At 65.0% G+C, this 53,720-nt stretch carries 60 protein-coding genes (1 of these 60 running past the window's edge); 25 read left to right on the forward strand and 35 right to left on the reverse strand.

The features are described from left to right. The first annotated feature begins 395 nt into the window (after positions 1-395). Positions 396-521 carry a hypothetical protein gene (locus LQR33_RS24240; RefSeq protein WP_269326262.1) on the forward strand — a complete coding sequence of 42 codons (126 nt, stop codon included), beginning with the start codon at positions 396-398 and terminating at the stop codon, positions 519-521. Between the two features lie 41 nt (positions 522-562). Here the strand turns inward: LQR33_RS24240 and LQR33_RS14770 are convergent, their stop codons facing one another. Beyond that, positions 563-1,489 (reverse strand): LysR family transcriptional regulator, encoded by a 927-nt coding sequence (locus LQR33_RS14770; protein WP_166440127.1) that lies wholly within the window; start codon positions 1,487-1,489, stop codon positions 563-565. Positions 1,490-1,589: 100 nt separating this feature from the next. Here LQR33_RS14770 and metE point away from each other — a divergent pair, with 100 nt between their 5' ends. After that, the gene (metE, locus tag LQR33_RS14775; RefSeq protein ID WP_231469552.1) at positions 1,590-3,872 is read left to right on the forward strand and encodes a 5-methyltetrahydropteroyltriglutamate--homocysteine S-methyltransferase; all 2,283 of its coding nucleotides are present in this window, start codon (positions 1,590-1,592) and stop codon (positions 3,870-3,872) included. Between the two features lie 69 nt (positions 3,873-3,941). Here metE and LQR33_RS14780 read toward each other — a convergent pair whose 3' ends face one another. The 3 genes from LQR33_RS14780 to LQR33_RS14790 all read right to left on the reverse strand — a co-directional run bounded on the left by LQR33_RS14780 (position 3,942) and on the right by LQR33_RS14790 (position 5,509). Next, complete coding sequence (locus tag LQR33_RS14780; protein WP_021476632.1) at positions 3,942-4,400, reverse strand: SixA phosphatase family protein; 459 nt, start codon at positions 4,398-4,400, stop codon at positions 3,942-3,944. Positions 4,401-4,463: 63 nt separating this feature from the next. Beyond that, positions 4,464-5,168, reverse strand: a complete 705-nt coding sequence (locus LQR33_RS14785; protein WP_021476633.1) for an LrgB family protein — start codon at positions 5,166-5,168, stop codon at positions 4,464-4,466. Continuing rightward, positions 5,165-5,509, reverse strand: a complete 345-nt coding sequence (locus LQR33_RS14790; RefSeq protein WP_166440130.1) for a CidA/LrgA family protein — start codon at positions 5,507-5,509, stop codon at positions 5,165-5,167. The genes LQR33_RS14785 and LQR33_RS14790 overlap by 4 nt, the downstream gene beginning before the upstream one ends. Positions 5,510-5,702: 193 nt before the next feature. On the opposite strand from LQR33_RS14790, the gene LQR33_RS14795 reads away from it, so the two are divergent. The 3 genes from LQR33_RS14795 to LQR33_RS14805 all read left to right on the forward strand — a co-directional run bounded on the left by LQR33_RS14795 (position 5,703) and on the right by LQR33_RS14805 (position 7,468). Beyond that, entirely contained in the window at positions 5,703-6,236 is a 534-nt protein-coding gene (locus LQR33_RS14795; RefSeq protein WP_221667242.1) for a chorismate--pyruvate lyase family protein, read from the forward strand. Continuing rightward, positions 6,236-7,108: a 4-hydroxybenzoate octaprenyltransferase gene (gene ubiA / locus LQR33_RS14800; RefSeq protein WP_378077867.1), complete on the forward strand. Its 873-nt coding sequence runs from the start codon at positions 6,236-6,238 to the stop codon at positions 7,106-7,108. The genes LQR33_RS14795 and ubiA overlap by 1 nt, the downstream gene beginning before the upstream one ends. 159 nt (positions 7,109-7,267) lie before the next feature. Then, a complete protein-coding gene (locus LQR33_RS14805) occupies positions 7,268-7,468 on the forward strand; it encodes a hypothetical protein (RefSeq protein WP_021476637.1) in 201 nt (66 codons plus the stop codon). Positions 7,469-7,530: 62 nt separating this feature from the next. On the opposite strand, the gene LQR33_RS14810 is transcribed toward LQR33_RS14805, so the two are convergent. From LQR33_RS14810 to hda, 5 genes are all read right to left on the reverse strand, one after another. Then, entirely contained in the window at positions 7,531-7,968 is a 438-nt protein-coding gene (locus tag LQR33_RS14810) for a hypothetical protein (protein WP_221663582.1), read from the reverse strand. Continuing rightward, complete coding sequence (locus LQR33_RS14815; RefSeq protein WP_269326263.1) at positions 7,965-8,900, reverse strand: Nudix family hydrolase; 936 nt, start codon at positions 8,898-8,900, stop codon at positions 7,965-7,967. Before LQR33_RS14815 ends, LQR33_RS14810 begins: the two co-directional genes overlap by 4 nt. Before the next feature lie 35 nt (positions 8,901-8,935). Beyond that, positions 8,936-9,811, reverse strand: coding sequence for an ATP-binding protein (locus LQR33_RS14820; protein WP_231469638.1), 876 nt, complete (start codon positions 9,809-9,811; stop codon positions 8,936-8,938). A gap of 98 nt (positions 9,812-9,909) precedes the next feature. Continuing rightward, the gene (locus LQR33_RS14825) at positions 9,910-10,602 is read right to left on the reverse strand and encodes a histidinol-phosphatase (RefSeq protein WP_021476641.1); all 693 of its coding nucleotides are present in this window, start codon (positions 10,600-10,602) and stop codon (positions 9,910-9,912) included. Beyond that, the gene (gene hda, locus LQR33_RS14830) at positions 10,599-11,273 is read right to left on the reverse strand and encodes a DnaA regulatory inactivator Hda (RefSeq protein WP_011137161.1); all 675 of its coding nucleotides are present in this window, start codon (positions 11,271-11,273) and stop codon (positions 10,599-10,601) included. The genes LQR33_RS14825 and hda overlap by 4 nt, the downstream gene beginning before the upstream one ends. Positions 11,274-11,513: 240 nt before the next feature. On the opposite strand from hda, the gene purM reads away from it, so the two are divergent. The 10 genes from purM to LQR33_RS14880 all read left to right on the forward strand — a co-directional run bounded on the left by purM (position 11,514) and on the right by LQR33_RS14880 (position 20,790). After that, positions 11,514-12,551 carry a phosphoribosylformylglycinamidine cyclo-ligase gene (gene purM, locus LQR33_RS14835; RefSeq protein ID WP_231469554.1) on the forward strand — a complete coding sequence of 346 codons (1,038 nt, stop codon included), beginning with the start codon at positions 11,514-11,516 and terminating at the stop codon, positions 12,549-12,551. Between the two features lie 130 nt (positions 12,552-12,681). Beyond that, the gene (gene purN, locus LQR33_RS14840) at positions 12,682-13,323 is read left to right on the forward strand and encodes a phosphoribosylglycinamide formyltransferase (RefSeq protein WP_221667246.1); all 642 of its coding nucleotides are present in this window, start codon (positions 12,682-12,684) and stop codon (positions 13,321-13,323) included. After that, positions 13,324-14,460: a DUF3108 domain-containing protein gene (locus LQR33_RS14845; protein ID WP_221667247.1), complete on the forward strand. Its 1,137-nt coding sequence runs from the start codon at positions 13,324-13,326 to the stop codon at positions 14,458-14,460. Next, positions 14,456-15,709, forward strand: coding sequence for an RsmB/NOP family class I SAM-dependent RNA methyltransferase (locus LQR33_RS14850; protein ID WP_231469640.1), 1,254 nt, complete (start codon positions 14,456-14,458; stop codon positions 15,707-15,709). Before LQR33_RS14845 ends, LQR33_RS14850 begins: the two co-directional genes overlap by 5 nt. 136 nt (positions 15,710-15,845) lie before the next feature. Further along, positions 15,846-17,213 carry a chloride channel protein gene (locus LQR33_RS14855; RefSeq protein ID WP_231469556.1) on the forward strand — a complete coding sequence of 456 codons (1,368 nt, stop codon included), beginning with the start codon at positions 15,846-15,848 and terminating at the stop codon, positions 17,211-17,213. A gap of 68 nt (positions 17,214-17,281) precedes the next feature. Continuing rightward, complete coding sequence (gene grxD / locus LQR33_RS14860; RefSeq protein WP_166440138.1) at positions 17,282-17,593, forward strand: Grx4 family monothiol glutaredoxin; 312 nt, start codon at positions 17,282-17,284, stop codon at positions 17,591-17,593. A 168-nt stretch (positions 17,594-17,761) separates the two neighbouring features. Beyond that, positions 17,762-18,394 carry a uracil phosphoribosyltransferase gene (upp, locus tag LQR33_RS14865; RefSeq protein ID WP_221667249.1) on the forward strand — a complete coding sequence of 211 codons (633 nt, stop codon included), beginning with the start codon at positions 17,762-17,764 and terminating at the stop codon, positions 18,392-18,394. A 73-nt stretch (positions 18,395-18,467) separates the two neighbouring features. Next, positions 18,468-19,118: a hypothetical protein gene (locus LQR33_RS14870; protein WP_231469558.1), complete on the forward strand. Its 651-nt coding sequence runs from the start codon at positions 18,468-18,470 to the stop codon at positions 19,116-19,118. 40 nt (positions 19,119-19,158) lie between these two features. After that, a complete protein-coding gene (locus LQR33_RS14875) occupies positions 19,159-20,400 on the forward strand; it encodes a uracil-xanthine permease family protein (RefSeq protein ID WP_205692563.1) in 1,242 nt (413 codons plus the stop codon). A 216-nt stretch (positions 20,401-20,616) separates the two neighbouring features. Continuing rightward, on the forward strand, positions 20,617-20,790 hold the full coding sequence (locus LQR33_RS14880; RefSeq protein ID WP_221663587.1) for a hypothetical protein: 174 nt from the start codon (positions 20,617-20,619) through the stop codon (positions 20,788-20,790). A gap of 37 nt (positions 20,791-20,827) precedes the next feature. On the opposite strand, the gene LQR33_RS14885 is transcribed toward LQR33_RS14880, so the two are convergent. Next, on the reverse strand, positions 20,828-21,727 hold the full coding sequence (locus tag LQR33_RS14885) for a LysR family transcriptional regulator (RefSeq protein ID WP_166440141.1): 900 nt from the start codon (positions 21,725-21,727) through the stop codon (positions 20,828-20,830). 177 nt (positions 21,728-21,904) lie between these two features. On the opposite strand from LQR33_RS14885, the gene LQR33_RS14890 reads away from it, so the two are divergent. Next, positions 21,905-22,072, forward strand: coding sequence for a hypothetical protein (locus LQR33_RS14890; protein WP_166440142.1), 168 nt, complete (start codon positions 21,905-21,907; stop codon positions 22,070-22,072). Between the two features lie 67 nt (positions 22,073-22,139). Here the strand turns inward: LQR33_RS14890 and LQR33_RS14895 are convergent, their stop codons facing one another. The 4 genes from LQR33_RS14895 to LQR33_RS14910 form a co-directional block, all read right to left on the reverse strand. Then, positions 22,140-22,649 (reverse strand): GNAT family N-acetyltransferase, encoded by a 510-nt coding sequence (locus LQR33_RS14895; RefSeq protein WP_166440143.1) that lies wholly within the window; start codon positions 22,647-22,649, stop codon positions 22,140-22,142. Further along, positions 22,646-23,155 (reverse strand): GNAT family N-acetyltransferase, encoded by a 510-nt coding sequence (locus LQR33_RS14900; protein WP_221663590.1) that lies wholly within the window; start codon positions 23,153-23,155, stop codon positions 22,646-22,648. Before LQR33_RS14900 ends, LQR33_RS14895 begins: the two co-directional genes overlap by 4 nt. Then, entirely contained in the window at positions 23,152-23,667 is a 516-nt protein-coding gene (locus LQR33_RS14905; protein ID WP_166440145.1) for a GNAT family N-acetyltransferase, read from the reverse strand. The genes LQR33_RS14900 and LQR33_RS14905 overlap by 4 nt, the downstream gene beginning before the upstream one ends. A gap of 116 nt (positions 23,668-23,783) precedes the next feature. After that, entirely contained in the window at positions 23,784-24,527 is a 744-nt protein-coding gene (locus LQR33_RS14910) for a helix-turn-helix transcriptional regulator (protein WP_231177227.1), read from the reverse strand. Between the two features lie 95 nt (positions 24,528-24,622). On the opposite strand from LQR33_RS14910, the gene LQR33_RS14915 reads away from it, so the two are divergent. Together LQR33_RS14915 and LQR33_RS14920 are read left to right on the forward strand one after the other, a co-directional pair. Next, positions 24,623-24,952, forward strand: a complete 330-nt coding sequence (locus LQR33_RS14915) for a DUF7709 family protein (protein WP_231177229.1) — start codon at positions 24,623-24,625, stop codon at positions 24,950-24,952. 77 nt (positions 24,953-25,029) lie between these two features. After that, positions 25,030-25,581: a hydrolase gene (locus LQR33_RS14920; protein WP_166440148.1), complete on the forward strand. Its 552-nt coding sequence runs from the start codon at positions 25,030-25,032 to the stop codon at positions 25,579-25,581. A 93-nt stretch (positions 25,582-25,674) separates the two neighbouring features. Here the strand turns inward: LQR33_RS14920 and LQR33_RS14925 are convergent, their stop codons facing one another. Beyond that, positions 25,675-27,090: an alanine/glycine:cation symporter family protein gene (locus LQR33_RS14925; protein WP_021476660.1), complete on the reverse strand. Its 1,416-nt coding sequence runs from the start codon at positions 27,088-27,090 to the stop codon at positions 25,675-25,677. A gap of 426 nt (positions 27,091-27,516) precedes the next feature. On the opposite strand from LQR33_RS14925, the gene LQR33_RS14930 reads away from it, so the two are divergent. Next, positions 27,517-28,245 carry a substrate-binding periplasmic protein gene (locus LQR33_RS14930; protein ID WP_221667253.1) on the forward strand — a complete coding sequence of 243 codons (729 nt, stop codon included), beginning with the start codon at positions 27,517-27,519 and terminating at the stop codon, positions 28,243-28,245. Between the two features lie 3 nt (positions 28,246-28,248). Here the strand turns inward: LQR33_RS14930 and ugpQ are convergent, their stop codons facing one another. From ugpQ to LQR33_RS14970, 8 genes are all read right to left on the reverse strand, one after another. After that, the gene (gene ugpQ, locus LQR33_RS14935) at positions 28,249-29,001 is read right to left on the reverse strand and encodes a glycerophosphodiester phosphodiesterase (protein ID WP_231469560.1); all 753 of its coding nucleotides are present in this window, start codon (positions 28,999-29,001) and stop codon (positions 28,249-28,251) included. Then, positions 28,964-30,076, reverse strand: coding sequence for a sn-glycerol-3-phosphate import ATP-binding protein UgpC (locus LQR33_RS14940; RefSeq protein WP_231469562.1), 1,113 nt, complete (start codon positions 30,074-30,076; stop codon positions 28,964-28,966). Before LQR33_RS14940 ends, ugpQ begins: the two co-directional genes overlap by 38 nt. A gap of 13 nt (positions 30,077-30,089) precedes the next feature. Next, positions 30,090-30,929 carry a sn-glycerol-3-phosphate ABC transporter permease UgpE gene (gene ugpE, locus LQR33_RS14945; RefSeq protein WP_166440152.1) on the reverse strand — a complete coding sequence of 280 codons (840 nt, stop codon included), beginning with the start codon at positions 30,927-30,929 and terminating at the stop codon, positions 30,090-30,092. Continuing rightward, on the reverse strand, positions 30,929-31,810 hold the full coding sequence (gene ugpA / locus LQR33_RS14950) for a sn-glycerol-3-phosphate ABC transporter permease UgpA (RefSeq protein WP_166440153.1): 882 nt from the start codon (positions 31,808-31,810) through the stop codon (positions 30,929-30,931). Before ugpA ends, ugpE begins: the two co-directional genes overlap by 1 nt. Positions 31,811-31,867: 57 nt before the next feature. After that, complete coding sequence (gene ugpB, locus LQR33_RS14955; RefSeq protein ID WP_231469564.1) at positions 31,868-33,196, reverse strand: sn-glycerol-3-phosphate ABC transporter substrate-binding protein UgpB; 1,329 nt, start codon at positions 33,194-33,196, stop codon at positions 31,868-31,870. A 177-nt stretch (positions 33,197-33,373) separates the two neighbouring features. Continuing rightward, a complete protein-coding gene (locus LQR33_RS14960; protein WP_166440155.1) occupies positions 33,374-34,384 on the reverse strand; it encodes a cytochrome d ubiquinol oxidase subunit II in 1,011 nt (336 codons plus the stop codon). Beyond that, positions 34,381-35,727 (reverse strand): cytochrome ubiquinol oxidase subunit I, encoded by a 1,347-nt coding sequence (locus LQR33_RS14965; protein WP_166440156.1) that lies wholly within the window; start codon positions 35,725-35,727, stop codon positions 34,381-34,383. The genes LQR33_RS14960 and LQR33_RS14965 overlap by 4 nt, the downstream gene beginning before the upstream one ends. Further along, positions 35,724-36,299 carry a GbsR/MarR family transcriptional regulator gene (locus tag LQR33_RS14970; RefSeq protein ID WP_021476669.1) on the reverse strand — a complete coding sequence of 192 codons (576 nt, stop codon included), beginning with the start codon at positions 36,297-36,299 and terminating at the stop codon, positions 35,724-35,726. Before LQR33_RS14970 ends, LQR33_RS14965 begins: the two co-directional genes overlap by 4 nt. A gap of 748 nt (positions 36,300-37,047) precedes the next feature. Between LQR33_RS14970 and LQR33_RS14975 the strand changes: the two genes are divergently transcribed. Further along, complete coding sequence (locus tag LQR33_RS14975) at positions 37,048-37,377, forward strand: DUF2322 family protein (protein WP_104947942.1); 330 nt, start codon at positions 37,048-37,050, stop codon at positions 37,375-37,377. 1 nt (position 37,378) lies between these two features. Here LQR33_RS14975 and LQR33_RS14980 read toward each other — a convergent pair whose 3' ends face one another. The 10 genes from LQR33_RS14980 to LQR33_RS15025 form a co-directional block, all read right to left on the reverse strand. Continuing rightward, positions 37,379-38,689 (reverse strand): anaerobic C4-dicarboxylate transporter family protein, encoded by a 1,311-nt coding sequence (locus LQR33_RS14980; RefSeq protein WP_166440157.1) that lies wholly within the window; start codon positions 38,687-38,689, stop codon positions 37,379-37,381. Positions 38,690-38,775: 86 nt separating this feature from the next. Beyond that, positions 38,776-39,684, reverse strand: coding sequence for a GNAT family N-acetyltransferase (locus LQR33_RS14985; RefSeq protein ID WP_221667258.1), 909 nt, complete (start codon positions 39,682-39,684; stop codon positions 38,776-38,778). A 122-nt stretch (positions 39,685-39,806) separates the two neighbouring features. Then, positions 39,807-40,256 carry a 50S ribosomal protein L9 gene (rplI, locus tag LQR33_RS14990; RefSeq protein WP_021476673.1) on the reverse strand — a complete coding sequence of 150 codons (450 nt, stop codon included), beginning with the start codon at positions 40,254-40,256 and terminating at the stop codon, positions 39,807-39,809. A gap of 22 nt (positions 40,257-40,278) precedes the next feature. After that, complete coding sequence (gene rpsR / locus LQR33_RS14995) at positions 40,279-40,506, reverse strand: 30S ribosomal protein S18 (protein WP_011137185.1); 228 nt, start codon at positions 40,504-40,506, stop codon at positions 40,279-40,281. 5 nt (positions 40,507-40,511) lie between these two features. Then, positions 40,512-40,811, reverse strand: coding sequence for a primosomal replication protein N (priB, locus tag LQR33_RS15000; RefSeq protein ID WP_221667259.1), 300 nt, complete (start codon positions 40,809-40,811; stop codon positions 40,512-40,514). 18 nt (positions 40,812-40,829) lie between these two features. Then, complete coding sequence (rpsF, locus tag LQR33_RS15005) at positions 40,830-41,207, reverse strand: 30S ribosomal protein S6 (protein ID WP_021476675.1); 378 nt, start codon at positions 41,205-41,207, stop codon at positions 40,830-40,832. A gap of 156 nt (positions 41,208-41,363) precedes the next feature. After that, complete coding sequence (locus LQR33_RS15010; protein WP_166440158.1) at positions 41,364-41,663, reverse strand: hypothetical protein; 300 nt, start codon at positions 41,661-41,663, stop codon at positions 41,364-41,366. Between the two features lie 58 nt (positions 41,664-41,721). Continuing rightward, complete coding sequence (locus LQR33_RS15015) at positions 41,722-42,045, reverse strand: metal-sensitive transcriptional regulator (RefSeq protein WP_021476678.1); 324 nt, start codon at positions 42,043-42,045, stop codon at positions 41,722-41,724. A gap of 48 nt (positions 42,046-42,093) precedes the next feature. After that, on the reverse strand, positions 42,094-43,584 hold the full coding sequence (locus LQR33_RS15020; protein ID WP_231469566.1) for a multicopper oxidase family protein: 1,491 nt from the start codon (positions 43,582-43,584) through the stop codon (positions 42,094-42,096). Between the two features lie 157 nt (positions 43,585-43,741). Beyond that, positions 43,742-44,533 carry an inositol monophosphatase family protein gene (locus LQR33_RS15025; RefSeq protein WP_021476680.1) on the reverse strand — a complete coding sequence of 264 codons (792 nt, stop codon included), beginning with the start codon at positions 44,531-44,533 and terminating at the stop codon, positions 43,742-43,744. Positions 44,534-44,678: 145 nt separating this feature from the next. Here LQR33_RS15025 and LQR33_RS15030 point away from each other — a divergent pair, with 145 nt between their 5' ends. Both LQR33_RS15030 and LQR33_RS15035 read left to right on the forward strand, forming a co-directional pair. Next, the gene (locus tag LQR33_RS15030) at positions 44,679-45,440 is read left to right on the forward strand and encodes an RNA methyltransferase (RefSeq protein WP_221667260.1); all 762 of its coding nucleotides are present in this window, start codon (positions 44,679-44,681) and stop codon (positions 45,438-45,440) included. Then, on the forward strand, positions 45,430-46,341 hold the full coding sequence (locus tag LQR33_RS15035) for a DUF1853 family protein (protein ID WP_231469569.1): 912 nt from the start codon (positions 45,430-45,432) through the stop codon (positions 46,339-46,341). The genes LQR33_RS15030 and LQR33_RS15035 overlap by 11 nt, the downstream gene beginning before the upstream one ends. A gap of 47 nt (positions 46,342-46,388) precedes the next feature. Here LQR33_RS15035 and fnr read toward each other — a convergent pair whose 3' ends face one another. Continuing rightward, a complete protein-coding gene (gene fnr / locus LQR33_RS15040; RefSeq protein WP_021476683.1) occupies positions 46,389-47,135 on the reverse strand; it encodes a fumarate/nitrate reduction transcriptional regulator Fnr in 747 nt (248 codons plus the stop codon). Between the two features lie 103 nt (positions 47,136-47,238). Between fnr and hemN the strand changes: the two genes are divergently transcribed. After that, positions 47,239-48,645, forward strand: coding sequence for an oxygen-independent coproporphyrinogen III oxidase (gene hemN / locus LQR33_RS15045; protein ID WP_231469571.1), 1,407 nt, complete (start codon positions 47,239-47,241; stop codon positions 48,643-48,645). Between the two features lie 181 nt (positions 48,646-48,826). Continuing rightward, entirely contained in the window at positions 48,827-50,842 is a 2,016-nt protein-coding gene (locus tag LQR33_RS15050; RefSeq protein ID WP_231469573.1) for a methyl-accepting chemotaxis protein, read from the forward strand. Positions 50,843-50,889: 47 nt separating this feature from the next. Here LQR33_RS15050 and LQR33_RS15055 read toward each other — a convergent pair whose 3' ends face one another. After that, positions 50,890-52,152, reverse strand: coding sequence for a glycerate kinase type-2 family protein (locus LQR33_RS15055; RefSeq protein WP_221667264.1), 1,263 nt, complete (start codon positions 52,150-52,152; stop codon positions 50,890-50,892). Positions 52,153-52,310: 158 nt separating this feature from the next. On the opposite strand from LQR33_RS15055, the gene mutS reads away from it, so the two are divergent. After that, positions 52,311-53,720: the 5' portion of a DNA mismatch repair protein MutS gene (gene mutS / locus LQR33_RS15060; RefSeq protein WP_221663603.1), read on the forward strand. It continues 1,131 nt past the right edge of the window; the window shows 1,410 of its 2,541 coding nt (coding positions 1-1,410); it begins with the start codon at positions 52,311-52,313; its stop codon lies beyond the right edge, outside the window.

Below are 53,720 nucleotides of genomic sequence, written 5' to 3' on the forward strand. Positions count from 1 at the left end.
CTGCATGGACGACCTTGATTTCCCTTCCATATAATTTTATTTTATAAAAATATATACATTTCAAATATATGGTGCTCAACAATGGCCGCCGAAGTCAAACAAAATATTCATTTTGACAATGCGTTAATTATTTATTTTCCCATGTCATCAATGCCAATCAAACACTAATCCAAGCAGGGCTTGACCTCCCATGCAGTTCCCGCCATATCGCCTATAGGTAACATTGAAAGCCATATCGAAAACCTGACTTTCCCTGAACCGCCGCACGCCGATTAACAACCCATCATCCGCGTTCTCGACCGGGAATACCTGTACCTGGACTGGAACCTGGACCTCCCCCGCCATCCGCTTGCTGGCTGTCGCGATAACGCCACAGCGACTGGCTGCTAGAGTCTATGCTGCCCAAGATCCGCCAACTGCCGATGTTGCTCGCTACCGCGGAAGAAGTAGATATGGAGGAAAAAGATCAGGGCACCCTAAAGCGGGCCAATAGCCAGCTGCGCACGCTGGGCCGGCAGTGACAGGATGCGTGCAGCCCATACGCCGGACCGAAGCGGGCCGCTCAGGCCTCCAGCCGCGATAGGCCGGGCAGGGTCGCGAAGCTGCTGTCCCGCACCGTCTGCACGAAATCCTGCATATAGGCGCGATCGGCGTCGTCCTCGCGCAGCGCCGCGTACAGCTCGCTGCGCAGCTTCTCCTCCCCCACCTGGCGGGCCACCACGTAGCCGCGCTCCAGATACGGCTGCACCGCCCAGTACGGCAGCACCGCCACCCCGCGCCGGCTAGCCACCAGCTGGATGATGGCGATGGTCAGTTCCGCGGTGCGGCGCGCGGGATTGACGCCGGCCGGCAGCAGCAGCTTGCGCAGCAGGTCCAGCATCTCGTCGGCCACCGGATAGTGGATCAGCGTCTCAGCGGCGAAATCCTCCGCTCGCCACGCCGTTTTCGCCGCCAATGGATGCTCGCGCGCGGCGATACCCACCATCTCATAGGAAAACAACGGCAGATGGACCACCCCTGCCTGCGGCTCCGCCTCGGACACGATGGCGAGATCGGCGCGGTCGCTGAGCAGCAGGCCGACAGGATCGGCGTGAAAACCGGACACGATGTCCAGTTCCACCGCTGGCCAGTTGCGCCGAAACTGGTCCATCGCCGGCATCAGCCAATCGAAGCAGGTATGGCACTCCACCGCCACCCTCACCTCGCCGGCCTCGCCCTGGCGGATGCGCGCCAGATCTCGCTCCGCCGTCGCCACCTGGGCCAGCAAATCCCGCGCCAGCCGCAACAGCCGCTCGCCGGCCGGTGTGAAGCGCAAGGGCTGGGTCTTGCGCTCGAATAGCGTCAGACCATAGGCGGCCTCCAGCTGCTTTAGCTGATGCGACAGCGCCGATTGCGTCAGAAACACCCGCTGCGCCGCCTGCGACACGCTGCCGGTTTCCGCCAATGCCAGCAAGCTCTTCAAATGCCTCAGCTCCAGCACGCTCATCATCGATTCCATTCATGTTGAACAGCAAAATAATGAGTTTGAATCATACACCGCAATGACAGATGCTTGTTCCATCACGACAAGACAAAACAGGAGCGCACGCATGAGCCACCCCACCCACCTGCTCGGCTTCCCCCGCATCGGCGCCAAGCGCGAACTGAAAACCCTGCTGGAAAACCATTGGAAGGGCGAGCTGGACGAAGCGGCGCTGCTGCAGGGCGCGAAGGAGCTGCGCCAGAAGCACTGGCTGCTGCAGAAAGGCGCCGGCGTAGAGCTGAGCCCGGTCGGCGATTTCTCGCTGTACGACCACGTGCTGGACGCCCAGCTTTTGGTCGGCGCCGCGCCGCCGCGCTTCGGCTTCGACGCGGCTACGCTCACCACCGCGCAATATTTCGAACTGGCGCGCGGCAACGCCGCCCAGCCGGCGCTGGAAATGACCAAGTGGTTCGACACCAACTACCACTACCTGGTGCCGGAATGGCGAGCCGACACCGCCTTCGCCGCGCAGCCCGAACGCCTGCTGTCCCAGATCCGCGAAGCGCGCGCGCTGGGCGTGGCCGCCAAGCCGGCGCTGCTGGGGCCGCTCAGCTTGCTGTGGCTGGGCAAGGCCAAAGGCGAGCCTTTCGACAAGCTGTCGCTGCTGCCCGGCTTGGTGGCCGCCTACCGCGAACTGCTGGCAGCGCTGCGCGCCGCCGGCGCGGAATGGGCGCAGATCGACGAACCCATCCTGGCGCTGGATCTGGAGCCGGAATGGCTGGACGCCTTCGCGCCGGCCTACGCGCAATTGGGCCCGTCCGCGCCCAAGCTGCTGCTGGCCACTTACTTCGGCGACGTGTCCGCGCACGCGGCGCTGCTGAAATCGCTGCCGGTGGCCGGCCTGCACCTTGACCTGGTCCGGGCGCCGGAACAGATCGCGGCTTTCGCCGCCGATTACCCAGCCGACAAGATACTGTCCGCCGGCATCATAGACGGCCGCAACATCTGGCGCGCCGACCTGTCCGCCCTGCTCGCCCGCCTGCGGCCGCTGGCGGAAGCGTTGGGAACCCGGCTATGGCTCGCTCCCAGCTGCTCGCTGCTGCACAGTCCTTTCGACGCCGCCGCGGAAACCGCGCTCGACCCCGAATTGAAAACCTGGCTGGCTTTCGCCGTGCAGAAGCTGAACGAGCTGAAAACGCTGAAACGCGGGCTGGAGGAAGGACGCGCCGCCGTCTCGGACGAGCTGGCCGGCAGCGATTTCGCCCGCTCGCAGCGCCAAACCAGCTCGCGCATCCACAACCCGGCGGTGGCCGAGCGGCTGGCAGCCTTGCCGGCCGGCGCGGACCGCCGCGCCAGCGCCTATCCAGTCCGCGCCGAGCGGCAACAAGCCTGGCTCAAACTGCCGCCTTTGCCCACCACCACCATCGGCTCCTTCCCGCAAACCCCGGCCATCCGCGCCAGCCGCGCCGCGTTCAAGAGGGGAAAGCTGCCCGCCGCCGATTATCAGCAGGCGATGGAGAAGGAAATCGAGCTGGCGATCCGCCGCCAGGAGTCGCTGGGGCTGGACGTGCTGGTGCATGGCGAGGCCGAGCGCAACGACATGGTGGAATACTTCGGCGAACAGCTGGCCGGCTTCGCCTTCACCGCCGGCGGCTGGGTGCAAAGCTACGGCAGCCGCTGCGTGAAGCCGCCCATCATCTTCGGCGACGTCGGCCGCCCGGTTCCGATGACCGTCGACTGGGCGCGCTACGCGCAAAGCCTGACCGCCAAGCCGGTGAAGGGCATGCTGACCGGCCCGGTCACCATCCTGCAGTGGAGCTTCGTCCGCGACGATCTGCCCAGAAGCGCAGTCTGCCGCCAGATCGCGCTGGCGCTGAACGACGAGGTGCGGGATCTCGAGGCCGCCGGCATCCGCGTGATCCAGATCGACGAACCGGCGATACGCGAAGGCCTGCCGCTGAAGCGCGCTGACCGCGACGGCTACCTGGCCTGGGCCGGAGAGGCCTTCCGCCTGTCCAGCAGCGGGGTGGACGACGCGACGCAGATCCACACCCATATGTGCTACTCGGAATTCGGCGACATCCTGCCGGCCATCGCCGCCTTGGACGCCGACGTGATCACCATCGAAACCTCGCGCTCCGACATGGAGCTGCTGACGGACTTCGGCCGCTTCCGCTATCCCAACGCCATCGGCCCCGGCGTCTACGACATCCACAGTCCGCGCGTGCCGTCCGCCGGCGAAATCCGGGCTTTGCTGGACAAGGCGCTGAAGGTGATTCCGGCCGAGAGGCTGTGGGTGAATCCGGACTGCGGCCTGAAAACCCGCGGCTGGACGGAGGTGGACGCCGCGCTGGCGGCGATGGTGCAGGTCAGCCTGGAGTTGAGGGAACAACTGGCGCAAGCCGCGTAGGCCGCGGCGCGAAAGACGACGCCCCGGCAATGCGGGGCGTCGGACAGGGGCAGGGGGAAGGTTCGGGGTTCACGGCTCGAGCATCCCCGGCGTCAGCATCAGCTTCAGCCTGACCTGCTCATAACCGCCGCGCTCGCGGCGATTCAGCCACCATACCGAGCCCTTCTTCACGCTCCACATCTGCTGCTGCTCCGACAGCAGCCGCGCCGCCAGCCAGCCGATGTAGGGCTGATGGCCGGCCACCACCACCGTGCGTCCCGCCTCCGGCCAGCCCACGGCCTGCAATACCTCGTCCACGTCCGCGCCGGGGTTCAGCTCCGGCATCACCTCGTAACTCTTGGCCAGATAGGCGGCCGTCTGCTGCGAGCGCTTCGCTTCCGACGCCAGCAGCAGGTAGTCGTCCGGCAGCCTGTCGCGCAGCCAGGACGCCATCCGGCTGGCCTGCTGCTGTCCGCGCCGGGTCAGCGCTCGCGCCAGATCGTCGATGCCGTCCTCGGCCTCGGCGTGGCGCCACAAAATCAGATCCATGTCGTTCTCCTTATGACTGCGCGCCGGTCTGTCCCGATGCCGGGCCCTGCGCGCCCCCGCATGCTAACCGAGCCCGAGCGCCCGCACCAGCCATGGCAGCGCCAGCGCGGTGAACACGCCGTTCAGCCCCATCGCCAACCCGGCGAAGGCGCCCGCGGTCTCCGACAGCTGGAACAGCCGGGCGGTGCCGATGCCGTGCGCGGAAACCCCGGTGGCCACCCCCAGCAGCATGTCGTCGTCCCAGCCCAGCAGCTTGAACAGCGGCGGCGCCATCACCGCGCCGACGATGCCCGACACGATGACGAACATCGCCGCCAGCTCGGGCGAGCCGCCCAGGCCGCCGGCCAGGCTCATCGCGATCGGCGTGGTCACCGCGCGGGTGGCCAGCGCCGCCAGCACCGGCTGATCGAAGCCCAGCCACCAGCCCAGGCCCGCCGCGCTGATCATGCCGACCAGGCCGCCAGCGGCGATGCTGGCCAGCAAGGGAAACGCCGCTTTCTTCAAGCGCGCCAGATTGCCGTACAAGGGCACCGCCAGCGCCACCGTCGCCGGCCCCAGCAGCAACTGGATGAAACGGGCGCCGTTCATGTATTGCTGATAGGTGCTGCCGCTCAGCAGCAGCCAGGCCAGCACAAACAGCACGCCCAGCAGTACGGGATTGGCCAGCGGATGGCCATGGCCCCGGCGATGTCCAGCCAGCGCCAGCCGGTAGGCCAGCAAGGTGACGAAAACGCCGGTCAGCGGCGAGTCCAGCCAGGCCGCCGTCAATGCCCCCTCCCGCGTAGCAGCAGTTTCAAAACCAGCCCGGTGGCCAACAGCGTGGCCAGCGAGGAGGCCAGCATGATCAGCGCCAACTGCCAGCCATGCGCGCGCAGCATCGGCGCGTAGGCCAGCAGCGCGCCGCCGGCCGGGATGAACAACAGCGACATGTGGCTGAGAAAGCGAGGCGCCTCGCGCTGCAGGGTCTCCGGCACCGAGCGGCGCAGCCACAATGTGGCGAACAGCAGCAACAGCCCCATCACCGGGCCCGGCATCGGCCAGCCCATCCAGCGCACCAGCGCCTCTCCGGCCAGTTGGTAGCCCAGCAGCCATAACAGCAGGTCCAGCATATGCCCTCCCCTCCAATGCACGAAAAACCTGCCCGCGATCGTTTTCCGGCAGCGGCTGCTTTCCGCCCGCGCATGCCCTGCCGGCCGGACTGCGCCGCTCGAAAAAGACCGCGGACAGGTTCCAAGCATGATAACGGCAAGTCCCTGCGCCGGGTATCGCCGCAGGCGACAAGCCCCCGCGGCTTTTGGCATAATGCGCGCCATGGTAAACGATGCCCTGTGGCGCGCCGCGCCCCCCGCCCTGACCGACTCCCTTCTGGACTGTCTGACCGAGCCCGCCTCGCTGAGCCTGCGGCTGCAAGCCGGCGGCCGCCGCTTCGCGGTGACCGTGCTCAGCCAGGGCGAAGACCACGTCCTGGCCGACGAAGCCGAAGCGCTGGATCTGGCCGAAGGCGAGCCGGTATACGCCCGCCACGTGCTGCTGACCCTGGACGACGCGCCGGTGGTGTTCGCCCGCAGCGCCGCCCGTCCCGACTGTCCGGCCTGGCTGCCGGTGCTGCGGCGCGGCAGCCGCTCGCTGGGCTTGACACTGTTCGGCGAACTGCCCGAACTCGTCCGCGACCCGCTGCGCTACGCGCTGCTGACCGGCGGCCATCCGCTGGCCGCCACCGCAGCCCGCGTTCAAACCGCGGCCGGCTACCCGGCCCGCCGCTGCCGCTTTTTGCTGGGCGGCTCGCCGCTGCTGCTGACCGAGCTGTTCCTACCCACACTGGAGGAATTTCTGTGATCTCTCTCGCCGTCGTACGCGACCGCTACGAAAACTACCGTCAGTTGATGCGTTGGGACAAGCCCATCGGCACCCTGCTGCTGCTGTGGCCGACACTATGGAGCCTATGGATCGCCGCCAACGGCAGGCCGCACCTCTCCATCGTCGCCATATTTTGCCTGGGCACGTTCCTGATGCGCTCTGCCGGCTGCGTGATCAACGATTACGCCGACCGCGATTTCGATGCCCACGTCGCCCGCACCAGCCAGCGCCCATTCGCCCGGCGCGCGGTCAGCGAGAAAGAAGCGCTGCTGCTGACGGCCATCCTTGTCGCGCTGTCTTTCCTGGTGGTGCTGCCGCTGAACACGCTGACCAAGCTGCTGAGCGTACCGGCCCTACTGGTGGCGGCCAGCTATCCGTTCACCAAACGCTTCTTTCCGATGCCCCAAGCCTATCTGGGCATCGCATTCTCCTTCGGCATTCCGATGGGCTTCGCCGCCGAGACCGGTGCCGTGCCCACCTTGGCCTGGCTGCTGCTGCTGGCCAACCTGTTCTGGGTGGTGGCCTACGACACCGCCTATGCGATAGCGGACAAGCCGGATGATCTGAAAATCGGCATCAAAACCGCAGCCATCACTCTGGGCGACTATGACGTCGCTTGCGTGATGGTCTGCCACGCCATTTTTCTGGCGATGATGTGCGGCATAGGCGCGCATCTAGGACTGGCCTGGCCGTACTATCTGAGCCTGGCCGCCGCCGCCGCGCTGATGGCTCTGCAATACCGCGACATCAAAGACCGCGACCGCGCAAAGTGCTTCCGGGTGTTCCTTGAGAACAACCGCGTCGGCGCGGTAGTGTTCGCCGGCGTGGCGCTGAGCTACTGGCTGGGCTGACAGACTGGCCAATATGCCATTTACAATAAATTACGCATCATTCAGCATCACGGGATGAACTTCGCCAGCCGGCGCGGCTCATAGCAAAGCCGGGCGCCAGCCCGGCGCCATAGCTTGGCTTTCCAATACCAATAAGCGACTTCCTGGAAGGTAAATACCATGAAAAAACTGCTGACCGCTCTGATCGCTGCCGCTTTCGCCACTTCCGCCTTCGCCGCGCCGGCCGCTTCCGCCCCGGCCGCCGAGAAGAAAATGGAACACAAGGCCGAGCACAAGAAGCACCACAAGAAAAAAGCGCACAAGAAACACGCCTCCGGCGCCGCGCATCAAAAGCACAAGGCAGCCTCCGCCGCCAAGTAAGCCGCGCCAGACGCGAAAAAGCTCCCGAAAGGGAGCTTTTTTCATTGGGCCGGTCAGCGCCTTCAGCGCACGCTGAACGGCAGCAGATACGCCGCCTTGCCCGCCTTCAACTCCACCTGCCAGTCGCGGCTGCCGCTGACGCACATCGGCAGAATCGCCCGGGCCTTCCATCCTTCGCCGTCGCGAACGAAAGTGTAGCGGTTGAAGCCCATGTCCATGTCCGGCATCGTGAAGTCGGCGGTCGGGGCGGCATCCGCCGCCACGCCGTCCAGCCGGATCTCGAAAGGCTGGCCGTGGGACGGCCTGGCGGAAAAACGCAGCGCGCCGCCGCCCGGCAGCGCGCAGGCGCCGCGCTCGATATCGCAGGACAAAACCTGAGCCGCCGGCGCGGCCAGCTGCCTGTTATGCAGATACCAGTAGTAGATCAGGCCGAATTTGACGGCTCCGAAGGCCAGCAGCGCCGCGCCCAGGATCAGCAGCTTGCGCTGCTTGGCCGTCATCGCCAAGCCCCCCGCATCAGCGCCACTCCATGGGCGCCGTGCAGGCGGGCCAAGTCCAGATCCTCGACGCTCATGCCGCCCAAGGCATACACCGGCAGCGGCACGCCATCGGCCAGACAGGCGGCGAAACCATCCCAGCCCAAAAGCGCCGCGCCGGGATGCGTGACGGTAGGCGCCACCGGGCTCAATAGCGCGTAGTCCAGGCCCAATTCGCCTGCGCGCGCCAACTCGTCCGCACCGTGTATCGACGCGCCCACCCAGTCGAACGCCGGACGCGATTCCAGCGCGGCCAGGCGCGCGCCTGTCAGATGCGCGCCGTCCACCGGCCAGCCGGCGAGCCAGGCCGGATCGGCGTTGACCACCAGCTTGCCGCCGCGCGGACGGACGATGGCGGCGGCGCGGGCGACGAAATCGGCCAGCTCCTCGCGCCCCATCCCATGTTCGCGCACCTGCACCATGCCCCAGTCGCGCTCGGCCAGCCGCGCCAGCTGCGCCTCGACGCCGATCTCGGCGGCGCAGGTGATCGCATAGCAGGCCGGCAGCTCCAGCGATTTCAGTATCGGCCCGTTGGCCGGCAGCATCGGCTCCACCGTGTACCGGCCCGGCCGCTGCCAGGCGAAAGACTGCGCCTCGCGCGGCTGCGGCTCGCCCTGCCAGTCCCAGATGCGGAAAAAGCGCAGGTGCACCGAAGCGTGCTCGTAATGGTGGATCTTGGTCAGCCACGGCGTGGCGGCGGTGACGATGATGCCCATTTCCTCGTGGAACTCGCGCTTCAACGCCTCCAGCGGCATCTCGCCCGGCTCCACCTTGCCGCCGGGAAACTCCCAGTAACCGGCGTAGGGCTTGCCCTCCGGGCGGCTGCCCAGCATGAAACTGCCGTCCGGCCGCATCAGCGCGCCGGCTACCACGTCTATGATCTTGTCGCTCGTCATGTCTTCAATCTGTATATGGGCGCATGCCGCCCGGGTCATTTCCTGCCGGCCTTCTTGGCCAGTTTCTGGCTGCCCGCCCAGTGGCAGGCGAACTGCCAAGCCACCCGGCCGGAACGGCTGCCGCGGGACAGGCTCCACTGCAGCGCCGCGCGCTCGGCCTTGTCGCCGCACTTCAGGCCGAAATGGCCCAGCCATTCCTTGACCGCCGCCAGGTAGGCATCCTGATCGAACGGATAGAACGACAGCCACAGGCCGAAGCGGTCGGACAGCGACACCTTCTCCTCCACCGCCTCGCCAGGGTGGATCTCGCCGTCATGCAGCCAGCCCTCGCGGTTCTCGCTCATCTGTTCCGGCAGCAGGTGGCGGCGGTTGGATGTCGCGTACACCAGCAGATTGTCGCAGCGGCGCGAGAGGCCGCCGTCCAGCGCGCTCTTCAGCGCCTTGTAGCCGGCGTCGCCGTGCTCGAACGACAGATCGTCGCAAAACAGGACGAAACGCTCCCACCGCCCGACCAGCAGCTCGACCAGTTGCGGCAGATCGGCCAGATGCTCGCGGTCGATCTCGATCAAGCGCAGGCCCTCGCGGCCGAACTCGGGCAGCAGCGCCTTGACCAGCGATGACTTGCCTGTGCCGCGCGCGCCGGTCAGCAACACGTTGTTGGCCGGCAGGCCTTCGACGAACTGGCGGGTGTTGGCCAGCAGCTGCTCGCGCTGGACGTCCACGCTGGCCAGCCGGCCCATCTCCACCGAATGCGGCTCATGCACCGCCTCCAGCCAGCCGGCTAGGCCCTGGCGGTGCCAGCGGAAGGCCTGCGCGCTCCAGTCCGGCTCGCGCCGCGGCGGCGGCAGCATCGGCTCCAGCCGGGACAGCACCGCCTCGGCGCGGCATAGAAAATCCTGCAGGGCGTCCATCATGCGTTCCTTTCTGCCGATAAGAAAACAGCCTGCCACGAAGGCGGCAGGCCGTTAAAACAGTACATCAGCCAAGCGTTTTGCCGGCCGCGCCCCAATCAATCGCGCAACGAGATCACCGGCCAGCCATGCTCCTCGGCATAAGCCCGCAGCTTGTCGTCGGCGTCCACCGCCACCGGATTGTCCACCAGCTTCATCAGCGGCAGGTCGTTGTGCGAGTCGCTGTAGAAGAAGCTCTCGGCGTAGCTGTCCCAGCTCTCGCCGCGCTCCGCCAGCCACTGCTCGATGCGGGTGATCTTGCCTTCCTTGAAGCTCAAGACGCCGGTCGGGCGGCCGGTGTAGTTGCCGTCGCCATCTTGCTCCAGCTCGATCGCGATCAGATGCTCGACGCCCAGCTCGCGGGCGATCGGCCCGGTGATGAAGCGGTTGGTCGCGGTGATGATCACGATCTGGTCGCCCTCGGCGCGATGGGCGGCCAGCCGCTCGCGCGCCTTGTTGGGGATCAGCGGCTTGATGTGGTTTTCCAGGTAGTCGGCATGCAGTTCGTCCAGTTGATGGCGCGAGAAGCGCGTCAGCGGCGCCAGGATGAACGCCAGGTACTCGTTCATGTCCAGCGTGCCATTCTGGTACTGGCGGTAGAAATAGCTGTTGCGCTCGTCGTACTGGGCGGCATCCAGGATGCCTCGCTTGATCAAGAAGCGCGGCCATTCGAAGTCGGAGTCGCCGGCGATCAGCGTGTGGTCGAGGTCGAACAGGGCGAGCCTGCGTTTGGCGGGGGTGGCTGTCGTCATGATTCCGGTGTGGCGGTTTGCAAAACGTTTTTCACCAGCGGCACGGTGATCGGGCGCCGCAGCGCCAGCGAGTAGCGGTCCAGCATGTCTATCATCGAGATCAGGCTGGTCAGGTCGCGCCGCCAATGAGTGAGCAGGTAGCGGTAGACGTCGTCGGGTATCGACAGCTGGCGGTTGGCGGCGTGGCTGCGCAGCGCGGCCAGCTTGTCGTCATCCGACAGCGCCTTCACTTCCAGCACCAGGCCCCAGCCCAGGCGGGTGCGCAGGTCGTCGCGCACCGACAGCGCCACCGGCGGCTTGCGCCCGGCCATGAGCAGCCGCCCCTCTCCGCCCTCCTTCAAGGAGTTGTAGAAGGAGAACAGCATGATCTGGTCGTCCGGCGCCAGATCGTCGACATGGTCCACCGCGATGAAGCTGGCTTCGCGCGCAAAGTCCGGCAAGTGGTCGCCCTTGCCGTCCAGGTAAATGGCGGCGCGCCCCAGCCGCTCGGCGTGGGCGATCCAGGCCTGCAGCAGATGGGTTTTGCCGCAACCGGGCTCGCCCCATAAATAGATGAAGCGTTCGCCTTCGGTGGCGGTCAGTGCGGTGATCACTTCACGGTTGCGCTCGGCCAGGAAGTTGTCGAAGGCCGGCAGCGGCGTGGGCGTGAGATCGAGTACGAGCTGGTCCAAAGTTTGCTGTGCTGCGTTGCGTGCTGACATCAATAAACACGATTTTACGACGATACGGCCCGCCGTTGGAACCGCCATTTTCCCGGACAAGATTGATGACATAGGCAAATCAAGGCCGCAAAGGAAAAAGCCTGTCCACCGCATCAGCCTTTTTGCCGATTTTCAGTTAAAATACAGTGCTTTCGCACCGGCGAAAGCTTGATGTAAAAATATTTCAAGTTTGCAGAAAGCGAGATTATCTTGAACACCACGTCCCTCAGTTACCGTGATGCCGGCGTAGACATCGACGCCGGCGACGCGCTGGTCGAAAACATCAAGCCTTTTGCCAAGCGCACCATGCGCCCGGAAGTTCTCGGCGGCATCGGCGGTTTCGGCGCACTGGTGGAAATCTCCAAGAAGTACAAGGAGCCGGTGCTGGTTTCCGGCACCGACGGCGTGGGCACCAAGCTCAAGCTGGCTTTCGACTGGAACCGCCATGACACCGTCGGCATCGATCTGGTGGCGATGAGCGTCAACGACATCCTGGTGCAGGGCGCCGAGCCGCTGTTCTTCCTCGACTACTTCGCCTGCGGCAAGCTGGACGTGGCCCAGGCCACCGAAGTGATCAAAGGCATCGCCGCCGGCTGCGAACAAGCGGGCTGCGCGCTGACCGGCGGCGAAACCGCCGAGATGCCGGGCATGTACCCGGCCGGCGAATACGACCTGGCCGGCTTCGCCGTCGGCGTGGTGGAGAAGAGCAAGGTGATCAGCGGCCGCGACATCGTCGCCGGCGACGTGGTGCTGGGCTTGGCCTCCAACGGCGTGCACTCCAACGGCTACAGCCTGGTGCGCAAGATCATCGACCGCGCGCAGCCGGAGCTGGACGCGCCGTTCGACGGCGCCAAGACGCTGCGCGACGCGGTGATCGCCCCGACCCGCATCTACGTCAAGCCGCTGCTGAAGCTGATGGAGGCGCTGCCGGTCAAGGGCATGGCCCACATCACCGGCGGCGGCATCACCGAAAACACACCGCGCGTGCTGCCGGATAACACCGTCGCCCAGATCGACGCCGCCAGCTGGACGCTGCCCAAGCTGTTTCAGTGGCTGCAGCGCGAAGGCAATGTGGACATCCAGGAGATGTACCGCACCTTCAACTGCGGCATCGGCATGGTGGTGGTGGTAGAGCCGGAACACGCCGAGCAGGCGATGGCGCTGCTGCGCGAAGCCGGCGAGACCGTCTATCGCATCGGCCAGGTGCGCGAGCGCGTGGGCGACGAGCACCAGACCCAGATAGCCTAAGGCTTTTCCGCAAGTAGCGCCCCGCGCCGCTGGCCCCGCCGGCGGCGCTTGTCGTTTATCGCCGGGCGGATGGAACCAAGCCGGCCCAATCGCAACGAACAGGAATGGCAAGCCATTCCGGACAAGAGCCATGAAAAACATCGTCATCCTGATTTCCGGCCGCGGCTCCAATATGCAGGCCATCGTCGAGGCCGGCATTCCCGGCGCCCGCGTCGCGGCGGTGATCGCCAATCGCCCGGACGCGGCCGGCCTGGCCTGGGCGGCCGAACGCGGCATCGCCACGGCGGCGCTGGACCACAAGGCCTACGCCAGCCGCGAAGCCTTCGACGCCGCGCTGGCCGAAACGATAGACGCCCACGCGCCCGATCTGGTGGTGCTGGCCGGCTTCATGCGCATCCTGACCGAAGGCTTCACCCGCCGCTACGAAGGCCGGATGCTCAACATCCACCCGTCGCTGCTGCCGGCCTTCCCCGGCCTGCACACCCATGAGCGGGCATTGGAAATGGGCTGCAAACTGGCCGGATGCACGGTACACTTCGTCACCGCCGAACTGGATCACGGCCCCATCGTCGCCCAGGGCGCGGTGAGCGTGCTGGACGGCGACACGCCGGACAGCCTGGCCGCGCGCGTGCTGAAACTGGAACACCAGCTGTACCCGGAAGCGGTGCGCCGCTTCGCCGCCGGCGAGATCGCCGTCGTGGACGGCAAGGTGGCCAGCGGCCCGGAAGCCGCCGCCAGCCTGCTGTCGCCCGTACCCTCAAGCAAGGCCTAAATGACCCGTCGCCGTCTGCTGCTGATCGCCCTTGTCCTGTCGCTGCTGCTGCACCTCGCGTTGCTCGGCTCCGACTTGCTGCCCGCGATCAGCGCGCCGCCGGCTGACGAGACCAAGCTCGAGAAGATAGACGTCAAGATGCAGGCGATGCGGCTAGACGAAACGCCGCCGCCGCGCGATCCGGCCGCCGCCGGCGTCAGCCTGCGGCCGGCTGAGACGACGAAGCCAAAACCGAAACCCAAGCCCAAGCCGGCCCGCAAGCGCGAAGCCTCAAAGCCGGCGGAGCAGGCCAAAACGGAAGCCTCGGCCCCGGCGGCCAAAACCGCTTCGGCGCCCCAGGCCAGCTCCGAACCCGCTGCGGAAGCCCCACGGCAAGCAACGGCGGAGCAAGCCTCCAGCGCGCCGGTCGCGGAAAACGCGCCGCGCGAGAACAGCGCGGACAAGGCCGGCCTTATCCACCCGGACGCGCCGCTGCGGCAGTTCCCCGCCGCCGCCAAGATCCGCTACCAAGGGTACTGGAACAGCGCGATGCTCGGCTTCGGCGATCTGGACTGGCAGCGCAGCCAGGGCCGTTACCAGCTGGACATCACGGTCAGTCCTTTCATCGGCCCCAAGCTGCGCTATCTTGCACTAGGGACGATAGGCAAGTCCGGGCTGCGGCCGGACAGCATGCAGTCATTCCGCGGCGGGGATCTGAAGGAAGCGGCCCGCTTCGATTACGACGCCGGCCTGCTGCGTTACGGCAGCGGCGAAGACAAGCAGCTGCCGCTGAAGCCCGGCGCGCAAGACGCGTTCAGCCTGGCTTTCCAGCTGGCGCTGAAGGGCGGCGATCTGGGCCATGCGCCGATACAGATCACCACCGCCAAGAAGGTTTACGAATACCCGATGGCGCCGAACGGCGCCTTCGACTACGACACCGGCGCCGGCAAGATGCGCGTGATCGTGTTCCGCGCCCAGGGCGACGGAGACTTCACCGAATTTTGGCTGGCCCCGGATTTCGCCAATTTGCCGGTGCGCATCATTCGCGCCGACAAGGACAAGCGGATCGAGCTGAAAGCGATCCGCGTAGACGTGAACGGCAAGCGGCAGTGGGAATTGCCGCCGCAACCGACGATACGGAACAAGAATGCACATTAGCCATAGCCAACTGAAACACCTGGAAACCGTCATCGGCCAGATGACCCGCTTCGACCGTCCGGCCGACGCCGTGCTGTCCGCCTATTTCCGCGAGCACAACAAACTGGGCAGCGCCGACCGCCATCTGATCGCCGAGACCGCCTTCGGCGCGCTGCGCCGCCTGATCCAGCTGCGCGCGCTGATCGCGCCGGAAAAGGCCACGCCGCGCCGCCTGGCTCTGGTGGCGCTGATGAAGTTCAACAAGCTGAACGTCAAGGAACTGGCCGAGGCCACCAGCGCCGGCGAACGCGAATGGCTGGGCACGGTCAAGGGCAAGACGCTGGAAGACAGCCTGGAAATCCGCGCCGAGCTGCCGCAATGGGTGATCGAGCGCCTGGGCGAGCAAATGCCGGAAGCGGTGGAAGCGCTGGGCCAGGGCCTGATGTCGATGGCGCCGCTGGATCTGCGCGTCAACACGCTGAAAATGAAGCGCGAAGAGCTGCTGGACCGCCTGAACGCGGACGGCATCGCCTGCGAAGCCACGCCGTACTCCCCGCTGGGCATCCGCCTGAAAGACAAGCCGGCGCTGTCCAAGCACGAGCTGTTCAAGGCCGGCGCATTCGAGGTGCAGGACGAGGGCAGCCAGCTGCTGGGCCTGATCACCGGCGCGCGCCGCGGCGAAATGGTGGTGGATTTCTGCGCCGGCGCCGGCGGCAAAACGCTGCTTCTGGGCGCGCAGATGTCATCCAGCGGCCGCCTGTATGCGTTTGATGTTTCTGAGAAGCGCCTGGCCAACTTCAAGCCGCGCCAGGCCCGCTCCGGCTTGTCCAACGTGCATCCGCAGCTGTTGGCGCACGAGAACGACTCCAAGGTGAAGCGCCTGGCCGGCAAGGCCGACCGCGTGCTGGTGGACGCGCCCTGCTCCGGCCTGGGCACCTTGCGCCGCAATCCGGACCTGAAATTCCGCCAGAGCCCGGACAGCGTGGCCGAGTTGAACGCCAAGCAGGCGTCCATCCTCGCCTCCGCCTCGCGGCTGGTGAAGAGCGGCGGCCGCCTGGTCTACGCCACCTGCAGCCTGCTGCCGCAGGAAAACCAGGCCATCGTCGAGGCCTTCCTCGCCGAACACGCCGACTTCCGGCTGGTGAAGATGGACGAGGTGCTGGCCGAGCAGAAAATCCCGCTGCAATGCGGCGACTATCTGGAGCTGAAACCGCATCTGCATAACACAGACGGTTTCTTCGCCGCAGTGCTGGAACGCAGCCAGGCCTAAGCAGGACAAGGCTATCAGCGGCGGCCCGCTTGCCATGCGCAGGCGGGCCGCGCTCGTATTCGAGGCCGGATCAGAGTATATTAGACAAGAGTGATTTAAAAACCGGCGTTTAACGCCCCCAGGAGCCGCCCGCCCGATGCAGGACCACCTACCCAGCCGTTCCAGACGCCAGCGCGTCAACCGCCGCCTGCGTTACCTCTACCTGTCCGCCGCGCAATGGCGGCGCCAGGTGCCGGTGTGGATCGCGGCCATCCTGATCGGCCTGGTGGCCTATGTGTTCGCCCGGGGCAGCCACTGGTCGCACGACCTGTTCTTCAAAGCCTACGACGCGTCGCCGTACTGGAGCCTGCTGATCACGCCGGCCGGCCTGGCGCTGGCAATCTGGATCATGCAGCGCTTCTTCCCCAGCTCCGCAGGCGGCGGCATTCCGCAATCCATCGCCGCGCTGGAGCCCGGCATGCACAAGCTGCGCGAATACTGCTTTACCCTGAAGGCCGCCTTCGGCAAGGTGCTGCTGACGCTGATCGGCATCAGCTCCGGCGCCACCTTCGGCTATGAGGGCCCCATCGTCCAGGTGGGCGCGGCGATCAAGTATTCGCTGAACCGCAAGGCCGCGCAGCGCCACGACGGCGCGGCCCGCAGCTTCATCCTGGCCGGCGGGGCCGCCGGCGTGGCCGCGGCCTTCAATGCGCCGCTGGCCGGCATCGTGTTCGCCATCGAGGAAATGGGCCGCGCCTTCGACATGCGCGCCAGCTCCACCATCCTGCTGTCGGTGATCGTCGCCGGCCTCACCACTTTCGCCATCAACGGCAACTACAACTACTTCGGCATCGTCCACGTGGCGATGGACAGCAAGCAGGCCTGGCTGGCCATACCAATCTGCGGCGTCGTCGGCGGCCTGATCGGCGGGCTGGCCTGCCGCGTGCTGCTGGCGCTGTCCTCCAGGCTGCCCGGCCCGCTGCACGGCTGGCGCATCCGCTACCCGGTGCGCTTCGCCGCCGGCTGCGGCCTGGCGCTGGCGGTGATCGGCATCATCAGCCACGGCAGCACCTTCGGCACCGGCTACTTCCGCGCCCGCGACATCATCGAAGGCCACGGCGCGGCGCTGCAGGACTACGGCGTGCTGAAGCTGATCAGCATGTTCGTCAGCCACATCAGCGCGGTGCCCGGCGGCATGTTCGCGCCGTCGCTGGCAGTGGGCGCCGGTTTCGGCCTGAACATGTCGCAGCTGATGCCCTTCCTGCCGCAGACCATGGTGGTGCTGCTGGGCATGGTGGGCTTCTTCGCCGGCATGACGCGGGCGCCGATGACCGGTTTCGTCATCGTGATGGAGATGACCGACACCTCCGGCATGATCATCCCGCTGATGGCCACCGCGCTGGTGGCGGCCTCGGTGTCGCGGCTAGTGGCCCGGCGCGCGCTGTACGAGGGCCAGGTGCGGCTGTTCCTGCCGCAGTGGCAGGCCAAGGCCGGCCAAATTGACCAGCCTGCCGCCCGCACGTAAAATAACTTATTGAAATGATCGGGTATTTCCGGCGGAAATAGCGCCGGCCAACAGCAAGGATTCAATACATGTCGATTCAACAAGATATCCAGCAGACCGTCGCCGAGAATTCGGTGGTGCTGTTCATGAAGGGCTCCGCCCAGTTCCCGCAATGCGGCTTCTCCTCGCGCGCGGTGCAAATCCTGAAAGCCTGTGGCGTGGACAACTTCCTGACCGTCGACGTGCTGCGCGATCCCGACATCCGCCAGGGCGTCAAGGATTTCTCCAACTGGCCGACCATCCCCCAGCTGTATGTGAAGGGCGAATTCGTCGGTGGTTCGGACATCATGTACGAGATGTTCCAAAACGGCGAACTGCAGGATCTGCTGAAAGACCTGTAAGCTTTTCCAGCAACCCGGCCCCGGCCGGGTTTTGCGTTTTGGCGGCCATCCGCGTTAGAATGATGCCCCATACCATCCACGGCAGCCCTGCGGCTGCCGCTGTCATATGTATTGAAAGCTGTTTGCCGCCCATGGCAAGCAGCTTTTTGCCAAGGTAGGGAGCCGAAATTGAACATCACCATCGTCGATCATCCGCTGGTACAGCATAAGCTGGGCCTGTTGCGCGAAGCCGATACCAGCACCATGAAGTTCCGCCAGTTGACCCAAGAGCTGGCCCGTCTGCTCGCCTATGAGGCCACCCGCGATTTCGAACTGGAAGCCGTCACCATCGACGGCTGGTGCGGCAAGATCGACGTCAAGCAGATCAAGGGCAAAAAAGTCACCGTGGTGCCCATCCTGCGCGCCGGCATCGGCATGCTGGACGGCGTGCTGGACCTGGTGCCGTCGGCCAAGATCAGCGTGGTGGGCCTGGCCCGCAACGAAGAGACGCTGGAGCCGGTGTCCTACTTTGAAAAATTCGTCGGCAATCTGGACGAGCGCATCGCCATCATCATCGACCCGATGCTGGCCACCGGCGGCTCGCTGGTCGCCACCATCGACCTGCTCAAGCGCAACGGCTGCAAAACCATCAAAGCCGTGGTGATGGTGGCCGCGCCGGAAGGCGTGAAGATCGTCAACGACGCCCACCCGGACGTGCAGCTCTATGCCGCCTCGCTCGACAGCCACCTGAACGAGCACGGCTACATCATCCCCGGCCTCGGCGACGCCGGCGACAAAATCTTCGGCACCAAGCAGGCCTGAGCGCCATGCACCCAATCAGCCGCCCGTTGCTTCCGCAGCCGGCGGCTTTTTTGCAAGCCCGCAAGGATGAAGGATGAACGTCATGGATGACCGCTACGCCGCGATAGACGCCGACTTTCTCGCCCGCTTCCCGGGCGGCTTTCAAGACCCTGACTGGCAGACGCTAGCGCGCAGACACAAAAGCTACGCCAAGGCCGAAGCGTTGTGCCAGAGCGAACTGACCCGCACCAAGCTGGACATGGCGCTGGCTAGCGGCAAACTGGCCGACGCCACGCACGCCTGCCGCCAGATCATCTCGCTGGCCACCACCGTCAGCACCTTCGAGAAGATCGCCTTCCGCAACTACATGGACAACCGCGACCTGAACCTGCCCTTCGTCCAGGCCTTGCGCGACGTGCTTCATGATTTCGGCCCGGACAGCTTCGCCGCCTATGTCGACACGCTGGCGATGGCGCGGATGGATCCCAAGGCCAACGCCGCCAAGTGGCCGATCGTCAGCTGCTTTCTGGCCTGCTTCGATCCGCAGCTCCACGTCTGCATCAAGCCGACGACGGTGAAGAAAGTGGCGGCGCGGCTGGGCGTGGACATCCATTACCAGTCCAGGCCGAACTACGAATGCTACCTGGCTGTGCAGCGGATGGTGCTGGATTTCCGCAGCCGCAGCATGGTGGCCACCGATGTGGACAATACGCTGGCGCAGGCGGTGATGTATTGCGCCGTGTGAAGACTACAAGATTACAAAACCAAAACAAGGAAGAATGATGATGCAACAACTCAAGCTGGCGGTGTCCGGCGCCCAGATCCTGTTCGTCGCCTTCGGCGCGCTGGTTCTGGTGCCGCTGCTCACCGGCCTGAATCCGGCGATGGCGCTGCTCGGCGCCGGCCTCGGCACCCTGCTGTTCCAGGCATGCACGGGCCGCCAGGTGCCTATTTTCCTCGGCTCCTCCTTCGCCTTCATCGGCCCCATCATCTACTCCATCCATACCTGGGGCCAAGGCGCGACCATGTTCGGCCTGTTCGCCGCCGGCTTCATGTACTTCGTGTTCGCCGCCGTGGTGCGCTGGCGCGGTATGGCGCTGGTCAACAAGCTGCTGCCGCCGGTGGTGATCGGCCCGGTGATCATGATCATAGGCCTGTCGGTCGCCACCGCAGCCTCCGGCATGGCCATGGGCCAGGCCGGCGGCAAACAGGTGTTGCCGTATGAAACTTCGCTGCTGCTGGCCGCCATCTCGCTGGCCACCACCATCGTGGTGTCCATCTACGCCCGCGGCATGTTCAAGCTGGTGCCGATTCTGGCCGGCGTCGTCGTCGGCTACATCGCCGCCGCCTTCCTCGGCGCGGTGGACTTCGCCAAACTGGCCGCCGCGCCGTGGTTCGCCGCGCCCGCCTTCCACAGCCCGGAAATCAACTGGGCGGCGGCGGCCTTCATGCTGCCGGTGGCCATCGCCCCGGCCATCGAACACATCGGCGGCGTGATGGCCATCGGCGGCGTCACCGGCAAGGACTACACCAAGACGCCCGGCCTGCACCGCACGCTGGCCGGCGACGGCCTGGGCGTATGCGTGGCCGGCCTGATCGGCGGCCCCCCGGTGACCACCTACGCCGAAGTGACCGGCGCGGTGATGATCACCCGCAACTTCAACCCGGTGACCATGACCTGGGCTGCGGTGTTCGCCATCTGCATGGCCTTCTTCGGCAAGTTCAACGCGCTGCTGCAGTCCATTCCGATGCCGGTGATGGGCGGCATCATGGTGCTCTTGTTCGGCACCATCGCCTCCATCGGCCTGAAAACGCTGATCGAGGCCAAGGTGGACCTGATGGAGCCGCGCAATCTGGTGATCATCTCGGTGGTGCTGACTGCCGGCATCGGCGGCCTGACCTTGAAACTGGGCGATTTCGCGCTGTCCGGCGTCGGCCTGTGCTCCTTGCTGGCCATCATCCTGAACCTGATCTTGCCGCGCCAGGCCGCCAGCCATGACGGCATCGTCGAGGGACAGGACATCTAGCGCGGCTTCAGCACGTTTACATAAACTCTTGGATTTAAAAATCTTTCACAACTGGGCACACGTCAATGCGCCTGACAAGGTCTACACTGCAAATCAGCGCCGCGGCCTCATGCCGCGGCGCGGTAGACCGTAGCCAAACTGCTGCCCAAACCAGCAACACCTGCCCACAGCGGCTTGACGCGGCCTGATTCCAAGCCAAGAACAAGGAAGAAAGCCATGTTGAAAACCCTCGTTGTCACCGCTCTCGCGCTTTTGACGCTTTCCGGCTCCGTCATGGCCGGCGATGGCCTGTCCGTGATGTGGGCGATGCGCGGCAGGATGGACGCCCAGCTGCACGGCCAGCCCGCGCCGATGATTCCGCAGAACAATTCCATCCCGTCCAACGGTTGAGCCCAGTCCCGCCGCCGCCCCGGTGGCGGCGGCATGATCAGATATAAAGCTCGCCCCGCTCCACCGCCAACTCCAGCCGCTGGATGAACCACTGCATCGCCCTCCCCGGCTGTTCCTGCTTCCAAGCGAAGCACATCGGCGGGAAGCTTCCGCTTTCCTCCTCAGCCTTCTCCACCAGCTCGCCGCTGTCCAGATGGGCTAGCACGTGAGAACGCGGCAGGTGGCCGGTGCCCAGTCCCGCGACGATGGCTTTCAATTTAGCCTGGCTGCTGTGCACGGTCAGCACCTGCTGCCCTTCCAGCAGGCCGCCAGTCCGCGCCGGCAGCCGGCGCGAGGTATCGCCCACCGCCACCGCGCGGTAGCGGCGCAGCGCATGCGGCGGCACCGGCTCCGGCTCGTTCGCCAGCGGATGGCTGGCCGCGGCCACCAGCACGAAATCGTAGTCGCCGATGTCGCGGGTGAAGTAATCCCCCGGCGGCGGCTGGTTGGGCGCGCCGATCACCAGGTCGGCGCGGTCGTCGTACAACGCATCCCATATGCCGCCAAAGCTTTCACGGATGAAATGCAGCCGGGTGTCCGACTGCAATCGGTCGAAATCGGCGATGGACGGCAGCAGCTGCTCGAAACCGACCAGATCTCCGACCACGATGCGCAGCCGGTCTTCCCAGCCCTGTGCCTGCTTGCTGACCCTGAGCTCCAGCTGCCGCGCCGCGTCCAGCAGGTGGCGGCCATCCTTCAGCAGCCGCTCGCCGGCCGGCGTCAGCCGGGCGCGGTGGCCGCTGCGGTCGTAGATGGCCACGCCCAGGCCCTGCTCCAGCTTCTGCACGGTATATGTCAGCGCCGAAGGCACTTTGAACAAGGCCTCGGCCGCCGCGGCGAAGCTGCCGTGCTGTTCGATCGCATCCAGCACCTGCAACGCTTCCAGAGTCAGTTTCATTCGCACACCTAATTCAATTTTTTTGAATACTTTGTTCGGTTCTTTTCGATTTTATCGTGGAAGCGTCCGCAATAGAATGGTCTCCGTAACAAGAAGCCAGCAACACCCCAAATTGGACATCAATATTTTTGATGCATAAGCAAATGCTGGCGATCCACACACTGAAAGGAAACCACCATGCTGAAGCAAACCGCCATCGCCGCCCTGTCCCTGATCCTGCTGTCCGGCGCCGCCATCGCCGGCGAAGGCAACGACAATATGAAAGCCATGCGCGACCGCATGGATGCCCAGCTGCAAGGCCAGTCCCAACAGCAAGTGCAACAACAGGCTCCGGCCCAGAAGTAATCGCCGCCTGCCGGCAAGAAAAAAGCGCCGCGGACCAAAAGGTCTGCGGCGCTTTTTTTATTTCAGTTCAGGCTCGGTCGCCTCGCAAGCGGCCCATCAGCAAGGCATCGTGATAGGCGCCGTTGCGGAACGAGTGCGCGCGCATCCTCGCCTCCTCGACGAAGCCGAAACGGCGGTACAAGGCTTGCGCCGGCAGGTTGTCGGGATAGACCGTCAGCTCAATCCGTTCCAGGCCGATCCAGTTGTCGGCCAGGTCCAGCAAGGCCGCCATCAGCAGCTTGCCGACGCCCCGCCCCTGCCAATCGCGGTGGACGTTGATGCCGAGCCCGGCGATATGGGCCAGCCTTTGCTCGTCGAAACGCCACAGCCCGGCGCTCGCTACCACCTTGCCGCCCGCCGTTTCACACACCAACTGGCAGCGGCCCGCGCCCAGCATTTTTCCCATTCTCGACGCCATGGCGGCTCCGGACGGAAAAGGCAGTTGTAAGGTATTGCCGTATACCGAGGCGTCGGCGGCCAGCTCGCGCAGATCGGCCGCGTCGTCCGGCTCCAGGTGGCGGATGCGGAATTCGCTCATCGCGCCCGCTCCCCTCGCAAGCGCGCCATCGCCAGCACGTCGTGGTAGGCGCCGTCGCGCAGCGCGTAGGCGCGCATCCTGGCTTCCTCGACGAAACCGAACTTGCGGTACAGACTCTGGGCGCGGGCATTGTCGGCGAACACCGTCAGCTCAATGCGGCGCAGGCCCAGCCAGTCGTCTGCCTGCTCCAGCGCCGCAGCCATCAGCAACGAGCCTATGCCCTGGCCATGCAGGCCGGCGTCGACGCCGATGCCGAGCTCCGCCGCGCGCAGCAGGCGCTCGCGGCCCAGCGGTATCAGTCCGGCCCAGCCCCGCGCCCTGCCGTCTCCGTCGACCGCCACCAGCACGACCCTGCCATGCTCGTTTTTTTGCAGCCACTCGCGCCGCTTGCTCAAAGATGGCCAGGGCAGGCCCAGCAGGGTACCGAACACGGCCGGGTCGCTGAACATCGCGTTCAAGGCCTCGGCGTCGGACGGTTCCGCATGGCGGATTCGATAGTCGCTCATGCCTCAGCCCTCCGCGGCCAGTTCAGGCGGCCCATCACCAGCACATCCTCCAGCTTGCCGGCGCGCAGCTGCTCCTGGCGCAGCCGACCCTCGTACTCGAAGCCGAACTTCTCGTACAGGGCGATGGCGCGGGCATTGTCGTGAATCACCTTCAACTCGATGCGGATCAAGCCCAGCCAGTTGTCGGCCAGATCGGTGACGGCGCGCATCAAGGCCCCGCCCACGCCCTTGCCCTGCCAGTCGTCGCGCACAATCAGGAACAGGTCGGCGCTGTGGCGCACCCGCATGCCTTCGTTGACTATCAGTCCGGCCGAGCCGACCACCTCACCATCGGCACAGGCCACCAGATGATGGATATTGGCCGGCCGCTCGTTCAGCTGCTTTTCGGTGACAGACAGGGGCTGGTGCGGCAACTGCAAAGTATCAGGATAAACGCCCGGCGCGGTCTTGATGCGGTGGATGGCGGCGGCGTCGGACGGTTCGACGGAACGGATCAGGTAAGACTGGGACATGATGGTCTCCTGGGAGCCATGGCGGACAGGCTCTGAGTTGATGGGCGCAGGCGGGATCGTCGCCAGGCCCGGCAGATCATCATGCCAAATAACTATTGTGCATTGCAATATAATTTTTATGCAGACAAGTAACGCCCCGGCGTCTCCCCAAAGCATCGGCGGAAAGCGACGATGAAGGCGCTGCTGCCGGCATAGCCCAGCTCCGCCGCGCAGTAGCTGACCGACCGCCCCTCGGCCAGCAGCGCCCTGGCCCGCAGCATGCGCAGCCGCTCGCGCCATTCGGCCACCCCCATGCCGGTTTCGGCGCGGAAGTGGCGGATCAAGCTGCGCCGCGACATGCCGATGCGGCCAGCCCAGCGTTCCAGATCCCAATCCAGAGACGGCTCATCCAGCAAGGCTCCCGCCAGCTTGCGCAGCGCCGGATGGCGCGGCCAGGCCAGGCTGGCAGGATAGGGCTCGGCGCAGGCCAGTTCGTCCGCCAGCACGCTGATCAACCGCCGGGCGGCGTCCGCGCCAGCCTGCGCCGGCCAGGCGCCCAGCCGCTGGAACACGCCCTGCAGCAGCGGCGAAGCCCGCCACACGCGCAGCTCCGCCGGCAGATCCGGCAGCCAGGCGGCATCCAATTGCAGGCTCCAGCCGCGCAACTCGCCATGGTAATGCGCGCCATGCGGCATGCCCGGCGGAATCCAGCCGACGCAGCCGCCGGGCAGCAAGATGCGCCGGCCATCCGCCTCCAGCTCCAGCGCGCCTTCGCTGGCCCACGCCAGTTGCCCCTCGGCGTGGACGTGGCGCGCGGTATGGTCGCCGACGCCGCGCCGCAACGCCGCCACCGTCAGTCCCGGCAGAATGGCTCGCTCCATATTGGCCCTTTACAGATATCTATTGGCACTATATGGAAAGCAGGCCAATCCCGCCAGCGCGATACTGGGCGCTCATTCCACGCAAGGAGTTGGCCATGAAACACGTACAACACACCGAAGCCCTGTCCGCGATCAACCGCAAAGTCATCGCCGACGGCGAGACGCTGCCGGCGGTGAAGCTTCGTGACGGCAGCACGGTGCAAACCGGCACTGTCGCGACCATGCTGCTCAACATAGCCGCCTACAACCAGGGCGAGCGCGGCGAAGTGGAGCGCCAGCTGGAACTGGCGGTGCCGACGCTGTTCAAGGTGGGCCTGTTCGATCTGTTCCCGCCCGAAGAATGGATCCGGGCGGGCAATCCCGGCCGCCAGCTGGTCGGCGAAATGGCCAGCCGCTGGCAGGCTGGCCAATCGAAAAACACATAGGCATATTTCCGCGCCGCCCCAGCCCCTCGCCTCCGTTTTGGCGTTAAGCTGTAGCCTCGAATCGATAGGAGCGGAACATGCTGATGCAAAGACAGGAAGCCGGCCTCTTGGTAGTGGATATCCAGGACAAGCTGTTGCCGGCGGTGCACGATGCGGAGGGGCTGCTGGCGCGCAGCCGCTGGCTGATAGGCGTAGCGCGCGACCACGGCCTGCCCATTGTGTTTTCCGAGCAATACCCGCGCGGCCTGGGCGGCACGCTGGCCGCGCTGCGGGAGGCGGCGCCCGACGCGCAGACAGTCGACAAGCTGCATTTCTCCTGCGTGGCGGCCGACTGCCTGCCGCCGGCATTGACGGAAAAGAAGCAGATCATCGTCTGCGGCATGGAGGCGCACGTCTGCGTGCTGCAGACCGTGCTGCAGTTGCTGGCCGTCGGCAAGCGGGTCTTCGTCGTCGCCGACGCGATCTCCAGCCGCAAGCCCGCCGACATCGAATTGGCAACGACGCGGATGCGCGCGGCCGGCGCGGTCATCGTCAGCCGCGAGATGGTGCTGTTCGAGCTGCTTGAGAAATCGGGCGGCGACCACTTCAAGGCGATGAGCCAACGCTACCTGCTGGGCGATCAACCCTAACGTCTGCTCGCGGTCTTTCGAACGGCCCTAAACGCAAAAGCCCGCCGGAAACGGCGGGCTTGCTCATGGAAAGCGCGGATCGCGCCAGCGGGCTTACCAGATGCCCTTTTCCACCTTGGCGGCCAGTTCCGGATACTTGTCCGCCTTGAACTCGGGCGCGGCGACCCCGGCCTTCAACTGGCGCTGGTAATCGCCCAGCACGGTGAAGAAGTAGCGCGACAGCAGCACGATGGCCACTAGGTTGATCAGCGCCATCAGGCCCATCGCCAGGTCGGCCATGTCCCACACCAGCGGCAGGCTGGCCAGCGCGCCGAACAGCACCATGGCCAGCACCACCAGGCGGAAGCCCAGCAGCGCGCGCTTGTTGCTGCGGATGAACTCGACATTGCCCTCGGCGTAGGCGTAGTTGCCCAGGATGGACGAGAACGCGAACAGGAACATCGCCACCGCCAGGAAGGACACGCCTATCGGACCGAACTGCGACTCGACGGCCTTCTGCGTCAGCGCCACGCCGCTCAAGCCCTGATCGTGCACGCCGGACAGCAGGATGATGGCCGCGGTGGCGGTGCATACCACCATGGTATCGATGAAGACGCCGAACATCTGGATCGCGCCCTGGCTGGCAGGATGCTTGGAAGTGGCGGTCGCGGCGGCATTCGGCGCCGAGCCCATGCCGGCCTCGTTGGAGAACAGGCCGCGCTTGATGCCCAGCATCATCGCTTGGCTGACCGCGTAGCCGGCCACGCCGCCGGCGGCCTGCTCCAGGCCCAGCGCGCTCTTGACGATCAGCACCACCAGGCCCGGCAGCTCCGCCGCGTGGATGGCCAGCACGTAGAAGGCCATCAGCAGATAGATCAGCGCCATCACCGGCACCAGCCATTCCGCCACCCGCGCCACCGAGCGCACGCCGCCGAAGATCACCGGCGCGGTCAGCAGCACCAGGCCGACGCCCACCGCGTAGCGGTTCCAGCCCCAGGCGCCTTCGGTCGCGGCGACGATGGAGTTGGCCTGCACCGCGTTGAACACCAGGCCGAAAGCCAGGATCAGGCACAGCGCGAACAGCACGCCCAGCCAGCGCAGGCCCAGGCCTTTCTGGATGTAATAGGCGGGGCCGCCGCGGAAGGTGTCGTCATGGTGGCTGGTCTTGAACAGCTGGGCCAGCGTCGACTCCACGAAGGCGCTGGACATGCCAAGCAAGGCGGTCAGCCACATCCAGAACACCGCGCCGGGTCCGCCGGCGGCGATGGCGATGGCGACGCCGGCGATGTTGCCGGTGCCCACCCGGCTGGCGAGGCCGGTGGCGAAGGCCTGGAACGGCGAGATGTCATTCTTGCTGACATGGCCGCCGCGGCCGCCCATCATTTCGCGCCAGCCGCGCGAGAACAGCCTCAGCTGCAGCAGGCCGGAACGCAGCGAGAAATACAGGCCCACCGCCAACAGCAGGGCGATCAGCACCTTGCCCCACAGCACGTCGTTGACGGCATTGATCAAAGAATGAAGCAACTCCATGGTTTTCCTTGTTGTCCTGAGCGTATCGGCGTCCCCGGCGCGAAGCCGCGGGACAATCTCCCGGTCTGACGCCGGGTGAAATCATTGCGAGCGGCCGCAGGGCCCCCGTTTCATGCTGCGCCTAACAAAATAGTAAGGATAGGCAGGCCGGCGGAGGGCCGCGCGCGGAATGGCTCGAGTGGGGGGAAAGTCACACTGGCAGGGATGTCAGCCGCATCATTCCGCCCTGGGCGGGCTGGAATGCGCAAAAATCTAGCAATAAAGTTCCCATGCTGACAATCAAAAATAAGTAAACGAATTGCAAACAGACTGTCTGAAAAATGTATTCAGGGGAACGCTTGGCCGCCCTATCCAAATGCTAAGCTGAAGCATTCGGCCCGAATCCGGCCATCCGGATGGCCCGCCGACACAGGAATCGAGGCTCGGATGAAGTCCCTGCTCTGGTGCGTGTTGCTATTGGCCGCCGCGGCCGCCCTGGCCGCCGACAAGCCGCCCTGGCGGCTGGCGGCGGACGCCAATTTCGAGCCATACAGCTATCTGTCCGACGATATGGAGCCCCAAGGGCTGGACGTGGAGCTGGTCAGCGCGGTGATGCGCGAAACCGGCCAGCCCTTTCGCATCAGCCTGCTGCCCTGGGAGCGGGTGAAACAGCAACTGGCGCTGAAGGAGGCCGATGCCGGCTTTGTGTTCACCGGCACCGCGGAGCGCCGCGCGCAGTACGATCTGGCCGGCCCGCTGCGCAAGGGCCAGACCGTATTCGTCGCCATGAAGCGCAACCCGCTGCCGGATTGGCGCGGCCTGGACGATCTCAAGCCCTATGTGATCGGCCAGGTGCGCGGCTACAGCTACGACACCGAATTCGACAAGGCCCCGCTCACCCGAGACGACCACGCCGGCTCGCCGCGCCAGCTGGTGGCGATGCTGCTGGCCGGCCGGGTGGACGTCATCGTGGGCGACAAGGTGCAGCTGATGTACTTCGTTCAGGAACAAAAGGCGGCCGGCCTGGTGAAAGTGCTGCCCAGGCCGCTGGTGGAGATGCCGCGCTACGTCGCCTTCGCCAAGGGCGATCCGCGCGCGCGGCAATTCGAAGCGGCGCTGAAACGGCTGCAGCAGAGCGGCGCGCTGCAGCCGATATTCCAGCGCTGGGCGCAGTGAGCGCTAGCCGCGCGCCGGCAGCAGGTCCAGCCTATCGGTGCACAGGCTGTCCACGCCCCAGGCCAGCAGGCGGCGGGCATCGGCCGGATCGTTGACCGTGTAGCACAACAGCTGGTAGCCGGCGGCCTTGATGTCGCGGGCCAGCGCCTCGGTCAGGGTCTTGTGGTCGCAATGCAGCGCCACGCAATCCAGTTCCGCCAGAATGGCGCGCCAGTCGGCCGGGATTTCCTCGCACAAAAAGGCGCGCGGCAGCGCCGGCTCGGCGGCCTGGGCCGCGCGCAGCGCGTCGATCTCGAACGAGGACAATAGCGGCGGCGCCGACGCGCCGGCCCACAGCCGCGCGGCCTCTTGCGCCACCAGTCGGCCGGTTTCCTCGAAACGCCCCGGGCAGGGCTTGATCTCGATGTTCAGCAGCATGCTCTGCGCCCGACAGTAGGCCGCCACATTGGCCAGCGTCGGCAGCGCCTCGCCGGCGAAAGCCGCGCCCTTCCAGCCGCCGGCGTCCAGCAGCGACAGCTCGGCCATGGTCTTGGCCCGGGCAGCACCCTTGCCGTTGCTGGTGCGGTCCACGGTGTCGTCGTGCAGCAGGAAGCAGACGTTGTCGGCCGACAGCTTCACGTCGCATTCGGCGGCGCGGTAGCCGTAGCGAATGCCCTCGCGGAAGCCGGCTACGGTGTTTTCCGGCGCCAGCGTGCCGCCGCCGCGGTGGGCGACAAACTCAGGATACGGCCAGGCTTGCTTGGGATGCTGCGGCATGCTCGATTCTCCTCTGTGTTTCCGCGTCGAACAGGTGCAGCGATTCGGCGCGCACCGTCACTTCCAGCCGACTGCCCGGCTCCGGCCGATGGCCGTGGGCCAGCCGCGCCACCACGTTCTGCCCGGCCAACAGGCCATAGACGTAATTGTCGGCGCCCAGCATCTCCACGCTGTCCACCCGAAGGCTCAGCGCCTGGCCGCCCTCGCCTGCCATCCGCAAATGCTCCGGCCGGATGCCAACCTTCAGTCTGCGGCCGGCCAGCGCCGGGTTGGCCGCCGGCAGAGGCAGCGACACGCCGTCGCCAAACAGCAGCCGCTCGCCGCGCTCGTCCGCCTGCGCGTCGAACAGATTCATCCCCGGCGAGCCCATGAAGGCGGCGACGAAGGTGGTGGCCGGCCGGTCGTAGATATCGTCCGGCGCGCCTATCTGCTCGATATGGCCCTTGTTCAGCACGATCACGCGGTCGGCCAGCGTCATCGCCTCCACCTGATCGTGGGTGACGTACAGGCTGGTGGTGGCCAGCCGGCGATGCAGGCGCTGGATTTCCAGCCGCATCTGGCCGCGCAGCTTGGCGTCCAGATTGGATAGCGGCTCGTCGAACAGGAACACCGCCGGCTCTCGCACGATGGCGCGGCCCATCGCCACGCGCTGGCGCTGGCCGCCGGACAGCTCGCGCGGCTTGCGCTGCAACAGCTGCTCCAGCTCCAGCACCGCCGCCACCTTCAGCACCCGCTCCATCACCTCGGCCTTTTTCAGACCCTTGAGCTTGAGCGCGTAACCCATGTTTTCCGCCACCGTCATGTGCGGATACAACGCGTAATTCTGGAACACCATCGCGATGTCGCGGTCCTTGGGCTCCAATTGGTTGACCAGCCGCTCGCCGATGCGGATCTCGCCGTCCTCGGTGCTCTCCAGCCCGGCCACCATCCGCAGCAGCGTGGACTTGCCGCAACCGGACGGGCCGACGATGACCACGAACTCGCCGTCGCAGATCTCCACCGAAATCTCTTCCAGCACCCGGCGCTCGGCGCCGGGATAGCGCTTGGCGATATTCTTCAGACTCAGTTTTGCCATTTGGCGCTCTTTCTCATTTCTCGTTGTCCACCAGGCCCTTGACGAACCAGCGCTGCATGCCGATCACCACCAGCAGCGGCGGCAGCAGGGTCAGCAACGCGGACGCCATCACCAGGTGCCACTGCACCGCGCCCTCGCCCAGCATGCCCTTGATCGCGATCACCGAGGTGGACATCGCCGGATCATGAGTGACCAAGAGCGGCCACAGATACTGGTTCCAGCCGTAGATGAAGGTGATCACGAACAAGGCCGCGATATTGGTGCGCGACAAGGGCAGCACCACGTCGATTAGGAAGCGGATCGGCCCCGCGCCATCCACCCGCGACGCCTCCATCAATTCCTTGGGCAGCGTCATGAAGAACTGCCGCAGCAGGAAGGTGGCGGTGGCGGATGCAATCAAGGGCAGCGTCAGGCCGGTATAACTGTTGATCAGCCCCATCTTGGTCACCACTTCCACCGTCGGGAAGATGCGCACCTCCACCGGCAGCATCAGCGTGGCGAAGATCAACGCGAAGCCGGTCTTGCGGAACGGGAAGCGGAAATAAACGATGGCGTAAGCCGACAGGAAGGAAATGACGATCTTGCCGACGGCGATCAGCATCGCCATCACAAAGCTGTTCCACAAGGTGGTGGCCAGCGGCACCGCCAGCCCGCCGCTGCCGTTCCACAGCACGGTGGAAAGATTGGCCCACAGCTGACTGCCGGGCAGCAGCGACAGCGGCACTCGCGTCACCTGATCGGCGTCCTGGCTGGCCGCGGCGAACATCAAATACAAGGGGAAAGCCACCACCAGCATGCCCGCGATCAGCATCGCGTGGCAGAACAGGTCCAGCCCTTTGCGGTTCTCCACCATCAGTACTGCACCTTTCTTTCCACGTAACGGAACTGGATCAGCGTCAACAGGCCGACCACCGCCATCAGCACCACCGACTGCGCGGCCGAGCTGCCCAGGTCCAGGCCCTTGAAGCCTTCCAGGTACACCTTGAGGATCATGGTCTCGGTGGACTTGCCCGGCCCTCCGCCGGTGGCCGCGTCTATCACCGCAAAGGTATCGAAGAAGGCGTACACCAAGTTGACCACCAGCAGGAAGAAGCTGGTCGGCGACAGCAGCGGAAACACCAGGTCGCGGAAGCGGCGCAAGGGGCCGGCGCCGTCTATCGCCGCGGCCTCGATCAAGGACGCCGGTATCGCCTGCAGGCCGGCGTAGAAGAACAGGAAGTTGTAGCTGATCTGCTTCCAGGCCGAGGCCAGCACCACCAGCAGCAGCGCCTGGCCGCCGTTGAGCGCGTGGTTCCACTCGTAGCCGGCCTCGCGCAGCAGGTAGCTGATCCAGCCCAGGCTGGGGTTGAACAGGAACAGCCACAGCACCGCTACCACCGACGGCGCGATCGCGTACGGCGCGATCAGCACCGTCTGGTAGATGCGGCGGCCGCGCGTGATCTGGTTGGCCATCACCGCCAGGATCAGCGCGCTGCAGGTGCCCAGCAAGGTCACCAGCGCGCTGAACAGCAGCGTGGTCTGGATGGTGCCCAGATACAGCGGGTCATGAAACAGCAGACTGAAATTGGCCAGGCCGACGAACTGGCTGTCCAGGCCGAACGGGTCCTGCTGCTGCACCGACTGCCACAAGGCCTCCAGCGCCGGCCACAGGAAAAAGATCAAGGTGATCGCCAGCTGCGGCGCCATCAAGGCGAAGCCCAGCCAACGATTGGAAAAATGAATGCGATTCTGCATGCGTGGACTCTATCGAGAAAAACGGGCGGCCTCGCGGCGCGCCCGTTTCCGGAGGGATCAGTTGGCGGTTTTCTCGAAACGGCGCAGCAGCTCGTTGCCGCGCGAGGCCGCGCTGTCCAGCGCCTGCTTGGCGGTCTTCTTGCCGGTCCACACCTCCTCCAGCTCCTCATCCATCACGGTGCGGATCTGCGGCATATAGCCCAGGCGCAGGCCGCGGGTGTAGGACTTGGGCGGCTTGTTCTGCATCTGGCGGGTGGCGATGTCCGCGCCCGGATTCTTGTCGTAGAAGCCCTGCTTGCGCGACAGCTCATAGGCGGCGTTCACCACCGGTAGGTAGCCGGTGTCCTGGTGCCACTTGGCCATCACTTCCGGCGAGGTCAGCATCTTGAAGAATCGGGCCACGCCCTTGTACTCGGCCTGAGACTTGCCGGCCATCACCCACAGGCTGGCGCCGCCGATCAAGGCGTTTTGCGGCGCGCCCTTCACCGCCGGGTCGTAGGGCATCATGCCCATGCCGAAGTTGAACTTGGCGTTCTTACGGATATTGGCCAGCGAACCGGAGCTGCCGGTCATGATGCCGCACTCGCCGCTGTAGAACTTCAGCGTGGCCTCGTCCTTGCGGCCGGCATAGCTGAAGGTGCCGTCCTTGGCCATCTTGGCCAGGAATTCGATGTGCTTGACCTGGACCGGTCCGTTGAACTGCAGCGTGGCATTGCTGCCGCCGAAGCCGTTGTCCTGGCTGGCGAACGGCAGGCTGTGCCAGGCGCTGAAGTTCTCCAGCTGCACCCAGCCCTGCCAGCCGGTGCTGTAGCCGCAGCGCATGCCGGAAGCCTTCAGCTTGGCGGCGGCGGCAGCCAGTTCCGGCCAGGTCTTGGGCGGCGCGTCCGGCAGGCCGGCCTTCTTGAACGCGTCCTTGTTGTAGTACAGCACCGGGGTGGAGCTGTTGAACGGCAAGGACAGCAGATGGCCGGTCTTGGCGTCGCTGTAGTAGCTAGCCACCGCCGGGATGAAGGCTTTCTCGTCCAGCTTTTCGCCTGCGTCGGCCATCACTTGGTATACCGGCTTCACCGCCTTCTTGGCCTGGATCATGGTGGCGGTGCCCACCTCGAACACCTGGACGACGGCGGGCGCGTTGCCGCTGCGGTAGGCGGCGATGGCCGCGGCCAGAGACTCGTCGTACTGGCCCTTGTACACCGGCACCACCTTGTAGTCCTTCTGGCTGGCGTTGAACTGGGCGGCGATGGCGTTGACGCGGTCGCCCAGCGAGCCTTCCATCGAATGCCAGAACTGGATTTCGGTGGCGGCCTGCGCCGGCAGGGACAGGGCCAGCGTCAGCGGCGCGAGCGCGGCGGCGCGGCGTAAGGTGGGGGACAGGGCTCGGGACATCGGCTTCTCCATTTATCGTTATGGCGGCTGGCATTCACGCGGCGGATTGTGGCCGGGCAAAATGACAGTATCGTTACGATAATATGACATTAAATTTGCATCAAGACGCAAAAATGGAATGAAGCCGCAAAAAAAGCGCGCCATGCAGGCGCGCTTTTTTGTTTTTCCTTCGCTTTCTTACTGATAGCTGAGCTTGTCGGCCTTGCCCCAGAACACCCGGTAGGCGAAGGCGGTGTAGCCGATGATGCAGGGCAGCACCACGATGGCGCCCCACAGTATCACCCATAGCGCCTCCGGATCGGCCGCCGCCTGCCAGATGGTCATCTTGCCCAGCACCACCTCGGGAAACACGCTGTAAGTCAGGCCCCAGAACGACAGCAGCACGATGCCGACGCTGGCGGCGAACGGCAGCCAGCAGAAGCTGTCGTTGCCGGCGGCCTGGCGACGGGCCAGCCTGGGCAGGCAGGCGATCAGCAGCACGAACAGCGCCAGCGTGCCCAGCGGCAGCGGCAGCAACAGCAGGAATTGCGGCAGCGCGAACCACTTGGCGGCGATGGCCGGATTGGCCAGCGGCGTCACCAGCGACACCGCCACCACCGCGGTGCCGGCGCCGTACAGGCTCAGTTGCGCCCAGCGTATCGCCTTGGCCTGCAAGCCGCCATGAGTCTTCATCACCAGCCAGCAAGCGCCGAGCAGCGCGTAGGCCAGCGCCAGACCGATGCCCACCACCAGCGAGAACAGCCAGGAAGTGGAGCTGTCGGCGAAGCCGGTCAGATAGCGGCCCAGCATCACGCCCTGGGCCAGCGCCGCCAGCATCGAGCCGCCGGCGAAGGCCGCGTTCCACCACGGCTTGTGCGGGTCCTGCGCCTTGACGCGGAAGTCGAAAGCCACGCCGCGCAGGATCAGCCCCACCAGCATCGCCAGCACCGGCAGATACAGCGCGCCGAACACCACGCCGTGCGCCAGCGGGAAGGCCACCAGCAGCAGTCCCGCGCCCAGCACCAGCCAGGTTTCGTTGGCGTCCCAGAACGGCCCGATGGACGCGATCATCAGATCCTTTTCCTCGTCGCTGGCCAGCGGCAGCAGGATGCCGACACCGAGGTCGAAGCCGTCCAGCACCACGTACACCAGCATCGCCAGCGCCATCAGCCCGGCGAATACCGCCGGCAGGTAATAAGCCTCGCTCATGCCAGTTTCTCCTTCAGTTGGGCGGCGGCCGCCAGTTCAGGCGCGCCGGCCTTGCGCGCCAGGTGGAACAGCACCGAGATATAGGCCACCAGCAACAGCGCGTACAAGGTCAGATAGGTGCCCAGCGAGGTGAACAGCATCGGCGCGGTGGCCGCCCCCGCCGCCTGCGCGGTGGTGAGGATGCCGGTCACCAGCCAGGGCTGGCGGCCGATCTCGGTGACGAACCAGCCGGCCAGCGTGGCGATCCAGCCAGAAAAGGTCATCGCCACCAACAGGCGCGCCAGCTTGGGGTTCAGTTCACCGCGCTTCTTCAGCTGCCAGGCGGCCAGCCACGACGCCAGCAGCATCAGCCCGCCCATCGCCACCATCACGCGGAAGCTCCAGAACACCTTGGCCACCGGCGGATGCTGCTCGAACTCGTTCAAGCCCTTGATCTCGCCGCCCCACTGGTGGGTGAGGATCAGGCTGCCCAGCTGCGGCACGCCGATGGCGTAATCGTTGCTGCGGGTTTCGGCGTTGGGCAGCGCGAACAGCAGCAGCGGCACGTCCTTCTCGGTATGCCAGATGCCCTCTATCGCCGCCAGCTTGGCCGGCTGGTGCTTCAGCGTGTTGAGGCCATGCATGTCGCCGACGAACATCTGCAGCGGGATCAGCAGCGCCGCCAGGAACACGCCGGTCTTCAAAGCCGCCATCATGCCGCGGCCGCGCTCGCCGCGCAGGTAGCGGTAGGCGGACAGGCCGGCGATCAGGAAGGCCACCGTCAGGCCGGAGGCCAGCAACATGTGGGTCAGCCGGTACGGCATGGACGGGTTGAAGATCACCTCCCACCAGCTGAGCACATGGGCGCGGCCGTCGCGCATCACATGGCCGGTCGGCGTCTGCATCCAGGAATTGAGCGCGATGATCCAGAAAGCCGACAGCGTGTTGCCGCCCGCCACCAGCAAGGTGGACAGCGTATGCACCTTCTCCGGCACCCGGCTACGCCCGAACAGCATGATGCCGAGGAAACCCGCCTCCAGAAAAAAGGCGGTCAGAATTTCATAGGCCAGCAGCGGGCCGGCGATATTGCCCACCGTCTGCATATAGCCCGGCCAGTTGGTGCCGAACTGGAAGCTCATCGTCACGCCGGACACCACGCCCAGCGCGAACGACAGCGCGAAGATCTTCACCCAGAAACCGTAGGCATCCATCCAGCCCTGATCGCCGGTCTGGCGGAAACGCACTTTGAAGAACAGCAGCACCCAGGCCATCGCGATATTGATGGTGGGAAACAGGATGTGAAAGCTGATATTGGTGGCGAACTGGATGCGCGCCAGCGTGACGGGATCGATTTCAGTCATCATTCGGCGTGCTCCCGATCATGATCGCGGTTGCCCAAGCGGGACAGGGATTGGGTGAACTGCAGCACCTTCTGCACCTGCGAGCCCAGCTTCATCAGCCGCTGCAGGGTTTCCACGTCCATGTGCTGGATGTCGGAGAACCAAGTGGTGACCAGTTCGATCAGCTGGTACATCTCCTTCATCCTGGCCTGCGCGTGCTGCTCTGCCTCGCTGGCCGGGCTTTCCATTATCGCGCCGCGCAGCATGGTCAGCGTCGGCTCCACTTCGCGCTTCTTGCGCTCCTCGGCCAGGGTCTTGAAGATCAGCCACACGTCTTCCGGCGTGGAGAAGTATTCGCGGCGGTCGCCGGGAAAGTGCTGCAGCTTGACCAGCCGCCACGACTGCAGCTCCTTCAACCCCATGCTGACATTGGAGCGGGAACAGCCTATCGCCTCGCCGATCTCGTCGGCGTTCAGCGGTTTTTCCGATACGTACAACAAGGCGTAGATCTGGCCGACGGTGCGGTTGATGCCCCAGCGGCTGCCCATCTCGCCGAAGTGCAGCACGAAGGCCTGCACCAGAGGTGGAATATTCATGACATTCTCAACTTTCAGGAATTTCTGAAACTTTGATATGAATCATAGTTGCCGAAGATAGTTCGGGTCAAGATGAACAAAGTCTGATCTGCAGGCTTGACCGCAAGCCAACGTCATGATGAAGGCCGCAAAAAAGGCCATGCATGGCATGGCCTTGATCGTGAAAACCCGCGCTTTGATGCCATAGGCAACACGCTGCACCCGCGTTTCAGTGGCAGGCCGCGCGCGCCGGCGCGGCTTGATTGGCGGCGCTTCGCTGCCCGTCCGCCCTACTCCCGATAGCTCTCCTCGCCTTGCCGGATGCCCGCATCGCAAACAGCGCGCCGCCGTGCCATCCTTCGAACAGGTTTCGACAATGTCAGCCGCCGGCGCAAACCGGAGCCGCTAAAATGAATCGGGGTTGTCGAAGCTTACCTCTTCGACAACCCCGTTCAAGGGCGGCTTTGCCGCTCTCATCCTCCCCTTTGCAGACTGGCGCGCGGGCCTCCCGACCCTGCTCACAGCTCCAGATGCATAAAGCAAACAGCGTGCCAGCCCGCACTGCGTTTGAAAACATCGTTTCAAACAAACATATCAAGGTCTTGCGTCAAAAAATGGCACCATTACAGTGCAATGCCGATTGAAAACGCACCAATATGAAACATTCGTTAACACTTGCTGTCAGTTTAATGAATGCATTCTACTAGAACTGTCATCTTTAGCCCTTATCCTAGACGGACAGGCAACACACATAACAAGGAGAATGACCATGACCCCGTTCCAGGACCTGCTGCAAACCCTGCCAGCCACCGACGGCATCGAAGCCATCGTCTTGCTCAACCCGGAAGGCGAAGCGATGCACCGGCTGGAAAACCTGCCCGGCACCGCCGGCTCACTGCGCGTCTACCACGCGCTGGTCAAACGCCACGGCCACATCGACCGCAAGGCCGCGCGCGAGGGGCTGGAGCTGTTCGCCGAACACACCGCCTCCGCCCGCGCCCATCCCGGCAGCCATCCCAATATCGACCGACTGCTGGCCATCGCCGAACAAGGCGCGCCCGGCTTGCGCGCCCGCGTAGTGCTGAAGGCCGAAGACTGAGTCACCGCAGCGCCATCAGCCCGAACCCCGCCGCGATCGACACCGCGGTGCTCACCAGGCCCGGCACGATGAAGCTGTGGTTGAACACCCAGCGCCCGATGCGGGTGGTGCCGGTGTAGTCCATCTCCACCGCGGCGATCAGGCTGGGATAGCTGGGCAGCACATAGACGCCCACCACCGCCGGATAAATGGCGATCAGCACCGGCGCCGCGATGCCCAGCGACACCCCCAGCGGCATCATCACCTTGGTGGTGGCCCCCTGGCTGAACAGAATCACCGCCATCGTGAACACCGCGAAGGCGAACAGCCACGGCGCCGACTCGATGATGCCGACGATGTTGTGCTTGAACAGCGGCAGATTGGCCTGGATGAAGGTGTCGCTCATCCACGCCGCGCCCAGGATGGTCACCGCCGCCACCGCGCCGGAGCGGAACATGCTGCCCGACACCATGGCCTGCAGATCCGCCTTGCACGCCAATACCGCCAGCGCGGAATAAGCCAGCATGCACATCTGGATCACATCCACCATCGCCACCGGCTCCATGCCCTTGGCGCCGGGCCAGGCCGGCCGCAGCTGCGGCATGGCGGCCAGACACACGATCAGCGCCACGGTGAGCAGGAAACCGTATACCGACCAGGCGGCGGTGTGCGGCAAGGCCTCGTCCGAGCTGGTTTGCGGCCGGCTGACGCGCCCTTCTTCCAGCCTGCGGCGGTAGACCGGGTCGTCGGCCAGCTCGCAGCCGTAGCGCAGCATGACCGCGCCGCCGGCCAGCGCGCCCAGCAGCGTCGCCGGAATGCTGATCATGATGATGTCGGTCAGCGCGACGCCGTGCGGCGCCAGCACCGTGGCCAGCGCCACCGTGGCGGCCGATACCGGGCAGGCGACGATGGCGTTCTGCGACGCCACGGTCAGGCCGGCCAGCGGCCGTTCCGGCCGGATGCCGGTCTTCTCGGCCACCTCCACCACGATGGGCATCAGCGCCAGCGCGATGAAGCCGGTGCCGGCGAGGAAGGTGGACAGCCAGCCCACCAGCGGCGCCAGCAATACAATGTGGCGGGGATTGCGCCGCAACAGCCGCGCGGCCACGCCCACCATGTAATCCAGCCCGCGCGCCGACTGCAGCGCCGCCGACGCGGTGATGACCGAGATGATGATCAGGATCACGTCTATCGGCGCGTGGCCTGGCTTGAGGCCGAAGACGAAGGTCAGGATGAACAGGCCGGCGCCGCCGGTGACGCCCAGCCCGATGCCGCCCATGCGCACGCCGAGGAAGATCAGCCCCAGCACCACTACGAGTTGCAGGTATACCATGATGCGACTTTCTGCATTGTCAGGCTCATATTGTCGCAATAAGCCAACGTCCGCGGATTGTCCATGATCAGGGTATTCTGATATTCCTACAAATCGCGCGCCATCGCGATCTCGCAAGCGCCATGGCCGGTATCGCCCCAATGCGCGTCCAACTGGACAAAGCCTTCCGACGCATACAGCGCCGTCGCCTCCCCCAGCGCGGCGGTGGTTTCCAGATAGCACTGCCGATAGCCCTGCGCCCGCGCCTCGTCCAGCAACAGCCGCAACAAGCGCCGCCCCAGGCCTCGTCCGCGCAGCGCCGCATCGAAATACATCTTCTGCAGCTCGCAGACCCCAGTCGAGCCGCCCGCCAGAGGCGCGATGCCGCCGCCGCCCAGCAGCCGGCCGTCGGGGGCGATCACCCCGAAGTAGCGAGAGCCCGGCCGGTCGTAAACCGGATGCAGCGCGTCGAGCTGCGGATCAAGAAAGCTGCAGCCCTCCCCCAAACCGTATTCAGCCGATACCCGCCGGATCAGCGCCGCCAACGCGCCATTGTCCGCCGCCGCCAGCGGCCGGATCGCGTAACCGCGCTGCCGGTCGGCATGCAGCAACGCCCGGCGATAGACGCGCAAGCCGTCCTCCAGCGCCGCCCGCTCCGGCAAGTCCAGCTGCGCCAGCACCCGCGCCATGTCGGCATCCATCGCCGCGTGCAGGCGCCGCAGCCAGTCGCGGCCCTGGTCGGTCAACTCGGCCTGCTTGCTGCGGCCGTCTGCCGGGTGCGCCAACCAGGCGATCAGCCCCCGCTCGGCCAGCCGCTGCAGCGGCCGGCTGCTGTTGGACTTGTCCACCCGCAGACGTCCGGCCAATTGCTGATTGCTGGCCGGCCCCGCCTCCAGTTCGATCAGCAGGTGCGCCTCCACCGGACTCAGCTCCACCTCGCCGCAGCGGCCGGCCAACATGCCCAGCTCCCTGACGATGTCGCGCGACAAGGCGCGCAGTTCCCGCTCGTCCATCATGCTTTTCTCTAAAGTTGCGATACGCAACCATAAGCGATATAAGTTGCGATACGCAACCATATTTCCACCAGACGTAAAAAAGCCCGCCGAAGCGGGCTTTTCGAAGATTCCTGAAACAGGAATTAAGCTTCGCCGACCACAACGATCTTGATCGGGGTAACCACGTCGTGGTGCAGGGCGATCTCGATGTCGTACTCGCCGATGGCCTTGAACGGGCCGTTCGGCAGGCGAACTTCGAAACGCTTCACTTCCACGCCGAACGCGGTAACGGCTTCAGCCACGTCCACGTTGGTCACGGAGCCGAACAGACGACCGTCCACACCAGCCTTCTGGGCGATGGTGATCACGGCTTCGTTCAGCTTCTCAGCGCGAACCTTGGCGTCGGCCAGGATTTCGGCTTGCTTGGCTTCCAGTTCGGCGCGGCGAGCGTCGAACTCTTTCAGGTTGGCTTCGGTAGCGCGCTTGGCTTTGCCTTGCGGGATCAGGAAGTTACGGGCGAAGCCGTTCTTCACGTTGACCACGTCACCCAGTTGACCCAGGTTGGCAACTTTTTCGAGCAGAATGATTTGCATCTTTTAAGTTCCTTTCCCGGTCTTAGTGCTGGTCGGTGTACGGCAGGAAAGCCAGGAAGCGAGCACGCTTGATAGCGGTGGTCAGCTGACGCTGGTAGCGAGCCTTGGTACCGGTGATGCGAGCCGGGATGATTTTGCCGTTTTCGGCGATGAAATCTTTCAGGAGATCAACGGATTTGTAGTCGATTTCCTTGATGCCTTCTGCCGTGAAGCGGCAGAACTTCTTGCGCTTGAAGAGTTGACGAGCCATTTTGACTAACCTTTTACAAATTCAACATATTCGATATTGAGTACCAACCGCGGATTGCGCAGACTGCGCTGGCCGAGGAATCCGGTGACGTTGATCACCTGTCCCGCCAGTTTCCCGGAATATTTCCGGGCGTCGTCGCCTATCCACACGGCCTGTATATCGCAGGCCACATCGCGTTCGAATCCGCCAGCTGTCTGTCTAGACTGATGCTTGAGCCACATTTCCACTACCGGCAAGCCGGCGGGCGTGTATCTCAGCGCATCCTCGCGTTCAACCGTGACGGTCAATACCAGACGGTTCTGCAAGTCCGTTACCTCTGCCTATTAGGCAGAAGCTTCGGCCTCGGCTGCCGGCTGCTGGGCGTCCAGCAGGTTTTTAGCCTTTTCGTCCTTCATCATCGGGGACGCGTCGGTGATGGCGCGGTCCAGCTTGATGCTGAGGTGACGCAGAACAGCGTCGTTGAACTTGAAGGCGTGCTCGATCTCGGCCAGGGTTTCCGACTGGCACTCAACGTTCATCAGAACGTAGTGAGCTTTGTGCAGCTTTTGGATCGGGTAAGCCAGTTGGCGGCGGCCCCAGTCTTCCAGACGGTGGATCTTGCCTTCGGCGGCCAGAACCATACCCTTGTAGCGTTCGATCATGGCCGGGACCTGTTCGGACTGGTCCGGGTGCACGATGAACACGATTTCGTAATGGCGCATGTGAACTCCTTTTGGCTATTCGTAGCCTTCCGCCATGCGATTGCGAAAGGCAAGGTAGTAAACCGCAGCATTCTACGCACTTTGCCGCGACCAAGCAAACTTTAGGCGCATTTATTCAGGAACATCAACGCGCTGCGCCGGCAAACCGCGGCGGATTTACAACTTCTTGTCGCGCTTGATATCCACCACCACCCCGTCGCGCAGCGTGACGATGGTGGTGTAGGGAATCTGGCCGTTGGCCAGCCAGGACAGCTGGCGGGTGGTGGAAACGGTCGTCACCCGTCCGCCGGTCAACTGGCCCTGATTGCTGTCGCTGCTGTAATCGGGCGCGCCGACCATGGACACCACTTCGGCTTCCAGCATGCCGTTGTGCAGCTTGATGTAGGTTTCGAACGGAATCGGCGCCGCGTGGGCGGCGCCGGCGAACAGCAGCGCGAGACATGCCAATTTTTTCATTGCCAACTCCCCGAAGAAAACAAAAGCCCGCGAACGCGGGCTTGCTCAAGACTTGGGCTCAACGCACCTTCTTCACCACATCGATCAGCTCGGTCACCATGCCGGTGGCGTCGCCCTGCTGCAGCGCGCGCGAAACGCAGCCCTTCATGTGGTTCTCCAGCAACTGCAGCGCCACCGCGTCCAGCGCCGACTTCACTGCCGCCACCTGGGTCAGCACGTCCACGCAGTAGCGGTCGGACTCGATCATGCCGCTGATGCCGCGCACCTGGCCCTCGATCCGCGCCAGGCGCTTCAGCAGCGCGGCCTTGCCGGGCTGCACCACGCTGCGCTCGGCCTGCGCCGCTTCATGGCAGCACTCCTGGGGAGAATGTGTATCGCCCATGACGGTTCCTGGATTTTTCATATCGGCATTATCGCCCATCCCATCGCGCTAGGCACGGACATCCAGCGTCCCCATCATGCCGGCATCCTCATGCTCCAGGATGTGGCAGTGGAACATCCGAGGCCCCGGAATGTCCTGACGGAAGCGCAGCCTCACCTTCTGCGCCGGCGGCACGTTGACCACATCACGCCAAGCAAGGTAGGGCTCGCGCCGCCAGCCCTTGCCGTCATGCCGCTCGGTCACCTGGAACTGGGTGCCGTGCAAATGGAAGGGATGGTCCATGTCGGCCCGGTTGTCCACTTCCCACTCTTCCACCGCTCCGACCTTGCCGGTGAAGTCCATCCGGTCCATGTCGAAGGTCTTGCCGTTGATCAGAAACATCGCCGCCGGATTGGCCATATCCTCGCTGAAGACCACGCGTCGCGTCACCGAGGGCTTGGGCAGCGGATCGATCCGGCGCAGGCTAGCCGGCAAAGAGGCGGTGACTACCGCGCTCCCGGCTTCGATGTCCAGCAAGGGCAATGCCTTGTCCTGTTCCGGCCCCATCATCTTGCCGCGCGCGTACGGCAACGCTACCAGGCCGGCCGGCTTGCCTGCGGCGAAGCGGCCGGTGACGGCCAGCTCGGCGCGCGCCCCCGGCGGCAGCACGAGAGATTCGACGCGGCGCGGCTTTTCGATCAGTCCGCCATCGGTCCCGACCAGCCAGACCTCGTGCGCCGGCAGCGCCAGCTTCAGCACCCGCGCGCTGGTGGCGTTCCAGATCCGCCAGCGCTGGCGCTCGCCGATGCCCAACGCCAGCTTGGGCTGCCAAGCGCCGTTGACCAGCACGAACTGTCCCTCGCGGCCATCCATCTTGTCGGCATCGCTATTGGCGGCGATCTTGCCGTCTTCATCCAGCTTGAGGTCGGACAACACCAGCCAGCGCTCCGGCAGATGGGCCAGCGGATCGTCGCCGCTTCTCACCACGAACACGCCGGCGAGGCCGCGGTACACCTGCTCGGCGGTATGGCCATGCGGATGCGGGTGGTACCAGTAGCTGCCGGCGCTTCCCGCCGGCAGCGTGAATCGATAATCGCGCCCCTGGCCAGGCTGCACCGGATCATGCGGACTGCCGTCCTGGTCAGCTGGAATCGGCAGGCCATGCCAATGCACGGTGGTAGGCTGCGGCAGGCGGTTGTCGAAGCGCAGGGCCAGCGTCTCGCCCTCGGACAACTCGATCGCCGGACCGGGCACGCTGTCGTTGTAAGCCCAGAACGCCGTCGCCGACTTGCCGGGCAGCAAGGGCAGGCTCACCGCGGCCGCGGTCAGGCAGCCCTGCAACGCGCCGTCCTTGCGCTCCAGCGGCAACCGCTTCAGCTCCGGCAACGGCAAGCCCCTGGCCAAACCCAGGGCCGCCGCATCCGGCATCGCCTCTCTCATCTCCTCTCCCATCGCCATCGCCCCGTGGCCGGCATGGGCGGACTCGGCCGCCGCCGGCCTGAGCCACCACGGCGCCAGGGCCAGCGCGGCCCCCCATCGCATCATTTGACGTCTTTGCATCGCGCGCTCCATTGAGGGCCTATCTAAGGCCTTAATACCCCCATCAGGTATATTGAACCTAGAGTGCCGGCGATGGCAACAGTTCCGCTCTCTGTGCTTGCAGGCATAAAAAAACGGCAGACCGGGTGGTCTGCCGTTTTCGGGATAATCTATCCGCTTACTTGCTTACGTGCGGCGCCAGCAGATGCAGCAACTGGGCCAGCACCTTCGGGCTGCCGGCGACGATATCGCCGGACTCGAACCAGCCCTGCTCGCCGGTGGGGTCGGTGACGATGCCGCCCGCTTCTTGCACGATCAGGCTGCCGGCCGCGATGTCCCACGGCTTCAGGTTCAGCTCGAAGAAGCCTTCGGTGCGGCCGCAGGCGACGTTGCACAGGTCCAGCGACGCGGCGCCTTCCCGGCGCACGCCGGCGGTCTTGCCGATCACGTCTTTCAGCATGCCCAGGTATTGGTCGAGGTAACTCTGGTCGGAAACCGGGAAACCGGTGCCGATCACGCACTCATTCATCATGAAGCGCTTGGAGACGCGGATGCGGCGATCGTTGAGGAAGGCGCCGACGCCGCGCGAGGCGGTGAACAGATCGTTGCGGTTCGGGTCGTAGACCACCGCCTGCTGGACCTGGCCCTTGTGCGCCAGCGCGATCGAGATGCCGTACTGGGGATGGCCGTGCAGGAAGTTGGTGGTGCCGTCGATCGGGTCGATGATCCATTCGTATTCGGAAGAACCCATGCCTTTGGCGCCGGACTCTTCTGCTAGAATCGCGTGCTTCGGATAGGCTTCGAGAATGACGTTGATGATCGCTTCCTCGGCGGCGCGATCCACCTCGGTCACAAAGTCATTGTGCTTTTTCTTCTCTACGCGGATGGCGTCGAGGTTGAGCGACGCGCGCTGGATAACACTGCCTGCGCGGCGAGCGGCTTTAACCGCGACATTGAGCATCGGATGCATTGACGGCCTCTACACTTGAACGATGGGCGGGTGTCCGTCGATGACGCGACACCCGCCGGTAACAATCTGGGTTAAGGAACAAAAAAACCCGACGCCTGGGCGCGGGCTTTTGGTATATGCCCGCTATTTTAATGTGAAAACGCCAATGAATAAACCCCAAGTACCTGATTTTCTGAAAAACATCCGCGTGGTGCTCGCCCGGCCCAACCATCCGGGCAATATCGGCTCGGCCGCGCGCGCGATGAAAACCATGGGTTTGAGCCGCCTGTATCTGGTCGAACCCAAGGTCTTCCCCAGCGACGAGGCCAACACGCTGGCCTCGGGCGCGGTGGATCTGCTGGAGAACGCCGCCGTGGTTTCCACGCTGGCCGAGGCGCTGTCCGACGTCACCGTCGCCTGCGCACTGACCAGCCGCCGCCGCGAACTGACCACGCCGCTGTCCACCCCGCGCCAGACCACGCCGGAATTGATCGCCCGCGCCCGCGACGGCGAACAAGTGGCCCTGGTATTCGGCAACGAGACCTTCGGCCTGTCCATCGAGGAAGTGGAACAGTGCAACCGCCTGGTGACCATTCCCGGCAACCCCGACTACTTCTCGCTGAACCTGGCGATGGCGGTGCAGGTGATGACCTACGAACTGTTCAGCCACACCGACGTGGACGTGGAATACCTGCGCGCCGAGGGCGAAGCGGCGACCCAGAGCGAGGTGGACGGCATGTGCGGCCACCTGGAACAGGCGATGGACGAGATCGGCTACTTCCAGCGCCGCAACAGCGAGCGGCTGATGCGCCGGATGCGCACCATGTTCCACCGCGCCGGGATGCTGCGCGAGGAGATCGACATCCTGCGCGGCTTCTACAAACAGGTGCAGCGCACCGCCTCCGGCCGTCCCGGGGATGCCGACTGAGCCCGGCCTCGCCCTGCCCTACGCGCGCCCCGCGGTGCGCGACCTCGCCTTTCTGCTGACCTCTCCTTCGCCCTGGCTGTGCGGCGCCGATCTGCCGCCGGAACGATTGCTGGGGCCGGACGGCGAGGCGCTGCTGGCCCGGCTGGATCATGCGCCAGCCAAGCTGGAGGCCTGGCTGGCTGTCGCCGCCGCCAAGCGGCTGGGGCAATATGCCGAACGGCTTTTTTCCTTCTGGTTTCATCAAGCCCCGCACATCAAACCAGTCGCAGAAAATCTTAAAGTCATAAACAGGGAGCGCCGGACCATCGGAGAGTTCGACTTCCTGCTGCTGCTGGACGGCGAGCCCTGGCATCTGGAAACAGCCAGCAAGCTTTACCTTTCGCTGGGCGAAACCGCCGACGATCTGGTCGGTCCCGGCCTCAATGACGCCTGGCATTTGAAAGCGACCAAAACCACAACACAATTGCGGCTTTCCCGCCATCCAGACGCGCAGTCCGTCCTCCCGGACGGTTTCCAGAGCTGCCGCGCCGCGGCCCGGCTCTGCGGCTGGTTCTTCTATCCGGCGGACCAATCTCCGCCCGCGCCGCTCAACCCCCATCAGCTGCGCGGCTGGCTCGCGCCGAGGGACGCCCCCTGGCCGCGCGCCGGCGGCGATTCGCGCTGGGCCTGGCTGCCCAGGCTGTCATGGCTCGCCCCGGCGCTGCTGGCCAAAGCCGATACGCTGGACGAGGCGGCCCTGCGCGCGCGGCTGCAAGCGATACCGGCGCCGCAGCTGCTGGCCGAACTGCGAGCGGTCGGCCGCGGCATGTGGCGCGAGATCGCGCGCGGCTTCGTCGTCCCGCCCGGCTGGCCGGACCCGGCGCGCCTGGCGGCGCTGAAGCTCAAAATCTCGCGGACATGAAAAAAGGCAGGCGTCGCGCCTGCCTTGATTGCCGATTCCGGACAGCCTTAGTGGCCGTCGGCGTGCATGCAGCCTGAAATCAGGTTTTTCAGCTCGTCTACCAGCACCAGTTGGATGTGCTTGTGATCGACGGTGATCCAGCCCTGCTGCTGGAACTTGGACAGCGTGCGGCTGACCGTTTCCAACTTCAGGCCGAGGAAGCTGCCGATCTCTTCGCGGCTCATGCGCAGGATGAAGTCGTTGGCGGCGAAGCCCCGGGTGGACAGCCGCTGCGACAAGTTCAGCAGGAAGGCGGCGATGCGCTCCTCCGCCTTCATATTGCCCAGCAGCAGCATCACGTTCTGGTCGCGCACGATCTCGCGGCTCATCAGGCGGTAGAAGTGGTGCTGCAGGCTGGGGATGTCGCGGGACAGCGACTCCATCCGGGTGAACGGCAGCTCGCATACTTCGCTGTCCTCCAGCGCCACCGCGTCGCAGCTGTGGTTGCTGGAGGAAATGCCGTCCAAGCCCATCAGCTCGCCCGACATCAGGAAGCCGGTCACCTGTTCGCGGCCATCCTGGCTGGCGACACAGGTTTTGAAGAAGCCGGTGCGGATCGCGTACAGCGACTTGAAGGACTCGCCGCTGCGGAACAGGTATTCGCCGCGCTTCAGGCGGCGGCTCTGGCGGATCACCGCGTCCAGCTGGCCCATTTCCTCGCGGTTCAGACCGACAGGCAGGCATAGCTCGCGCAGGCTGCAGCTGGAGCAGGAAATTTTCAGCGTATGCAGGGAGGTTTGGTTTTGTTCAGACATGCTGTATGTGCAAGCCGGCGAAGCTTGACCCTTATCAAGGCGGAATTCACTAATTTTTCGCAAATTTACCAGTCCTCCAGAAGTTTTACCATCCGAATACGACATGAAAACTACCCACCCCTTCTCTCCCGCCCATTTTGTCTTCGATCGCGAGTTGATCGAGAGGCTGGATGGCGCGGGGCCTAGATACACATCCTACCCGACGGCAGATCGTTTTACGTCTAATTTCTCGACGCAAGACTATCTGGACAAATTGCGTCAGCGCCAGATCGGCGCCAACCGCAAGCCTCTATCATTGTACGCTCATATACCTTTTTGCAACACCATCTGTTATTACTGCGCCTGCAACAAGATCATCACCAAAGATAGCGGCAAGGCGGACCAGTATCTGGACTATCTGGAGAAGGAAATCCGCCTGGTGTCCGCGGAGCTGGGCATCCGGGAAAAAGTGATACAGCTGCACTTCGGCGGCGGTACGCCCACCTTCCTGTCCGATGCCCAGCTTGAGCGGCTGATGGGCATCCTGAGCACCCACTTCGAATTCCTGAGCGACGGAGAATATTCCATAGAGATTGATCCGCGCAAGGTAAAACGTGAAACCATGCTGAAATTGGCAGGATATGGTTTCAACCGCGTCAGCGTGGGCATACAAGATTTCGATCCCGCGGTGCAGCGCGCGGTAAACCGGATTCAGACCGAAGAGGAAACCCGCGCGGTGATCGAAGCGGCGCGCGAAGGCGGATTCAAATCGGTCAGCCTGGACCTGATCTACGGCCTGCCGCTGCAAAGCCGCGAAACCATGCGCGACACGCTGCGGAAGGCGCTGGCGCTGGACCCCGACCGGCTGTCGCTGTACAACTACGCCCACCTTCCCAGCGTGTTCATGCCGCAACGGCGAATCAACGAGGCGGATCTGCCGCCGGCCGCGGTCAAGCTGGACATCCTGCAGGACGCGGTGAAGACGCTGACCGACGCCGGCTACGTGTTCATCGGCATGGATCATTTCGCCAAGCCCGACGACGAGCTGGCCATCGCCCTGCGCCAGGGCCGGCTGCAACGCAACTTCCAGGGCTATTCCACCCATTCCGATTGCGACATGCTGGCCTTCGGCGTCTCCTCCATCGGCAAGGTGGGCTCCTGTTACAGCCAGAACGACAAAACGCTGGATGGCTATTACGCGGCGCTGGACCAGGGCCGGCTGCCGGTGGTGCGCGGACTGACGCTGGACAACGACGATGTGCTGCGCCGGACCATCATCCAGAGCCTGATGTGCCGTTTCGCACTATCGGTGGAAGCGATAGAAGAAATCCACGGCATCAATTTCGCCCAGTATTTTGCGGCGGAAATGCCACAGATACGCGAATTCCAGCAACAGGGCCTGCTCTCCTTCGACGGAGACTTCCTGATGGTGGAGCCCCAGGGCCGCTTTCTGATCCGCAATATCGCGATGATCTTCGACCGCCATCTGCGTGAACGCGAAACCCACGCCCACTACTCCAAAACCATCTGAAACTCTCTTCCCTCCGCGCCGGGGCCGCCCCGGCGCGCCATTCCGTTCCGTACGGAACTGCCAGTAAAGCCAGTAGCGGATATTTTTCCCTGTGAGATAAGCAAAATCACTTATACAAAGGGTATGCAAGCGTGCCGGGCAACAGATGGCGCGGCAACCCGCTTTCGCAAGGAGCCGCGCCATGTCCACACCCATCGTCAGGCTGATGCAGCGCCTGAGCTATCCGCAACGCTTCGCCGTGATCGGCGTGCTGTTCGCCGCGGCGCTGCTGTATCTGGTCTACGGCCTGTACCGCAGCAACCAGGACAATATCGACTCCACCGCCAAGGAAAAGGTGGGCGTCGCCTACATGCAGCCGCTGACCGCGATGCTGGCCCAGACCCAGCAGGGCCAGGAGCTGGCCGTGCGCGCGGCACTGGGCGACGCCCAGGCCAGAAGCGGCTTTCCCGCCGCCGCCCAGCAGTTGCAAGCCAAATGGCAGGCGCTGCAAGACGCCAACGGCCGGCTGGGCCTGGAACTGGCCAGCGACGCCGCCTGGAAGGACGCCGCCGCGGCCTGGGACAAGCTGAAGGCCACGCAGTCCGCCCAGCCTACGCAATGGATCGCCGCCTACGGCAATCTCAGCGACAAGCTGAACAATCTGATCGGCGTCATCAGCGACAACTCCAACCTGACGCTTGACCCGGACATCGACACCTATTACTTGATGGACGCCGCCACCGCCAAGCTGACCACGCTGGTCAGCCATCTGGGCGAGGCCAATGCCATCGCCACGCTGGCTGAAGCCAACCATCCGCTTGACCCCGCCCAACGCGACCGCCTGGTGGAGCTGCGGCCGCTGATCGCCGAGGTCAACGACGGCCTGGCCAGCGACATCGCCAAGGCCGTGGCCTACAACGCCGGCCTGAAGCCGGACATGTCAGCCCAGGCGGACAAGCTGGCGGCGACGCTCAAAACCCAGCTGCCGACGATAGACGACGCGGTCGGCGGCAAGACCGGCGCGGCCGGCCTGAAAGTGTCGGGACACAGCGCCGCCGGGGCCGAAACGGTGTCCGCCTACATCGCCGCCGGCCTGAAACAGCTGGACCTGCTGCTGCAGGCGCGGATAGACCGCACCGCCAGCCAGCGCGACACCTATATCGCCATCGGCGTCGCGTCGATGCTGCTGGCCATCTTTCTGTTCCACCAGCTCTACCTATCCATCACGCTGCAACTGGGCGGAGAACCGCTTTACGTGCAGCAAGTGGTGGAACAGCTGGCTGCGGGCCGGTTGGACACCCGCATTCATCTGCGCGACCGGGATGACCTCAGCCTGCTGGCGGCGATCCGCCAGATGCGCAACCAGCTGCGCGAGACCGTGGCCCAGTTGCTGGACACCTCGCGCGAGGTCAATCTAGCCGCCGACGCCATGGCGCACAGCGCGCAGAGCATCACCGCAGGCAGCGCCCAGCAGAGCGAGGCCGCCTGCAGCATGGCCGCGGCAATAGAGCAGCTCAGCACCAGCCTGTCGGTATGCGCGGAACAGTCCGAGCAAGCCAACCGCCTGTCCACCGATGCCGCCAGCCGCTCGTCGGACGGCAACCAGGTGATCGCCGCCACCGCCAGCAGCATGGACGGCATCGTGCGCGACGTGTCATCGGTCTCCAACACCATAGCCGATCTGGGCAAGCAATCCGAATCCATCGCCGGCATCGTCGACGTGATCCGCGACGTGGCCGACCAGACCAATCTGCTGGCGCTGAACGCGGCGATCGAGGCGGCGCGCGCCGGCGAGATGGGCCGCGGCTTCGCCGTGGTGGCCGACGAAGTGAGAAAGCTGGCGGAGCGCACCGCGCTGTCCACCACCGAGATCAGCAATATCGTCAGTCAGATCCAAAACACCGCGCAGAAGGGCAACGACAGCATGCAGCTGGGGATGAAGTCCATCATGGACGGCCAACAGCGCGCCCGCGAAGCCGGCAGCAGCATGGACAATATCCGCCACTGCGTGGACGACGTGCTGCACAGCATCCATCAGATCACGTCTTCGCTGCGAGAACAGAGCCACGCCAGCCAGGCGCTGGCGCAGAACGTGGAGCAAGTGTCGAAGATGTCGGAACAGAACAGCATGGCGGTCCGGGACAGCGCGGAAACGGCAGGCGAGCTGCAAGCGATTGCCCAGCGGCTGGTGAGCCTGGCCGGTCGTTTTACGGTCTGAGCGCCTACTCGCGCGATTTCCCCGCCCCAAACGCCTCAGACAGGCACTTACAACAGCAGAATCGCGCGGAAATCGTTGACGTTGGTATGCGTCGGGCCAGTAATCAATAGATCGCCCAACGCGGCGAAGAAACCGTAGCCGTCGTTGTCCGCCAAGCGCGCGCCGGCATCCACGCCCAGCGCCGCCGCCCGCGCCAGCGTGTCCGGCGCCATCAACGCGCCGGCATTGTCCTCGCTGCCGTCTATGCCGTCGGTGTCCGCCGCCAGCGCGTATACGCCCGGCAAGCCGCTCAACGCGATGGCCAGCGAGAGCAGAAACTCGCTGTTGCGCCCGCCCCTGCCCCGGCCTTTCAGCGTCACCGTGGTTTCGCCGCCGGACAGGATCAGCGCCGGCCTCGCCACCGGCGCGCCATGCGCGGCGATCTGGCGCGCGATGCCCGCGTGGACCTTGGCCGCCTCGCGCGCCTCGCCTTCTATGCTGTCGCCCAGCAGCAGCACGTTCAACCCCATACGCTTCGCCTCCTCCGCAGCCGCCTGCAACGCCAGCTGGGGAGTGGCGATCAGCCGGTACTCGGCATGCGCCAGCCGGGCGTCGCCGGGCTTAGGCGTTTCGTCCGGCTCCGCCTCCAGCAAAGCCGTGAGCGCGGGCGGCAGGGCCAGGCCATATTTGGCGATGACAGCTCGGGCGTCGGCATAGGTGCTGGGGTCGGCCACGGTCGGCCCGGAGGCGATCACCGCCGGATCGTCGCCCACCACGTCGGAAATCGCCAGCGTCACCAGCTTGGCCGGCGCGCAGGCCAAGGCCAGCCGCCCGCCTTTGATGGCGGAGAGATGCTTGCGCACCGCGTTCATCTCGTCGATGCCCGCGCCGCAGGCCAGCAATTGCCGGCTCACCTCCTGTTTATCCTCCAGGCTGACGCCACTGGCCGGCAAGGTCAGCAAGGCTGATCCTCCTCCGGACAGCAGGCAGATCACCAAATCGTCTTCGCTCAGCCCTTGAACAGCTCGCAAAATGCGTTCGGCCGCCACGCAACCGGCCGCGTCCGGAATCGGGTGCGAGGCCTCCAGCACCGTGATCCGCTCAGTCGGCGCCGCGTGGCCGTAACGCGTCGCCACCACGCCGGACATTTCCCCCGGCCACACCCGCTCCAATTCCCGCGCCATCGCCGCGGCGGCCTTGCCGGCGCCGACCACCACGACGCGCCCCTTGGGAGGCGGCGGCAGATGATCGGCCAGCCGCTGCGGCATCGCGCTGGCGACGGCGGCGTCAAACAGGCGGCGCAGCGTGGATTGCGGGTCGAGATAGGACATGACGGGTTCTCCAATGGCGATGACGCCATTCTGCCGCAGCCGGCGGCGGCTGACACCCCCGCCGCCGCGCGTTAGAATGGCGGCGATTCCAACGCCCCGCCTTCACCGGGGCGTTCAGCATTTATCCAGACCGACACAAGAGCAGAGCCCGACACCCGATGAGCACGCCCCAGCACACCCCGATGATGGCCCAATATTTCGCCCTGAAGCGCGACCACGCAGACAAGCTGCTGTTCTACCGCATGGGCGATTTCTACGAGCTGTTCTACGAGGATGCGGAAAAAGCGGCGCGCTTGCTGGACATCACGTTGACCGCGCGCGGCGCCAGCGCCGGCGTGCCGATCAAGATGGCCGGCATTCCCTACCACGCCGCCGAAGGCTACCTGGCGCGGCTGGTGAAGATGGGCGAATCGGTGGCCATCGCCGAACAGATCGGCGACCCGGCGCTGGCCAAGGGGCCGGTGGAGCGCAAGGTGGTGCGCATCGTCACGCCGGGCACGCTGACCGACGCCGCGCTGCTGGACGACAAGCGCGACAACCTGGTGCTGGCGGTCAACATGGTCAAGGGCGTGCTGGGCCTGGCCTGGCTGTCGCTCGCCAGCGGCGAGTTCAAGGTGATGCAGGCCGATGTCGAGGACTTGTCCAGCGAACTGGAGCGGCTGAAGCCGGCCGAGCTGGTGATCCCGGACGACACCGGCCTCGCCGCCTTCGAAGGCATCTCGACGCCGAAGAAAAAACTGCCGCCGTGGCAGTTCGACATCGAATCATCCAAGCTGGCGCTGACCCGCCACTTCGGCACCCGCGACCTGGCCGGCTTCGGCGCCGACACGCTGCCGGTGGCCGTCGGCGCGGCCGGCGCCTTGCTGGAATACGTGAAGTCCACCCAGGGCGTGAACCCGGCCCACATCGCCGCGCTGTCGGTGGAGGAAGCCGGCGAGCTGATCCGCATGGACGCCGCCACCCGCCGCAATCTGGAGCTGACCGAAACCATACGCGGCGAAGCCTCGCCGACGCTGGCTTCCCTGCTCGACACCTGCGCCACCAGCATGGGCAGCCGCCTGCTCGGCCACTGGCTGCACCACCCGATGCGCAACCATGGCAAGCTGGCCCGCCGCCACGGCGCGGTGCGCGCGCTGCTGGCGCGTTACCAGGACGTGCATGCCGAGCTGGACCAGGTGTCCGACATTGAGCGCATCACCTCGCGGGTGGCGCTGCGCTCGGCCCGCCCGCGCGACCTGTCGGCGCTGCGCGACTCGCTGACCGCGCTGGCCGGCGTCAAGACGCTGGCGGCCTCGCTGGACTCCGAGCTGCTGAATGAGCTCTCCGGCGTGCTGCCGGTCGATTCGCCGGTGCAAAAGATGCTGGCCGCGTCCATCCTGCCGGAACCCGCCACCTTCCTGCGCGACGGCGGCGTGATCAACGACGGCTTCAGCCCGGTGCTGGACGAACTGCGCGCCATCCAGACCGACTGCGGCGATTTCCTGCTGAAACTGGAAGCGCGCGAGAAGGAGCGCACCGGCATCACCACGCTGAAGGTGGAATTCAACCGCGTGCACGGCTTCTATATC

The sequence above is a fragment of the Chromobacterium piscinae genome (genome assembly GCF_021129175.1).
Taxonomy (GTDB): Bacteria; Pseudomonadota; Gammaproteobacteria; order Burkholderiales; family Chromobacteriaceae; genus Chromobacterium; species Chromobacterium piscinae.

What these genes read in the sequence shown, in the direction of transcription:
- LQR33_RS15020 (WP_231469566.1), bottom strand. Translation starts at nt 43,584, where the DNA reads ATGCAAAGACGTCAAATGATGCGATGGGGGGCCGCGCTGGCCCTGGCG.
- fnr (WP_021476683.1), bottom strand. Translation starts at nt 47,135, where the DNA reads ATGTCTGAACAAAACCAAACCTCCCTGCATACGCTGAAAATTTCCTGC.
- LQR33_RS15025 (WP_021476680.1), bottom strand. Translation starts at nt 44,533, where the DNA reads ATGCATCCGATGCTCAATGTCGCGGTTAAAGCCGCTCGCCGCGCAGGC.
- LQR33_RS14920 (WP_166440148.1), top strand. Translation starts at nt 25,030, where the DNA reads ATGCTGATGCAAAGACAGGAAGCCGGCCTCTTGGTAGTGGATATCCAG.
- ugpE (WP_166440152.1), bottom strand. Translation starts at nt 30,929, where the DNA reads ATGGTGGAGAACCGCAAAGGGCTGGACCTGTTCTGCCACGCGATGCTG.
- LQR33_RS14810 (WP_221663582.1), bottom strand. Translation starts at nt 7,968, where the DNA reads ATGACGGCCAAGCAGCGCAAGCTGCTGATCCTGGGCGCGGCGCTGCTG.
- LQR33_RS14985 (WP_221667258.1), bottom strand. Translation starts at nt 39,684, where the DNA reads ATGATGGACGAGCGGGAACTGCGCGCCTTGTCGCGCGACATCGTCAGG.
- LQR33_RS14900 (WP_221663590.1), bottom strand. Translation starts at nt 23,155, where the DNA reads ATGAGCGACTATCGAATCCGCCATGCGGAACCGTCCGACGCCGAGGCC.
- LQR33_RS14770 (WP_166440127.1), bottom strand. Translation starts at nt 1,489, where the DNA reads ATGATGAGCGTGCTGGAGCTGAGGCATTTGAAGAGCTTGCTGGCATTG.
- LQR33_RS14845 (WP_221667247.1), top strand. Translation starts at nt 13,324, where the DNA reads ATGACCCGTCGCCGTCTGCTGCTGATCGCCCTTGTCCTGTCGCTGCTG.
- LQR33_RS14875 (WP_205692563.1), top strand. Translation starts at nt 19,159, where the DNA reads ATGCAACAACTCAAGCTGGCGGTGTCCGGCGCCCAGATCCTGTTCGTC.
- LQR33_RS14925 (WP_021476660.1), bottom strand. Translation starts at nt 27,090, where the DNA reads ATGGAGTTGCTTCATTCTTTGATCAATGCCGTCAACGACGTGCTGTGG.
- rpsR (WP_011137185.1), bottom strand. Translation starts at nt 40,506, where the DNA reads ATGGCTCGTCAACTCTTCAAGCGCAAGAAGTTCTGCCGCTTCACGGCA.
- LQR33_RS14965 (WP_166440156.1), bottom strand. Translation starts at nt 35,727, where the DNA reads ATGATGACTGAAATCGATCCCGTCACGCTGGCGCGCATCCAGTTCGCC.
- LQR33_RS14895 (WP_166440143.1), bottom strand. Translation starts at nt 22,649, where the DNA reads ATGAGCGAATTCCGCATCCGCCACCTGGAGCCGGACGACGCGGCCGAT.
- LQR33_RS15050 (WP_231469573.1), top strand. Translation starts at nt 48,827, where the DNA reads ATGTCCACACCCATCGTCAGGCTGATGCAGCGCCTGAGCTATCCGCAA.
- LQR33_RS14940 (WP_231469562.1), bottom strand. Translation starts at nt 30,076, where the DNA reads ATGGCAAAACTGAGTCTGAAGAATATCGCCAAGCGCTATCCCGGCGCC.
- LQR33_RS14855 (WP_231469556.1), top strand. Translation starts at nt 15,846, where the DNA reads ATGCAGGACCACCTACCCAGCCGTTCCAGACGCCAGCGCGTCAACCGC.
- LQR33_RS15035 (WP_231469569.1), top strand. Translation starts at nt 45,430, where the DNA reads ATGCCGACTGAGCCCGGCCTCGCCCTGCCCTACGCGCGCCCCGCGGTG.
- LQR33_RS14780 (WP_021476632.1), bottom strand. Translation starts at nt 4,400, where the DNA reads ATGGATCTGATTTTGTGGCGCCACGCCGAGGCCGAGGACGGCATCGAC.
- LQR33_RS14795 (WP_221667242.1), top strand. Translation starts at nt 5,703, where the DNA reads ATGCGCGCCATGGTAAACGATGCCCTGTGGCGCGCCGCGCCCCCCGCC.
- LQR33_RS15030 (WP_221667260.1), top strand. Translation starts at nt 44,679, where the DNA reads ATGAATAAACCCCAAGTACCTGATTTTCTGAAAAACATCCGCGTGGTG.
- LQR33_RS14910 (WP_231177227.1), bottom strand. Translation starts at nt 24,527, where the DNA reads ATGGAGCGAGCCATTCTGCCGGGACTGACGGTGGCGGCGTTGCGGCGC.
- LQR33_RS14975 (WP_104947942.1), top strand. Translation starts at nt 37,048, where the DNA reads ATGACCCCGTTCCAGGACCTGCTGCAAACCCTGCCAGCCACCGACGGC.
- LQR33_RS14820 (WP_231469638.1), bottom strand. Translation starts at nt 9,811, where the DNA reads ATGGACGCCCTGCAGGATTTTCTATGCCGCGCCGAGGCGGTGCTGTCC.
- LQR33_RS14915 (WP_231177229.1), top strand. Translation starts at nt 24,623, where the DNA reads ATGAAACACGTACAACACACCGAAGCCCTGTCCGCGATCAACCGCAAA.
- metE (WP_231469552.1), top strand. Translation starts at nt 1,590, where the DNA reads ATGAGCCACCCCACCCACCTGCTCGGCTTCCCCCGCATCGGCGCCAAG.
- LQR33_RS14930 (WP_221667253.1), top strand. Translation starts at nt 27,517, where the DNA reads ATGAAGTCCCTGCTCTGGTGCGTGTTGCTATTGGCCGCCGCGGCCGCC.
- grxD (WP_166440138.1), top strand. Translation starts at nt 17,282, where the DNA reads ATGTCGATTCAACAAGATATCCAGCAGACCGTCGCCGAGAATTCGGTG.
- rplI (WP_021476673.1), bottom strand. Translation starts at nt 40,256, where the DNA reads ATGCAAATCATTCTGCTCGAAAAAGTTGCCAACCTGGGTCAACTGGGT.
- LQR33_RS14980 (WP_166440157.1), bottom strand. Translation starts at nt 38,689, where the DNA reads ATGGTATACCTGCAACTCGTAGTGGTGCTGGGGCTGATCTTCCTCGGC.
- ugpQ (WP_231469560.1), bottom strand. Translation starts at nt 29,001, where the DNA reads ATGCCGCAGCATCCCAAGCAAGCCTGGCCGTATCCTGAGTTTGTCGCC.
- LQR33_RS14905 (WP_166440145.1), bottom strand. Translation starts at nt 23,667, where the DNA reads ATGTCCCAGTCTTACCTGATCCGTTCCGTCGAACCGTCCGACGCCGCC.
- ugpA (WP_166440153.1), bottom strand. Translation starts at nt 31,810, where the DNA reads ATGCAGAATCGCATTCATTTTTCCAATCGTTGGCTGGGCTTCGCCTTG.
- LQR33_RS14815 (WP_269326263.1), bottom strand. Translation starts at nt 8,900, where the DNA reads ATGACGAGCGACAAGATCATAGACGTGGTAGCCGGCGCGCTGATGCGG.
- LQR33_RS14790 (WP_166440130.1), bottom strand. Translation starts at nt 5,509, where the DNA reads ATGCTGGACCTGCTGTTATGGCTGCTGGGCTACCAACTGGCCGGAGAG.
- LQR33_RS15055 (WP_221667264.1), bottom strand. Translation starts at nt 52,152, where the DNA reads ATGTCCTATCTCGACCCGCAATCCACGCTGCGCCGCCTGTTTGACGCC.
- LQR33_RS14825 (WP_021476641.1), bottom strand. Translation starts at nt 10,602, where the DNA reads ATGACGACAGCCACCCCCGCCAAACGCAGGCTCGCCCTGTTCGACCTC.
- LQR33_RS14970 (WP_021476669.1), bottom strand. Translation starts at nt 36,299, where the DNA reads ATGAATATTCCACCTCTGGTGCAGGCCTTCGTGCTGCACTTCGGCGAG.
- hemN (WP_231469571.1), top strand. Translation starts at nt 47,239, where the DNA reads ATGAAAACTACCCACCCCTTCTCTCCCGCCCATTTTGTCTTCGATCGC.
- purN (WP_221667246.1), top strand. Translation starts at nt 12,682, where the DNA reads ATGAAAAACATCGTCATCCTGATTTCCGGCCGCGGCTCCAATATGCAG.
- ugpB (WP_231469564.1), bottom strand. Translation starts at nt 33,196, where the DNA reads ATGTCCCGAGCCCTGTCCCCCACCTTACGCCGCGCCGCCGCGCTCGCG.
- LQR33_RS14960 (WP_166440155.1), bottom strand. Translation starts at nt 34,384, where the DNA reads ATGAGCGAGGCTTATTACCTGCCGGCGGTATTCGCCGGGCTGATGGCG.
- LQR33_RS14890 (WP_166440142.1), top strand. Translation starts at nt 21,905, where the DNA reads ATGCTGAAGCAAACCGCCATCGCCGCCCTGTCCCTGATCCTGCTGTCC.
- LQR33_RS15010 (WP_166440158.1), bottom strand. Translation starts at nt 41,663, where the DNA reads ATGAAAAAATTGGCATGTCTCGCGCTGCTGTTCGCCGGCGCCGCCCAC.
- LQR33_RS14870 (WP_231469558.1), top strand. Translation starts at nt 18,468, where the DNA reads ATGAACGTCATGGATGACCGCTACGCCGCGATAGACGCCGACTTTCTC.
- LQR33_RS24240 (WP_269326262.1), top strand. Translation starts at nt 396, where the DNA reads ATGCTGCCCAAGATCCGCCAACTGCCGATGTTGCTCGCTACCGCGGAA.
- LQR33_RS14805 (WP_021476637.1), top strand. Translation starts at nt 7,268, where the DNA reads ATGAAAAAACTGCTGACCGCTCTGATCGCTGCCGCTTTCGCCACTTCC.
- LQR33_RS14880 (WP_221663587.1), top strand. Translation starts at nt 20,617, where the DNA reads ATGTTGAAAACCCTCGTTGTCACCGCTCTCGCGCTTTTGACGCTTTCC.
- LQR33_RS14885 (WP_166440141.1), bottom strand. Translation starts at nt 21,727, where the DNA reads ATGAAACTGACTCTGGAAGCGTTGCAGGTGCTGGATGCGATCGAACAG.
- rpsF (WP_021476675.1), bottom strand. Translation starts at nt 41,207, where the DNA reads ATGCGCCATTACGAAATCGTGTTCATCGTGCACCCGGACCAGTCCGAA.
- LQR33_RS15015 (WP_021476678.1), bottom strand. Translation starts at nt 42,045, where the DNA reads ATGGGCGATACACATTCTCCCCAGGAGTGCTGCCATGAAGCGGCGCAG.